A 53,379-nucleotide genomic window follows, 5' to 3' on the forward strand; every position below is an offset into this window, starting at 1 on the left:
CGGCGTTGGCGGTGGGGTTGCTGGCGCCCGCCGCCGCGACGGTCACCGTCGACGTGCGCTGCTCGGTGCGGAAGTCGTGCTCCAGATAGAAGTACTCGCCAAACAGCGACAGCGCGTCGCTGGGTTTGTAGTCCAGGCGGGCCATGGCCGAGACGCGCTGGCTGGCGCTGTAGGTTTCGCCCTTGGTCAGGGCGCCGTTGGGGACCTGGGTCCCGTTGATCACGCTGAAGCTGGCGACCGAGACAGCGTCTTGGCGCGAGCCCAGGCGGTCCAGGCTGGCGCCCATGGCCAAGCCCCACTTGCCGGCCTCGTCCAGGCCGCCCTTCCACGAGGCGGCCAGGCGCACCGGACGGCGCGTGTCCAGGACCCCGTCATTGCGGTTGTTGGCGCCGACATAGGCCCGGAAGTCGGCGACGTGCTGGCCGCCGCTGTCGAGGCCGCTGATCGTGGTCAGCGCCACGTGGGCGGAGTTGGCGTTCTCGTCCAGGTCCGGGGTGACCGTCGAGGTCACGGTGACGTTCTTGATGAAGTTGGCCGACAGCAGTTCGGTCGAGGTGGCGCGCGAGCCGTTGACGTAGTCGGTCAGCAGAACGCCGTCGATCGACTGCGAGGCGGCGGCGTTGTTGAGGCCGCGGATCTGGACGTAGCGGTTTTCGCCGCTCTGGGTCTCGTTGCGGCGCACGCCGGGCAGGCGGGCCAGGACGTCGGAGACGTCGAGGTTTGGCAGGCGCTGGATTTCCAGCTGGGTGATGGTGTTGACCACCGTGTCGCTGTTGCGCTTCAGGTCGCCGGCGCGCGGGCCGCTGGTGACGATGATCTCTTCCAGGGCCGTAGCCGCGTCGCTGGCGAGCCGAGCGTCGTCCCGCGCGGGGCCGGCCTGCAGCATGATCATCTTGCCGTCATCGCCGACGATGCTGAGGCTGGAGCCGGCGATCAGCTGGGTCAGCGCCGCGCGTGGCTCCATCGTGCCCCGGACGGCGGGCGACCGACGGCCGGCGGCTGCTTCGCCGGGGAAAAAGATCTGCACGCCGGCCTGGCGGGCGAACTGGTTCAGCGCCTCGCCCATGGGCTGGGCCTTGATGTCGAAGGCGCGTTCGGCGGCGACGCTGACGGCCGGAGCCATCACGATCGCGGACGTGACAAAGAGCGCCGCGAAAAGCGGCGTGCGTGCGTGAGCACCACGGTTCATGGCTTTGAAATCCTCTGGCCAGGCGCTCTTGGCGCCCCCCTACCTCCAAGGATGATTGGCGACGAGAACGCCTCCAAATCGGCTCAGGAATTTTTTCGCGACAGCAGCATGGCCTGCTGCGAGGGCGTCACGCGGACGTTCATCGTCATCTCCAGCGCCTGCAGGAAGGCGCTGGGATCGTCGGCCATGAACCGCCCGCCGACCCGCAGGCCGCTGAGCTGCGGATCGGCCAGGACGATCTTGCGCGCCAGGTGACGGTTGTACTCTTCGATGGCGCTGGACAGGGGCTCGTCCACGAACAGAATCTCGCCGCTGCGCCAGGCCAGGGTCGCGGCGATGTCCTGTTCGGACAGCGACCGGGGCAGGGGGCGTTCGGCGGTCAAAGCCAGGGCGGCCGGGCCGCGAACCGGCGCGGCGTTCGAGCCCTCCGCGCTGGCCTCGCCCTTCAGCACGACCAGATCCAGGAGGCCATCGCGCAGGCGGGCGTTGTAACGCCCCGGCCCGAGACTCGCGCCGACGGGCCCGCCCTTGAGGTGAACGGGCGGCGCGTTCGCCACGATGTCCAACGCGATCTCGCCGCGTTCGAGCCAGAGACGCAGGCCATCGTGGCCGGACTTCCACGACGCGGCGCTGTCGGTGTTGAGGGTGAGCTCGCCGGTCTTGGCCAAGTCCACGTGGCGCATCCCGCCGACCGGCGTGGAGGCGCGGTCGCGGGCGTTGACCTTGCCGGCGACGAGCGCGCCGCCGCCGAGCGAGAACACAGCCAACCCTGCCGCGATCGCGCCGCGACGGGTCGGGTCCGGCTTGCGGGCGCGCTTGACGGCGGGAGCTTCGGCGCCGTCGGCCGTGACGCGGCGCGCGGCCTCGGAGACGCGGATGAACGCCAGGGCGTGGCGGGGATCTTCGGCGCGCCATTGTTCGAAGGCCGCCTCGTCCAAGGTCCCGAGGTCGGCGCGCGCCAGCCACTGCGCGGCCGCGCGCAGCACCGGATCGTCTCCGGTTTCTTCCGACGCTAGCGGCTTTTCGAACACGCCTGGGGCCACCCTTTCATCCGCCTATCTTAGGAAGATGTTTGGGCGCGCGAACGCCACCACATTTCAGGAGCGCTTGGTCGAATTTTTTCGGCGGGCCTCATCCGCCTTGGCCGGACGATCTTCCAGCGGCAGGGCAGGGGTCGGCGCCAGCGCCTTGGCGACGAGATAGTGCGCGCGCGCCAGGCGCTTTTCCAAGGTGGAGGGGCTGACGCCCAGTTGCTTGGCGATCTCGCGCGGCGAGCGCTCCTCGATGCGCCGCATGACGAAGACGCGGCGGCAACGCTCGGGCAGGTCTTTCAGCGCGGCGTCCAGCCGGGCCAGCTGCTCGCGTCCGGACAGAACCCGAAACGCGTCGGGGCTCTCGTCGACGACGTCGAAGTCGTCGGCCAGCGTCAGTTGCTCGAAGCGGGCGATCTTCGCGCGGCGCAGCTTCTCGAACGCCAGGTTGCGCATCATGCGCAGCAGATAGGGATGCGGGGCCTCGATCTGGGCCCAGCCCTCCACGGTCAGGAGACGAGCGAACGCTTCCTGCACCAGGTCCCGCGCCGCGTCGGGATCGCTCACCAGCTTGCGCGCCGAGGCCAGGAGCATCGGCTCCAGCGGCAGGATCTGGTCCATGAACCATTGATCGATGGGGCGAAGGTGCGACAAGGCTGGGCCGTCCTGCATCGGGTCGGCCGTGGCTAGGCGTGATCGGTGTCAGGCGCGTGACAGTTTCACGATTGTTTCGGCGGGGCCTCGCCAGGCGGACGCCTGTGACTTCACCACGCCTTACAGCGCTTTACTGTCGCCTGTTCGCGGGGCGGGTCATCGTCGCGGAGCCAGATGTGAGGATCCGCGATGCCGAAACCCAGTCAGCCCGAGATCGCCCTGCGGCGCGCCGAAGTCGGCGACGTCTCGATCTTCTATCGCGAGGCGGGAAGCCGGGAACGCCCGACGATCCTGCTGCTGCACGGCTTTCCGACCTCGTCGCACCAGTTCCGCGACCTGATCCCGCGTCTGGCCGATCGCTACCACGTGGTCGCGCCCGACCTGCCTGGCTTTGGCTTCACGACCGCACCAGAGGGGTTCGACTACAGCTTCGCACGCTTGGCCGAGGCGATGGCCGCCTTCACGGACGCCATCGGGCTTGAGCGTTATGCGATCTACATCTTCGACTACGGCGCGCCTGTGGGGCTGAGGTTGGCGCTCGCACGGCCCGGCGCGATTACCGGCATCATCTCGCAGAACGGCAATGCCTACGAGGAGGGCATGAGCGACGGCTGGGCGCCGACCCGCGCCTACTGGGCCGATCCGTCGCCGGCCAATCGCGAGGCGATGCGCAGCATGTTCACCCTGGAAACGACGCGCTGGCAGTACACGCACGGCGCGCCCGACGAGACCCAGGTGGCGCCGGAGGCCTACTGGCTGGACTACGCCCTGATGTCACGGCCGGGCAATGCGGACATCCAGCTGGGCCTGATCGCCGATTACGCCAGCAACGTGGCGCTCTACTCGCGCTTCCACCAGTACTTCCGCGAGCGGCAGCCTCCGCTGCTGGCCATCTGGGGCGCCAACGATCCCTTCTTCCTGCCGACCGGCGCCGAGGCGTTCCGCCGCGATCTGCCCAAGGCCGAGGTGCATTTCCTTGATGCGGGGCACTTCGCCTTGGAGACCCACAGCCGCGAGATCGCCGACCATATTCGCGACTTTCTGGACCGTCACCTGACCTAGGGCTTGGCCTGCCCGAGCCGCTCGCGAAGGGCGCGGTTTTCGGTCTCCAGCGCTTCGAGCTTCTCGTGAAGCGGCTGAACGGCCCGCGAGATCTCGGTTTCGGTGAAGCGCGGGATGATGTGCTGGGGGCAGTTCCAGTCGAACGCCGCCAGCCGCAGTCGGAAGATCCGCTCCGGCTTGGCGCGATAGCCGGGATCGGACACCCGCTCCAGCAAACCCGGCTCGGCGTCCAGCGCCAGGCGTTCGACGTGCGCCAGGATCTTCAAGCGGGCGCGCCGGGGATAGTCGACCAGGATCAGGGCCACGCGGTCGTTGGCGTCCAGGTTACCGACGCTGATGTACTGGCGATTGCCGCGGAAGTCGGCGAAGGCCAGCGTGGTCTCGTCGATGACCTTCAGAAAGCCGGGCGGCCCGCCCCGATACTGGACATAGGGCCAGCCCGTCTCCGACACGCTGGCCATGTAGAAGCTGTCGCGCGCGGCGATGAAGGCCTCTTCGTTCTCCGTGAACGTCTCGAACTGCCGATCGACCTGACCGGGCGTCCACAGATGGTCGACACCCATCTCGGCCTGGGCGGATCTCACGCTCGCCGAGCTGGCGAGGTCCAGGAAGCTGTATCGGCTCACCAAGAGTCCCTCATCGCGCTTAAACCTATTCGACCAGCGCCGCGTCCAGGGTGATCTCCGCGTTCAAGAGCTTGGAGACCGGGCAGTTGGCCTTGGCCCCGGCCGCCAGCTTCTCGAAGGTCGCCTGGTCGGCGCCGGGGATCCTGGCCTTCAGGGTCAGGTGCGAAGCGGTGATGGCGTAGCCGCCATCGACCTGCTCGAGCGTGATCTTGGCCGAGGTGTCCATCTGGTCGGCCCGCAGCCCGGCTTCGCCCAGCACCAGCGACAGGGCCATGGTGAAACAGGCCGCGTGGGCCGCGCCGATCAGCTCTTCGGGGTTGGAGCCCGGCTGGCCCTCGAACCGGCTGGCAAAGCCGTAGGGATAGGCCTGCAGGGCGCCGCTCTCGGTCGAGATCGACCCCTTGCCGTCCTTGATGCCGCCGCTCCAGGCGGCCGCTCCGGTTCTGACGATCTTCATCACGTTCTCCTTGAGGCTGGATGTCGAGGCGACGGAGCCACGATGAGCGTCCGCTGGCTTGAACGAAAGCGTTGTTCTGCGCCGCTATCGCTTTGACTTGCCACGCGCCGCGATCTCGATCCGGCCATCCGCCAATGGAACCAGGCGAACGGGATAGAGCGTGGTGAGCGTCGTCGCGAACCGCATCGGATCGTCGGTGCGGAACGCGCCGCTGACCCGCAAGGCGCCCACTTTCGGATCGTTCACGACCAGCTTCTGGTCGGTGTAGCGGTTGATCTGCGCCACCGCTTCGGTGAGCGAGATGTTGTCGAACTGGATCACCTGGCGCTCTCCATCGGACGCCACCTTCGGCTCGACCTGCGTAATCGCGTCGGATTGGCCGCGACGCGCCACCAGCTCCTGGCCCGGGACCAGGATCCTGGCCTCGCCCGTCGCGACGTGGGGATCGCTTCCGACCGTGACGCCCAGCGAGCCTTCGTCCAGGCGCACCCGGGTTTCGTCGGCCTGCACCCGGATGTTGAACCTTGTGCCCAGGTCCGAGATCACGCGCTCACCGGCCGCGACCCGGAAGGGGTGGGCCGCGTCATGCGTGACGTCGAACAGCGCCTCGCCACGTGTCAGGCGAACCAGGCGCTGCCCGTCGACATAGGCGATGTCCACGGCTGTGGCGGGCTCCAGCGTCAGTCTGGTTCCATCCTCGAGACGCACGTTCAGTCGTTGACCGGCGGTGGTCTCGTAGTCGGTCCGCCCAAACCCATGGAGGTCGGGTTGGCTGGCGCTGGCGACCTGGGTGGATGCGGGCGCGCGATGCTCGCGACCCAGCCCGGCGAACAGCACGCCGCCGACGACCACGGCCGCGACCGACGCGGCGACCAGATACCAAGCCGTCGGCGCGGGGGCCGGGCGGGCCCGCAGGGAGAGGGCGTCCTTGCGCAGGGTCGCCAGGACGTCGTCGGCCTGGGGATCCTCGAACACGTCCCACAGATCGCGCGCACGCTCCCAGGCCTGGCGATTGGCGTCGCTCTGGGCCAGCCATTGCGCGAAGGCTGCGTCGTCTTCTGGCGAAGGGTCGCGCTGCAGACGTTCCAGCCACAGCGCCGCGGCCGCCTTCGGCCCCAGGTCACGCAGGGTTTGCGGGGAGGGCGGATCAGCGCTCATGCCTTGTCCTCCTCGAGCATCAGATGATCGATGGCGCGGGCCATGTCTTTTTCAACGGTGCTCAGCGAGACCTTGAGGCGCGCGGCGATCTCGCCGTAGCGCAGGCCTTCCAGGCGGCGCAGGACGAACACCGCGCGCGTTCGTTCGGGGAGCGCCATCAGGCTTGCCGACACGGCGCGAAGCCGTTCTCTGGCCAGCAAGGCGCGCAGCGCGTCGGCGTCTTCGGTCCGGTGGACCTCGGGTTCGAGGGCGACATGCGCGTCGGCGCGTCGAACGCTGCGTCGTCTGTACCGGTCGGCCAGGACGCTCTCGGCGGTGCGGTACAGATAGCCTTCGAAGTGGGCGACCCCCTCGGGGGCCTCGCGCTGCGTGACGCGCAGGAAGGTGTCCTGCAGGAGGTCCTCGGCTTCGGTCGGGTCAGGGACGCGTCGCCGGAGCCAGCCCAGCAGCTTGCCCCTGGCGTCGCGGAACTGGCGCGCCACCGAATGGGTCGAATTCGACTGTGGATCCCCGTCCGACATCGACAAGACGTTAGCCCGATCATTTTCAAGAACCAGGGCTCCGTCGGGTGTGGCGAACATGGGTGGCGTCCCTTCATGCCACCCGAGACGCACGCTCGAGGAAAACCCGTAAAGAATAGTGCGGTCTCAGAACCGCGCGGTGGCGCTGAGCTCGAACCGGCGGCCTCGCGGGTCTCCATAGAAGCTGTAGCCGAGCTCTGAATCGACCTCCGCCGGCGGGTCTCGTCCCAGTAGGTTCTGAACCCCGAACCGGATGTCGACGTCGCGAGAGGTCGCCCCGGGTCCCGCGACCTGCAGCCGGTAGGTGACGGTGGCGTCCAGGTAGATTCGCGCGGGGATGCGGCTGGAGGCCAGGTTCGCGGCGGTTTTCGAACTGGCATAGCTGGCGTCGACGGCGTGGTAGTCGCCGTAGTACTGGCCATCCAGCCGCAGTGCGAGATCGCCGCGCTCCCAGGCGGCGCCGGCGACGCCCCGCCAACGTAGAGGGCCTTCCGCCGTGGCGGTGTACTTCACCAAGGGCGTGTCGGCGGAAAAACGCCGCGTCAGGCGCGGGGTCCAGGTCGCGCCGCCAAAGAGCCGCAACCGGCTGTCGGGGCCCAGGCGAAAAGCCTGGTCCACGTGCACGTCGATCGCGTCGACCGTCGTCCTGCCGATGTTCACGTCCGTCGTGTCGACCTGGACGATCACTCCGCCCGTGTAGCCGGCGGCGATGTCGGCGGGCGTCAGCGGGTCTCGCACGATGCGATCCGGATATTGGGCCTCATGGGCGAGCAGGAGCTCCAGGCTGCCGAAATTACCGATCTCGCCGTGCTTCTCGGTGTGGGTGTAGTCCAGCGAGATCCGTGGCCCCCGGCCGCCTTCGGGATTGATGACGAAGCCCAGGGCCACGGTCCGGGCGTGCTCGGGGCGCAGCTTGGGCGAACCGCCCGACAGCATCACGGCGGGCTTTTCAGAGCCGATCAACTGGTCGCCGCGCGCCGGGTCGGCCTCGCTGCTCACGGCGGTGTCGGGCAGTCCGACGGTGTAGCTGTCGAGCTTCATTTGCTGCGGCGTCGGTGGCAGCACTCCTGTGGCGATGCTGGCGCGCAGCAGCAGCGCATCCCAGGGGAAGACCCGCAGGCCGGCCGTATAGACGGTGGCGCCGCGGTCGTAGCCGCTTCGTGGTCCGCCGAGCACGGGGCCGGGTATGTCGGCCTGGATGCTGTCGTGACGTGCGGCCAGTTGCATCTCCAGTCCCCGCAGGGCGGCCAGGGGCGACGTGCGCGAAACCAGCGGCGCGCGCAGCTCGCCGTATACGGAGGAGGTCACGGTCGAGAAGGAATAGTTGGCGAGGGGCGTGATGTCCGGCTGGCCGGCGATATCCCAGGGCGTCATCGTGGCGCTCTCCTCGCGGCGCTCGGCCACGAGCGACAGCACGACGTCTCCGGCCGGGCGGTGCAGGACGGCGCCGCCGAGTCTGAGGCTGGCGTCACGCAGTTGAAGCTTGCGCTCCAACCGCACGGGGTGAGGAACCCTGTAGGCCCGCATCGCGGTGACGAAGTCGTCCCAGGGGCCAAAGGGGTTGGGCGCGGGTTCGCCGCCGGAGCCGGGCTGCATCAAGGCGAGCGCGCGGATGAAGTTCAGGTCGAAGGCCCAGCCGTCCTGCCTGACCCGATTGCGCGTGGCGCCGACGCTGTAAGTGGCTCCGCCGCGCCAGGCTGCGGGCAGCTCGAACAGGACGGTGGCCGAGGTGCGCGTCGTGCGCAGACGGTTGCGTGTTTCGTTTTCCAGGCCGACCATCGGAAAGGTCAACGCCACGGGCTCGCTGAATGGATAGCTGTCGGCGAGCACGCCGTTCCGGCGTTGCGCCACGGCGGCGCTCCCGGTTCGCCATCCCGTGATGTTGAAGTTCGAGGTCGAGCGGCCCTCATTCTCCCAGCCGATGAAATCGAGGGTGGCCTCGATGTGGTCGCCGAACCGATGGCGCAGGTTCACCAGCAGCGACGTCACGGTCGTGGCGCTGGTCAGGCTGCGAAGCTCGCCATTGCCGTCGGGCGACAGGCCGTCGGGGACCTTTCCGGCGTTGGCGAGTAGGACGGCGCCGTCGCCTGCGCCGAGGCTGTCGAGCGGCAGATAGGTGAAGCTCGAGCCCAGGGATGCGCCGCCGAGCGCGGGGCTCAGCGACAGGATGTTTCCCGACAGGCTGCGGACGAAGACGCCGTTGCTGATCGGCGAGTGGGTGTCGGCCGTCCCGCGTGCGATCCGAGAGCGTAGGGCCCGCTGCGCGAACGCGCGGTCGCCGACGCGCAAACCGTCGCCCTGGGCGCGCGAGACGTTGATCATGACGTCGGTGGCGCCGCCGTCGGGCGTGAAGCCGATCCGGCCGTCTATGCGTCGCCGCATCGCGTCGCCCCGGCCCGTGATCCCGTAAGTGGCGCTGACTTCCGAGCCGCGATAGTCGCGCTTGAGGATCACGTTGATCACCCCGCCGGTGGCGCCGGGACCGTAGATGCCGCCGGCCGTTCCGGTCAGGCTTTCGATCCGATCGATGGCCAGCAGGGGCAGGCCGTTCAGGTCGGATTGGAAAAATTCCAGCTGGTAGTCCTGCGAGAGCGTGGCCGGCATCCGCACCCCGTCGACCAGCACCAGGGTCTGGCTCGGTCCCAGGCCATGCAGGTCGACTTCCGATCGGTTGGCGGCGTTGCTGGCCCTGGGGTCGCTGGTCGGGCCGAGACGTTCGGCATTGCTCGACAGTCGGCTTCGCAGGAACTGGTCGAGATTGTCAGCGTGGGAGGCGCGGATATCCTCGGCGGTGGAGACGCGATAGCCCTGGATGTCGTTCTCGGTCCGCTGGATGTCGGCATTCTGCGACTTGCGGCCGACCACCAGCAGTTCCGGCAGCGCCGTGGGCTGTTCCGGTTCCAGCTTGAAGACGATGTAGGTTCCTTCGCCGACCCGGCGGTAGCCAAGGTCAGTGCCTTCGAGCAGGCGCGACAGGATCGGCTCGACCTGGAGGGCGCCGACGACGCGTTTGTTTTTGAGGTTGCCCACAACGTCGGGCGCGAACAGCAGATCCGAGCCGCTTCGCACCGACAGGTCCCGCAAGGCGTCGGCGAGACGGCCTTCCTTGAGGACGATCCTGGCGCCGCCAAGCAGGCCGCGCGCCTCTGCGCTTGGCGCGAAAGCCAGCGTGCCGGCCAGGGCCAGGATCGAAAAAGCGCGTCGTCTCAAATCATCGTCCCCACGGCGCAACCGTACCCGTTCCCGCGCGAGGGCTTCGGTAAAGAGATGTAAAAAACGACGTTCGCTTACGGGTTTTCCAAGGCCCTGCGTCTCGGGGTTTCAGGTCGCCTGCCAACGGGCTGCGGCTCGAACTCGGGACTGGAGGCACTCAGATGACGCCCTTTATCGAACACCCAAGGTCGTTCGCCTTTGGCCCCTTCGTGCTCAATCCCGAGCAGCAGATGCTCGTCGAGGATGAGGCGCCCGTCACGCTTGGCGGGCGGGCCTTCGACATCCTCACGGCCCTGGTCGAGCGCCCCGGCGTCGTCATCTCGAAGACTGAACTGATCGAGCGCGCCTGGCCCAACCTGACCGTTGAGGAGGCCAACCTGAAGGTCAACATCGCCGCCCTGCGGCGCGCGCTGGGCGAAAAGGCCGGCAGCCTGCAGTACATCGCCACTGTGATCGGCCGGGGCTATCGCTTCGTCGCGCCGGTCCGGTCGGGCCAGCCCGTCCGCGCTGTCCGCGAGAGCCGGTCCTGCGGCGGCCAGAGCAACCTGCCGCCCGCCGTCGCCGGCATCATCGGGCGCGCCGAGGACATCGGGCGGATCCGCAAGGACCTGGAGACCGAAAGAGTGCTGTCGATCGTCGGCCCCGGCGGCATGGGCAAGACCACCGTCGCCGTCGCCGTCGCCGAGGGCTTCGCGGCGCGCGTCAGGGATGGCGCCTGGTTCGCCGACCTGGCCAGCCTGGATGATCCGGCCGGCGTGCCCGCGGCCATCGCCAAGGCTCTGGGCCTGGCGCTGCGCCCGTCGACGCTGCTCGCTGAGCTTCTCGACCACCTGCGCGGCCGGGATCTGCTGCTGGTTCTGGACAATTGCGAGCACCTGATCGAGGCGGCGGCGAGCTGTGTCGCGGATATCCTCGCCCAAGCCCCAGGGGTTCGGATCCTGACCACCAGCCGCGAACCGCTGAGAATCCATGAGGAACGCGTCTATCGCCTGGCGCCGCTCGACGCCCCGCCGCTGGAAGAACGGCTTCCGGCCGACGCGCTTCTGTCCTTCCCCGCCACGCAGCTGTTCGTCGAGCGCGCGATGGCCAGAAACCGGATGTTCCACCTGCAGGATGGCGATGCGCTTGTCGTGGCCGAGATCTGTCAGCGCCTGGATGGCGTGGCCTTGGCCATCGAACTGGCCGCCAACCGCGCCAGCGCCTTTGGGGTGCGTGAGCTTCGAAGCCTGCTGGATGGCCGGTTCCGTCTGACCGGAGGACTCCGCTCCTGGCCCGAGCGTCACCAGACCCTGACCGCGACGTTCGACTGGAGCTACAACCTGTTGTCGGCGGATGAACGCGCGGTGCTGCGACGACTGTCGGTCTTCCCGGGCGCCTTCAGCCTGGAGGCGGCCTGCGTGATCGCCCGGGCGGAGTGCGATGTGGCCAAGACGATCGACGATCTGGCCAACCTGGTCGACAAGTCCCTGGTCACGGCCGAGTTGGTCGGCAATGCCGTGTGCTATCGCCTGCTCGACACGACGCGCGCTCATGCCCTGCAGAAGCTCGCCGAGAGCGACGAGGCCGATCAGGTCCGCCAGCGACACGCCCACCACCTCGCCGCGGAAGCGTATTGATCCAGGTTGCCCGGCGCTGATTTCAGCTCAGATAGAGCTGGCGCAGTTTCTGGCGCATCACGTCGGTCAGGCCATAGCGGGCCTTGGCCAGCGCCAGCGGACCACCCCATCGTGCGTCGATCGCGGCCAAGGTTCGGCGCATGACTTCCGGATCGGAGCCCAGGACCACTTCCGACACCGCCCAAGGGGTCTTGGCGAAGGCCGGGAACTGGGACGCGTATCGCGCCGGCGGGACGTAGGTCTGCGATAGGGCATAGTCGGCGATCACGGTCGCGCGCGGGACGCCCAAGGTTGACAGCACCAGGGCCGAGGCCAGGCCCGTGCGATCCTTGCCGGCGCTGCAGTTCATCGCCAGCGGGCCGGCGTCATCCGCGAGACGCGCGAAGAGGTCCGTGAAGTGCGGCGCCAGGCGATCCAGCAGCGCCACATAGGCGTCGGCGAAGCCCTGGATGGCCTGCTCGCGGGTGGTCATGGCCACGAACGGCGCCAGCGAGACCGTCTCGTAGTCGAAGGCCGAGATCTTCGGTCCTGCGGTTTTCAGGAATGGGCTGGGCTCGGTCGCGCGCTCCTGCGGGCTGCGCAGATCGCAGATGACGGTGATGCCCAGGCCTTGGAGATAGGCGATGTCGGCCATCGTCAGGTCGGTCATGATGCCCGAGCGATAGATCCTGCCCCACTTCACCTGCCGGCCGTCGGCGGTGCGCCAGCCGCCCAGGTCGCGGAAATTGCGGCCGCCCGTCAGCGGCAGCAGGCGCTCGGCCACGCGGGTCTGGCGGCCATACGCGGCGCGGACCAGGAAGTAGGGGCGGGGGCTCACCGGGACGGCGACTTCGGTCGCGGCGCCGGCCAGCGTCTTCAGCGGTCGCATCGCCGATCTCGGCGCATCCGGATCGCCGGAGACGAGGATCGAGACGGCTCGCGCGCCGGTCCAGGTCAGGCGAACGGCCTGCGCCGTGATGCGTTCGGCGCGCGCTTCCAGTGGAGCGGTGGCATGGCTGGCGGAGGGCAGCGCCAGGGCGCTGGCGGCCGTCAGGAACTGGCGACGATCCATGGTCGAGGTCTCATACAGTCGTGGAAAAAGATCCCGCCCGAGCTCCATGCCCGGGCGGGACAAGTCGGGCGCGGGCCACGGGGCGCCCGCGCTTCAGGGGACTAGAAGGCGTACTTGGCGAAGACCCCGACCGTGCGGTGCGCCTCGCGCGAGACGCGGTGGGTCAGGCTCATGGTGCTGTACTGCTCGAAGGCGGTGGAGAAGTACTTGTCCAGCAGGTTGCGGCCGTAGAGGCCGACCTCGACGCCGCCGGTCTCCGGCGTGACGCTGATGCGGCCGTTGGCGATGCCGTAGCCGGGGAGCTCGGTATTGGCGGCCTGGCCGACCGCGCTCCAGGTGCGGGTCTTGTAGGCGTAGTCCAGGCTGGCCTTCAGGCGATAGTCGCCGATCTGGCGGTCGTAGTTGGCGCTGAACGAACCCTGCCACTTGGGCGCGTTGGTCAGGCTGGTGCCCTTGTAGTTGGTCGTGGCGTTGTAGCGGAAGTCGGTGAACATCGCGTTGGCATAGGTCACGCCGCCGCTCAGGGTCAGGCCTTCCGTCGCGCGCCAGGCGAAGGTGGTCTCGAAGCCTCGGCTGCGCAGGCCGCCGGCGTTGCCGGTGGCGATCACCGCCACCGGATTGCCCGGCACGAAGGTCAGCAGCGAGGTCTGGAAGTCGGTGAATTCCGAGTTGAACACGCTGGCATTCAGGCGCACCCGGCGGTCGAAGAGCTCGGACTTGACGCCGGCCTCGATGCTTTTGACCGTTTCGTCCTTGTACGGCGAATAGTTGTTGCCGACGAACGCCGTACCGCCGGGCTTGTAGCCGGTGGCGTACGAGACATAGGCCATGACGTCGCTGTTCAGCCGGTACTGGGCGGCCAGGCGATACGAGAAGTTGTCGCCCTTGACCTGCCCGTAGGGCTGGGTGGGCGCCTTGCCGCTGGGCGTGAAGGTCAGGGGCAGGCCCAGCGCCTTCATCGGGTCGATGTAGAAGAAGGTCTCGGTCTGGCTGTTGTCGTTCTTGGTGTAGCGGGCGCCGGCCGACAGGCTGAGCTTGTCCGAGACGTTGAACTTCAGCTGGCCGAAGGCGGCCTCGGTAATGTTGGTGGTGCGGAAGCGCTGGGCGTTGCCCGGATCGCCGGCCACGCCGGTGGTGGTGGTGATGTTGGTCAGGGGCAACGGCGCGCCGAAGGTGGCCCACTGGGCCTGCGTCGCATCTTGGCTGAGGCGGTTGTAGTAGAGGCCGGCCAGATATTCGAAGAACCCGCCGGTGGGCGAGGCCCAGCGCAGTTCCTGGCTGAACTTCCAGGTCTTCACCGTGCCCTGGTTGAACGGCACGAAAGCCCACTTGTCGACCGGGGTGAAGTCGCCGGGGCCCGCGCCGAACGAACGGGTGTCGCGATACGAGCTGACCGAGGTCAGGGTGTCGCGGCCGATCTGGAACTGGCCCTTCAGCGTCTGGCCCCAGCTGGTGTTCTTCAGCTCGCCCATCTTGCTGTCGGCGTTGCTGTCGTTCTTCAGGCTGGGCGTCACGCCGTTGATGATCTGCAGATTCGTGAAGAAGGCCGAGCCGCCGCCGACCGTGGTGCGGTTGTTGTTGTCCCAGTGGCGGGCGTAGTCCGTGGCGTAGATCAGCTCGATCCGGTCGTTGGGCGCGAACAGCAACCGGGCCCGATAGCCATGCTCCTTATAGGCGTTCAGCGACTGGTTCAGCGTGGTGTAGCGGCCATAGCCCTCCTGGCCCTGGGCGAAGCCCGAGACGCGCAGGGCGATCTTGTCGCCGATCGGGATGTTGACCGTCAGGTTCGCGGTCCGGTCGGCGCGATCGCCATAGGCCGCGTCGCCCTTGACCGAGAACTGGCCCAGGACCGGCTTGACGGTGGTGATGGCGATGACGCCCGAAGTGGCGTTCTTGCCGAACAGCGTGCCCTGCGGGCCCATCAGCACATCGACTTGCTGGATGTCGGTCAGGCCGATCAGGCCGTTGTCGCGCTGGGCGTCCATCACGACGTCATCGACCACCAGGCTGACCGACTTCTCATTGGAGAAGTCCCACGAGCTGCTGCCGACGCCGCGGATGTTGAAGGCAGTGCCGTTGGTGGTCTCGAACTGCACGCCCGGGACCAGATAGGGCAGGTCGGTGATCGAGCGGAAGTTGGACTGCTCCAGCTTCTGGGCGCTGACCGAGGTGATCGAGATCGGCACGTCCTGCAGACGCTCGGCGCGGCGCTGAGCGGTGACGACGATCGGCTCCAGCGCGGTGTCGCTGGCGGCGGCTGTGGTGTCGGCTGCGAACGCTTGTACGGCCGAGGCGCCGCTCAGGGCGGCGCTGGCGAGCAGCAGGGCGCGAAGGTGTTTGGGTGCGAGCATTGGAAATATCCCCGAAAATTCGAACTCGAGGGAGGCAATATCAGCGCTCGATGACGGTTGCGTAACGGATGTACGAGAATCTTGGCGCGAATTTCGGTCTATTGATAACGGATGTACGAATTGAGCCCGTTACCGCGACGCCAGGGCCGCCTCACGCATGCGCTCGGCCAGGTCAAAGCCGAAGCCGCCGCCGGCGGTCGGCTCCAGAAGACCGTCCAGCGTGAACCAGCCCATGGCGGTCAGGGACAGCGCCTGGCACGCCACCACGTCGAACACCCGCTCGCCGTACTGTCGCTCGTAGTAGAAGACGGAGCTTTCGCCGCGCTGACGGCGCAGGTCCGCCGCGACCGGCTTGAGGCTGGGCATGCGCCCGGCGGCCAGCGCCAGGGCCAGGGTCGCGCGGCTGCTCTGAACGGCGGTCAGGTTGAAATCCGGCGGCGCGTCGGAGGCCGTGGCGCCCGTCGCACGGCGAACCTTGGACACGATGTCGTCCAGGCCGGCCCGCAGCAGGTCCTCCTGCCGGGGGAAGTGATAGGCCAGGGTCGAGTTGGCCAGGCCGGCGCGGGCGGCAATGGCCCGGTGCGTCACCGCATCAGCGCCCTCGGCGATGATCAGCGCCGAGATGTGCCCTGCGGCCTTGACCTGCCAGTCGGACATCGGCGGCGTGGCGGGCTCGTCGCCATGAAGATCGTCCAGCGCGGCGCGGAAGGTCGCGTAGGCCCGCAGGTCCTGACGCCCGTCGACAGGGATCAGGCCGCGGCACAGTCGGCGCAGGTTCAGGCGGCGCAGCCAGCGATAGGCGGTCACGTCCTCCAGCACCAGGCTGTAGGCGGCGTCGCCGATGCTGAAGCCGTGCAGGATCTCGGCAAGCTCCGGCGTAGGCAGGTATTCGGTGGCCGCGCGCCAGAAGGCCAGGCGCCGCGCCGACCAGGCGGCGACCGTCTCGACGATCTCGGGACGCGAGGCGGCTGCCTGCAGCAGTTCGCAATAGAAGCGTGTGCGTCCGGCCTCGGGCCCGGCCAGGTCGGACAGTACCGCCTCGACGACCTCGGCCATCAGCGCGCCGTCGCGCACCTCCAGCGCCCGGATTCGCGCCAGCCAGCCGTCGAGGAAAGCGCCGTCCTCGGCGATGGCGACCTCGACCAGGGCGGCGACCATTTCGTCCTTGCTGCCGAAGCGGCGGATCAGGGCTGGCGCGGTCGTGCCCAGCTGCTCGGCCAGTGGCCGCAGGCTGAGGCCCTTCAAGCCGTCGGCGGCGACCAGCGGCAGGGCGGCTCGGAGATAGGGCTGCAGGTCGGTGATCTTCGTGTTCATTCTGGCGCTCGGTCGTCGTCGGCGTATCGCACATTAGTTTCTGTGTGGATAATTTCCACCGAAGATGCGGGGGATAATTCCCGTACATCTGTATTGAGATTGTCACGTGTCGTCGCTAGAGGTCGCGCCGACTCAACTGGACGACCCATCATGCTGAAAGCGTCTCTCGCCGCCACCGTCGCCGTCTTCGCTCTGCTGGCAGGCCAGCCCGGCGTCGCCCAGACCGCTCCGGAGCGGACCTGGACGCGCGCCAACGACACGCGCCGCATCGATTTCCCGGTCACGGCCAAGGGCGAGGCGGTGCTGGCGGTCGACACCCACACCCACACCCTGTTCAGCGACGGCGTCGTCTGGCCGACCTTCCGCCTGTGGGAGGCCGAGCAGGATCATCTGGCCGCCTACGCCGTCACCGACCACCTCGAGGCGCACCCCTACGCGCCGGACATCGTCACCGACGACCACAACCGGCCCTATGCGATCGCCGTCAAGGAAGCGGCCCGCATCAGCTCCAAGGTCCTGCCGATCCCCGGTGTCGAGATCACGCGCGGCGTGCCATGGGGGCACTTCAACGCCTTGTTCATGAAGGACGTCAACGCTCTGACTGTTGACGCAACCATGTCCAAGGATCCGACCGAGATCCTGAAGGTCGCGCGCGGCCAGGGCGCGGTGATCATCTGGAACCATCCGTGGGTCCTGCCCGGCCTGGACCCCGCGGTGGCCGAACCGATGCCGGCCGAGCAGCGCGGCCTGCTGAAGGCGGGTCTGTTCGACGCCGTCGAGATCGCCAACAGCTCGCAGTATTCGGCGGCCGCTTTCGACATGGCGCTGAAGCACGGTCTGGCCGTGGTCGGCGCATCCGACGTCCACGGCGCGATCGACGCCGACATGCAGATCCCCGAGGGCCAACACCGCACCACGACCCTGGTGCTCGCCAAGGATGGCTCAGCCGAGGCCATCCGCGCGGCGATGCTGCAGAAGCGCACCGCGGCCCTCTACCGCCAGACGCTTTATGGGCGCGAACAGGAGCTGGCCGAGATCGTCGGCGCGGCGCTGCGGATGACGGGCAAGGCGCGGGCTCAGAGCTTCCTGACCAAGGACATGGTCCAGGTCGAGCTCCACAACGACGCCTTCATGCCGCTCCAGCTGCGTCTGACCTCCGCCAGTCCGCTGACCGGCGCGCGCGTGCTGACCGTGCCGGCCCATAGCAAGGTCGTGATCCAGTTCGCCAATGTCCCCGACATCACCGCGTTCACCCTGGAGGCCGAGGTGCTGAACGCCTTCGTCGATCCGCAACGGAACCTCAGGGTGGTGCTGAGATAGCTAACGCGCGGCGAAGCTCTGCATCGCGACCTGCGCCACGGCTTCCAGTTCGGCCCGCGTCGCTCCATCCCGCGCCAGGATCGACATCCCGCTCTGGACCGTCTGAACGAAGCGGGCGAGAGCGTGGACGTCGGTTCCGGCCGGAAGCTCGCCTTCCTCCACACCTTGCTCCAGTCGCGCCTTCAGCCGCTCCAAACTGCCGAGGCGCGCCGCGCGGACCACTTCGCCCAGGTCGGCGTGGCCTTCGTCGCCGACCATGGACAAGGTCACCATGCAGCCCCGGGGCATGTCGCACAGCGAACCGGTCAATGAGGCGGCAGAGTCCAGCAGCCACGCCGCCACCGCCTCGCGCGCCGTTGCGCCGGCCCTAAACCCACCCCAGCCCATCTCGTCATAGGTCTGGCGATAATGGTCCAGGGCTGCGCCATACAGCGCTTCCTTCGAGCCGAAAGCCGCATAGAGGCTAGGCGCGCCGATCCCCATCGCCGCGGTCAGGTCGGAGATGGACGTGGCTTCGTAACCCCTCTCCCAGAACAGCCGCATCGCCTGAGCCAGCGCTGCGTCGCGGTCGAAGGCGCGCGGGCGACCGCGTCCGCGCCCTGGGGAGCTGGGGCCGTTTTCCGGACGTTGTCCTGAATTTTGCATCGATCGTTAGATAAGTCCCTTGAACCGACCCGGCAACCTCCCCAGTTATTTCTGTATCGACCACTCTAGAAATGGACTTCGAACCGACATGACGAATCTGGCTGGCAAGCGCGCTCTGGTGACAGGCGCTTCCCGCGGCATCGGGGCCGCAATCGCCCTGGAACTGGCCGAACAGGGCGCGGACGTCGCCATCACCTACGAGCGCGCCGCGGACAAGGCCGCGGAGGTCGTGGGGGCCATCGAGGCCAAGGGCCGCAAAGCCGTCGCCATCCAGGCCGACAGCGCCGACGTGGCGGCGGTGAAACGGTCGGTGGAAGAGGCGGCCGCTGCGCTCGGCGGCCTCGACATCCTGGTCAACAACGCCGCCATCGCCCGCTATGCTCCGTTCGCCGAGATCAGCCAGGAGGACGTCGACGCCCTGCTGGCAGTGAACGTACGCTCGCCGATCTTCGCGGCCCAGGCGGCTATTCCACACCTGAAAGCCGGTGGCCGCGTCATCACCATCGGCTCGGCGGGCGCCGACCGCATCGTGGGCGACCCCGGCGCGGCCTACTACATGACCAAGTCGGCGCTGCAGTCGTTCAACCGGGGCCTTGCCCGTGAACTTGGTCCGCGCGACATCACCGTCAACCTGGTGCAGCCGGGCTCGACCGACACCGACATGAACCCGTCCGATGGCGAGTCCTCTGACTTTCAGCGTTCGCTGATCCCGCTTGGCCGCTATGGCAAACCTGAGGATGTGGCCGCCGCGGTGGCGTTCCTGGCGTCACCTGCCGCCCGTCAGATCACCGGGACGATCCTGAACGTCGACGGCGGCGCGCTGACCTAAACTCAGGTCGCAGGGGGTGTTTTCGCGCCCCCTGCGAACCTTAGCCAGCCACCGCCTGACTTGGCCAAGGTCAACGCCTTGATCGCGCTTGTGCGCTAAAAGCAAACTCGTGACACAGAACCGGTGATGGCGCGTTGAGTGGTGAAAGCAGGAGGTTCGTCATGCCCGCCAAGTCCGCCGCCCAGCAAAAAGCCGCCGGCGCCGCGCTTTCCGCCAAGCGCGGGGAAACGCCCAAGAGCAAACTCAAGGGCGCGTCCAGGTCGATGTTGTCGATGAGCGAAAAGCAGCTCGAGGACTTCGCTCACACCCAGCGCAAGGGCAAGCCCGAGCATGCCCGCGACCGTTGAGGTCGGGGCGTCTCCTTGCGATGCTGCTTGGCTACAAGCGCGGCTGATTGAGGCGTGGTCCATCGATCAACCGCCGCGGACGTTCCCGCGCCGTCGAGCGCGGGTTGTTCAGGCGTGAAGCCCGACGATGGGCGGGGCTGTGACTTGCGCGTGAAACCTATTGCGCGCCCAGGGATTGCTCAGCTAGCGCCACAGGCGGCGCGCGTGCGGAGTCTTCCATGCCTACGTCCAGAGGGATCGGCGCCACACCTCTCCATCCGCTACACGCCATCCTGTTGGCGTTTCCGCTGGCGCTGTTTTCGTCGGGATTGGCGTCCGACATCGCCTATCTGAAGAGCGCCCTTGTCCAGTGGTCGAACTTCTCGGCCTGGCTGATCGCCGGCGGCTGCTTCTTCGGCGGGTTGGTGCTGGCCTGGGCGATCGTAGTCGCCGTGTTCCCCGGCCGCACCACGCGGGCTCGGGCCCTGGCCTATCTGGTCGCCGTGGCCGTGATGTTCATCGCCGGCCTGATCAACGCCTTCCAGCACAGCCATGACGGCTGGAGCGCGGTCGGTTCGATCGGCCTGACGCTATCGATCGTCTCGACCCTGGCGGCCTTGGTGGCCGCCGTCATCGGCTATTCCAGCCAACGCATCGAGGGGATCGTCCGATGAGCGCTCGCTGGTTCCTGCTCGCCACGGCGGCGATTACCCTGACGGCCTGCGGTCGCAGCGATCCGGGCCTCGACCAGACCGGCGCTGGCAAGCCGCCGCTGCCCGACCAGCAGCAGACCCTGCTGCCGCCGATGAAGATCGCCAAGCCGGCCGGCTGGGACAATGCGACCCCGACCGCGCCCAAGGGCTTTGTGGTCACGGCCCTGGCCACCGACCTGAAGATCCCGCGTCAGATGCTGGTGCTGCCTAATGGCGACATCCTGGTGGCCGAGGGCTCGGGCGGCGCGCAGGCGCCTAAGGTCCGCCCCAAGGACATCATCGCCGGCTATATCAAGGCCCAGGGCAAGACCAAGGTGAAGGGCGGCAACCGCGTCACCCTGCTGCGCGACGCCGACGGCGACGGCCGGGCCGAGGTCAAGGAGACGCTGATCGAGGGTCTGAACGCGCCGTACGGCCTGGCCTTCGTCGACGGCCAGCTCTACGTCGCCAACCAGGACGCCCTGCTGCGTTTCCCGTTCCAGCCGGGCCAGACCAAGATCACCGAGAAGGGCGTCGAGGTCACCAAGCTGCCCTCGCGGATCAACCACCACTGGACCAAGTCGCTGGTCGCCAGCGCCGACGGGAGCAAGCTCTATGTCGGCATCGGCTCCAACAGCAATGTCGGCGAGCGCGGCCTGGACGTTGAGGAAGAGCGGGCCGTGGTCTGGGAGATCGACCGCCTGACCGGCGCGCGCCGCACCATCGCCCATGGCATCCGCAACCCTACCGCCCTGGCCATCGAGCCGACCAACAACGCCCTTTGGGCGGTGGTCAACGAGCGTGACGAGCTGGGTCCGCAACTGGTGCCCGACTATCTGACCGCCGTGCGTGACGGGGCCTTCTACGGTTGGCCCTACAGCTATTGGGGCCAGAACGTCGATCCGCGCGTCCATCCGCAAAAGCCGGACATGGTCGCCAAGGCGATCGTGCCCGACTACGCCCTGGGCTCGCACGTGGCGGCGCTGGGCGTCAGCTTCGCGCGCGACGGGGGCTTTGGCGGCGACTTCCGCGAAGGGGTGTTCGTTGGCGAGCACGGCAGTTGGAACCGCCAGGACCTGTCCGGCTACAAGGTCGTCTGGATCCCGTTCGCGGGCGGGCGTCCCAACGGCAAGCCCGTCGATTTCGTCACCGGATTCCTGGACGGGCAGAAAGCGCGTGGGCGTCCCGTCGGTGTGGCCTTCGATCCGGCCAAGCGCATCTTGCTGATCGCCGATGACCTCTCCAACACCGTCTGGCGCGTCGCGCCGGCGAAGTAAGCTAGCTCAGCCAGGCCGGCGCCGATTGCCAGACGATCGCGACGCCGGCCATAGCCGCGCCCAGGGCGGCGATGTGGTGGCGGAAGGCGCTGCCGGCCTCCGCCACACGCGACTTCCGGAATGCCGCGAGCCCTAGGAAACCCACTGCCATGAGGCAGACCAGGGTCGCCAGGCCATGGACGACCATCAGGCTCGTTGGCGAGGCCGCGCCGATCGCCTCCAGGCTGGGCAAGGCGTAGACGATCGCGAAGTGGGTCAACCATACCACGAGACCCGCCAGCAGGGTGCGCCAGGCGCTCATGCCGCCGCCGCCAACAGCCGCGGCACGCCCAGGGTGACCAGGCCCTGAGCCGCCACATAGGCGTGGAACAGGCCGACCAGCTGTACGGTCGCTGGTCGATCGGGACCGACATAGCCGAATAGCCAGCGCAGCACGACATAGACGGCCATGATCGCGCCGACGGCGATAAAGAAGCCCTGCCAGGCCTGCATGGCGTGGACGATCGCGCCTTGGGCGCTGAGATCAGGCGACAGGCCCGTGCCTTGCCAGGCCTTCAAATCCAGGGCCCAGGCCGCGGCGGCCAACACGCCGGCGGCGACGGTGAAGAGGACGGTGAGGCGAGGGCGTCTTGGTAAGACGCGGCTGGCCAGCCAGGCGCACAGGACGGCCGCCAAGTTCATCCCCGCGACGGTCAGGGTCTCGACCCCGATCGGCGCGTTCCACGGCGCCTGCGCGCGGCTCCACAGGAAGACGTACGAAAAGACGCTCATCGCCAGCACCATGCCAGCCACCACCAGGGTGATGACCATGGCCCACCAGCCGGTGCTGGAGGGGCCGCTGGCGTAGGTCTTCAGCATCAGGCCCGCGCCGACATCGACCTCCTTCTGGGGGAGGGGATGGTCGAGGAACCAGCACCAGCGGATCACGCAATAGGTGGCCAGCACGCCGCTGACGACGCTGGCGGCATAGGCTTGCACGGTCAGCAGCAGGAAGAAGCCCGCCGTGAACACGGCCGCCCAGACGTGCCAGCCCGACGGTTTGGGCATCGGCAGCAGATGCTGGGGCTCGGCCTCGACGGGGCTGGTCACCAAGGTCTCGCGCCCGCCGGTCGGGGCGCCGGGCAGGAAGTAGCGGCCGGCCTCGACGTCTCGGGCGAGGTTTTTCTGGTCCCATAGCGGATAGAGCGAGCTGACCACCGGGATGCTGCGGACTGAATAGAGCTCGGCCGGCAACCACTCCAGGCCGGGACCGTCATAGACGTTGCCGGCGTCGCTTCCGAACGGCCGGAAGTTGCGGACCATGTCGATGATCCAGATCAGCACTCCGACCGCGAACATGAAGGCGCCGACCGTGGAGATCATGTTCGGCAGCTCCAGGTCGCGGCCGGGGGCGTAGGTCCACACGCGCCGCGGCATGCCCATCAGGCCCGACAGGTGCATGGGCAGGAAGGCCAGGTGCATGCCGGCGAACATCAGGCCGAAGGTCCAGCGACCTAGGCGTTCGCTGAGCGGCCGGCTGGAGACCATCGGCGTCCAGTAGTAGATTGCCGCGAATAGCGGAAAGACCATGCCGCCGATCAGCACGTAGTGCAGGTGGGCGACGATGAAATAGGTGTCGTGGGCCTGCCAGTCGAACGGCACCATGGCCGCCATCACCCCGGTCAGCCCGCCCATCACGAAGATCAGCAGCGAGCCCAGCACGAACAGGCCTGGGGTGTTGAACCGCATCTTGCCGCTGGCCACGGTGGCGATCCAGGCGAAGACCTGCACGCCGGCCGGCAAGCTTACGGCCATGGACGCGGCCGAGAACACGCCGACCGAGGTCCCCGGCAGGCCGGTGGTGAACATGTGGTGGGCCCAGACGCCAAAGCTGATGAAGCCCGTGGCCAGGAAGGCCAAAACGACCATCCAGTGTCCGACCAGCGGCGTGCGCGCCACCGCCGGGATCATGGTCGACATCGCGCCCGCCGCCGGCAAGAAGATGATGTAGACTTCCGGGTGGCCGAAGAACCAGAAGAGGTGTTGCCACAGCATCGGGTCCCCGCCGCGCGTGGCGTCGAAGAACGGCCAGTTCAGCGCTCGTTCCAGCTCCAGCAGCGTTGTCGCCAGGATCACCGACGGGAAGGCGATGATGATCATGCCGGCGAAGACCAACATGGCCCAGGCGAAGATCGGCAGCTTGTCCAAGCTCATGCCCGGCGCGCGGGTCTTTAAGACCCCGACGATGATCTCGATGGCGCCGGCGATGGCCGAGATCTCGATGAAGCCGATACCCAGCAGCCAGAAGTCGGCGTTGATCCCCGGCGAATAGGTCGTCGAGGTCAGCGGCGGGTACATGAACCAGCCGCCGTTCGGGGCTAGCCCGAAGAACAGCGAGCAGAAGAACGCCAGCCCGCCGATCAGATAGGCCCAGAAAGCGTAGGCCGACAGGCGCGGGAAGGGCAGGTCGCGCGCGCCCAGCATCTGGGGAAGCAGCAGGACGCCCAGCGCCTCAACCGCCGGCACGGCGAACAGGAACATCATCACCGTGCCGTGCATAGTGAAGATCTGGTTGTAGGTTTCCTGCGCCAGCACGCCCTGCAGCGGCAGGGCCAGCTGAGTGCGCATCAACAGCGCCAAGACCCCCGCCAGCACGAAGAACAGCATGGCCGCGCCGACATAGTAGACGCCGATGAAGTTGTTGTTGATCGCGGTGATCCACTGCCAGCCCTTGGGGGCGCACCAGATCTCCTTGAGCTGCTCGACCTCGCCCTTGGGCCGACGGCCCTTGGTGGGGAAACGGTCGTAGATCGATCGGTCGAAGCCGGTCTCCGAGCCCTCGGTCACTTCAGGCTCTCCAGATAGGCCGAGACGGCTCGCAGGTCCTGGCCGCTCAATACCGGATAGGCCGGCATGCGGTTGCCGGGCTTGATGGCCTGGCTGTCGGCGATCCAACCGCCCATGGTCCCGGCGTTGTTGGGCAGGATGCCTGCGCCCAGGGTGCGGCGCGAGCCGACATGGGTCAGGTCCGGTCCGGCGACGCCGTTGGCGCTGGTCCCCCGGATCGTATGGCAGGCGCCGCAGCCGCTCTTGTCGAACACCGCCGCGCCGGCCGCTTGTTGCGGCAGGGCGGGCTGCTCGGCGCGGGCGCGCCAGCGGGCGTAGTCCTCGGGGGCATGGGCCACGACGACGAAGGCCATCAGGGCGTGGGCCCCGCCGCAGTACTCAGCGCACTGGCCGCTGTAGGTTCCCGGGCTATCGGCCTGGATCCGCAGGACATTCCGGCGGCCGGGGATCATGTCCAGCTTGCCGGCCAGGCGCGGCACCCAGAAGCTGTGGATCACGTCGGTCGACTCCAGCTCCAAGGCGATGGTCCGGCCGACGGGGACGTGGATCTCGTTGGCGTCCTGGAAGACCTCGCGGCCGGCGGCGTCGAGATAGGCCACCCGCCACCACCACATCTCGCCGGTTACCCGCACGCGCAGGTCGCCCGGCTGCGGGCGTTCTGAAAGCTTGTTGGTCAGCGACAGGCCCCAGACCAGCAGCACGCTCAGCACGACGACCGGAAAGCCCAGGCCCGCGATCCAGATCAGCTTCTCACCGCCCAGGCGCTGGCGCCAAGGACGCGGGGCGAACAGGGCGATAGCCAGGGCGACCAGCACCACGATCATGACCAGGGCGGCCATGGCCAGGAGGCCCCAGGTCAGGGTGTTCAGCGGTGCGGCGAACGGCCCGGCCGGGTCCAGCACCGGCGGCGGCCAGCCCTTGAAGCTCTCGTCGGCCAGCGGCTTATTCGTCATGGAGCGCATAGAGATAGGCCGCGACATCGCGGGCTTGGGCCTCGGCCAGGCCCGAGGCGGGCATGGCGGTGTCGGGCGACAGGGACGGCGGATCACGCAGCCAGCGCACCAGGACGTCCGGCTGATTGGGATGACGGCCGGCGATCAAGGCGCGGTCGGCGAAACCCGCGAGAGAACCTCCGACCCGACCACGCGGCCAGGCCACGCCGGGGACCTGGTGACAGGCGCCGCAGCCGTGGCTTTCGATCAAGGCGCGGCCACGGTCCGGATCGGCGCCGGCGATGGCGCGACCGGCCGGCTTCTCGGCGCAGGCCGCCAGGCTCGCCAAGCCGATCATCGCCCCGATCACATTTGGACTGGCCGTTCTCGATCCGCTGGTCACGCCATCCCCACGGTTACTTCGCAGGCTGAACCCGCCGGTGCGGCCAAGGTTCCGACGGAACCGGGCCAAGCGCCGCTGGTTAAGCCGCTGTGCGCCGCCTCCTGATCCTCCTCGCCCTGACCGCCTGTGACCGGACCGAGAGCCGCACCGACGCGGCGCTCAGCGCCACCGGCCGTACGATCGCCATGAGCGGTGGGGCTGGCGGGGCCGAGAAGGCCTGCTTCAGCTGCCATGGCCTGGAGGGCGCCGGCGATGGGGTCTCCACACCCCGGCTGGCGGGCCTGGAGGCGGGATACCTGCAGAAGCAGATGGAGGACTACGCCTCGGGCTTGCGTGCTGATCCCGTGATGACGCCGGTCGCCAAGGCTCTGGATGACGACGCGCGCCGGGCGGTGGTCGCCTACTACGCCGCGTTGCCGACGCGATCGGGCGGGGAGGGCGGGCCGCCGCCCGTGCTCTGGAGCCAAGGCGATCCATCGCGCGGCCTCCAGCCCTGCGCGGCCTGTCACGGCGACCAGGCGCAGGGCGTCGGGTTCGGCGGCCCCGCTTTGGCCGGTCAGCCTGAGGCCTATACCCGCGAGCAGCTGGAGCGCTGGCGTCTGGCCAAGCGGCGCAACGACCCGCGCGGGGCGATGGGCGACATCGCCCGCAAGCTCACGTCCGCCGAGGTCGACGCCCTAGCGGCCTGGTCGCGGCGGCAACCCGCTTCTCCAAGGCCAGCCAGCGACGCCGCCACCGCGTCCGACGCTGCGGAAGCTGCGGCACGATCGGCAGCATCCCATGCAGGACGTCGTCTCGATCGATGAGGTGGCGCTTGAGCGCCGCCCCGGCGTGGATCGGGATCAGCGCGACCAGACTGACCACGAAGCCCCAGTGCAGCCACTCGGCGGCCGCCTCGATCGCCCAGAGGGTCGGATTTGTGAGCTCGCCCAGCGGCATCAGTGGCCAGGGAATGAACCCCAGCAGGGTAAGCTCCGTCTCGCGCGCCGTGGCCGAGACCATCGCCCAGCCGCTCAGTGGCAGGCCCAGCAGGCAGGTGTAGAAGACGTAGTGGGTGACGTGGGCCGCCGTGCTCTCCCAGCCCGGCTTGTCGGCGTCGTTGATCGTGTCCGGCGCGAACAATCGCCAGCCCAGCCGGCCCAGGGCCAGGACCAGCATCAGGATCCCGACCGCGTAGTGGACCTCGTATGCGGACGCCATCGTCGCCCCGGCGGGCGCGCGGCCCATCCAGAAACCCCAGCCCAGTTGAAAGAAGGCCAGGCCCGCCATGGTCCAGTGGAAGACGATGGCCACCGGCGAATAGCGGCCTTCGTCGGCATGGCCGGCAGCCCATTCGAAGATGTTCTCGATCAGCCGGTCGATCATGCGGCCGCCAGACGGGGGCGCAGCACCCCAGCCAGGATCGACAGGGCAGACGCGAGGTAGACCCCCGCCGCTGGGATCCACATGATCAGACCCGCGATCTGCTGGTCCTCCAGCGGCGTGAGGCCCCAGGCGGCGGTGGTGAGGGCGTGCGGCGCATAGAGGGCGCGCGGGGCGAAGGTCAGGATCGCGCCCAGCAGGCCCATCAGCACCGTGGTCGCCAGCAGGGCCGCCACGGCGCCGGCCGGCCGGACCGCGCGGACGGCGCGCCAGGCGCTCGCGGCGGTGGCCAGCAGACTGGCCTGCATCAGGGCGTAGGCCAGGTCGCTCGACATCGCCCGGCCATAGGCGGCCGGCGCATGCCAGGCCCAGAACGCCACGACGAAGGCGGTGGTCCAGGCCACCAGGTGCGGTGGTCGCGCAGGGCGGGGCAGCGCCCAGGCGATCAACGGCGCGGCGACCGTGACCAGCAGGACGTGATGGACGGTGCGCGCGGCAAAGAGCGCCGAGCTCAGCGCGCACAGCGGCGAGACGAAGGCGACGACCAGCACCAGCACGGCTGCGATGGCCAGCTTGCGGTTCTCCGACATCGCCAGCAGCAGCCCGCCCAACGCCGTCAGGAGCACCAGCGCCACGGGATCAAGGTTCCAGCGCGACCACAGCTCGGCCGGTACGGGACCTGCACCGCAATAGGGCGACCAGAGGCGATCGGCGATGGACATGCGGCGGCGGCTCCCCGGTAGCGCTCTGTCTGCAAATCCTCGGGCGGCGGCGACGTTCCCGGAACCGGTGGTCAAGCCTGACCGTTGGCAGGGCGAACGGCAGGGAGCCAGACGCCTTTGGACGCCAACGCTGCGTACGGCCGCGCCTTAAGCCGCGCCTTCGGCGGCGCGTTGCTGTTTTCGTTCCCGCTGCTGATGACCATGGAGATGTGGTCGCTGGGCATGGCGGTCGAACGTTGGCGACTGCTCGTGTTTCTGGTGCTGGCCGTACCGATGCTGATCGGCCTGTCCTACTACGCCGGCTTTGAGCCGACCTTCCGCCTGAAGGACGAGGTGCTCGACGCCTTGGCGGCCTTTGGTGTCGGCTTTGTGCTGTCGGCGGCGCTGCTGGCCCTGTTTGGCGTGCTGAGCGTGGAGGAAAGCCGCGTTCAGAGCGCCTTGGGCAAGGTCTCGCTGTGCGCCGTGCCGGCGGCGGTCGGCGCTCTGCTGGCCGGCAAGCAACTGGGCGAACGCGGCCCCGGCGCGCGTGAGAAGGCCGACGCCGGACCCTTGGGTGAGCTGTTCCTGATGGCGGTCGGCGCAGCCTTCCTGGCCTTCAATGTCGCCCCCACCGAGGAGATGATCGTGATCGCCTATCAGATGGGACCCTGGGCGACCCTCGTCCTGATGGCGATCTCCGTCGGGCTGCTGCACCTCTTCGTCTATCAATTGGGCTTTCCTGGAGAGAGCAGGCGGCGCGAGGTTGGTGGCTTTGCGCGAACCTTTGTGGCCTTCACCGCGCCCGGCTATGGCGTGGCGTTGCTGATGAGCCTCTATCTGCTCTGGACATTCGGGCGCACCGATGGCGTGGCCCTTCACGAGATCGCCACCATGACCATCGTCCTGGGCTTTCCCGCCGCGATCGGCGCGGCCACCGCGCGGCTGGTGGTCTGATGGCCAGGACCCGCGCCGCGCGCCGCGACACCCCGCCAACGCCCCGCAAGACGCCGTCCAAGCGCGCGCCGGCCAATGATATCCCTCCACTGGAATGGGTCGCCGCCGGGATCGGCCTCGTGCTGGCCGGGACGGCGATGGGCTTGACCGCCTGGGATGCGATGTTCGGGGTCAAGGGACCGCCGGCGATTGAAGTGCGCCTCACGCAGGTCACCCAAACCGCCCATGGCTACGTCGCCGAGATCGAGGCCTTCAATCACGGCGGAACGCCCGCGGCGCAGGTCGAGATCGAGGGAATGAGCGTCTCAGGCGAGCCGGCCGGCGTGACGATCGACTACATTCCCGAACGCTCGCGCGCCAAGGGTGGGTTGATCTTCGAACAGGATCCGCGCGGCGGAGCGCTCAAGCTGCGCGCCAAGGGGTTCGCGGACGCCTCCTGACGCACGCCATTGCGACGTTGAGCGGTGCGACATATCCATGCTTGTATGGCCGTTCTTCAGCGCTGATCGCGACGGGCGTTCGAGCGGGCTGAAGAGCGTTCCAGGATTTACCAGATGGCGCTTGTGAAGACGACGAGGCTGACTGGTCGCGGGAAGACGCGCGAAACCCTGGCCGGGGCGGATGAGCAGCCCGCCGTCGTCAAACGTACGCCCTCGCGACGGGCCCGGCTCCATAGGGGCGGCGCGGAGGGCCGCATCGGCGTGGCGGTGCTGGAACTTAGCAGCGGTCTGGCCGAGGCGGCCAGCGCCGTCGAGGAATTGCGACGGGCCTTGGTCCAGATCTCCAGCGGCGCGGAGGAGGCGGCCGGCGCGGCGCATGAATCGCTCGCCGCCACCCAGGCGATGGCCGAGCAGTTCCGGCACGGCCGCGAGCGCGCCAAAGCGGCCCGACAAAGAGCCGAGGCCCTGCAGGGCGTCCTGACCGAGTTCGGGGCCGCCGTCGCCGCGTCAATCAAGGCCGTCGCGGCCAATGCCCGCCGCCAGATGACGACCGTCGATGCGGTCAACCTGCTCGATCAGTACGCCGCGCGGATCAACGAAATCACGCTGGCCGTTTCCGACATCGCCGACCAGACCAACCTCCTGGCGCTGAACGCGGCCATCGAGGCTGCGCGGGCGGGGGATGAGGGGCGCGGCTTCGCTGTGGTGGCCAACGAGGTCCGGGCCCTGGCCGAGGCGGCCGAGACGCGATCGGGGCATATCCAGGGCTCGGCCGATCGCATGACCGTCATGGTGCGTGATGTCGGCGAGCGGTTGCGCAACGCCGCGACGACGGCCGAGGCCGAGGCGGCCTCGGCGGCCAAGATCCTGTCCACGCTGGAAACGATCCGCGCCGAGATGGCGCGATTGAGCGAGGACAGCCAGATGATCCTGATCGCGGCCGTCGAGGCCGCGTCGGCGACGACCGAGATTCGGCGCGGGTCCGAGAGCATCTCCAGCGCGGCCGAGGAACAGGCCGCCGCCGCGACCGAGGCCCAACGCTCGATCCAGCAACAAGGCCAGTCCCTCGATCAGAGTCAGGCCGCGGCCGAATCCTTGAGCGAATTGATCGAGGTCGGAACCGGCGGCGATGGCGCAGCAGCGGCGGCAGCCGAGACCGCGGCGGCGGCCGAGGAGCTGTCGGCCGCGATCCAGGAACTTTCAGGGTCGGCCGACGAGATCCTGGTCGCTATCGACCAGATCAGCCGGGGCGCGCAAATCCAGGCGGCGGCGACGCAGCAAGCCAGCGCGGCGACGACGCAAATCGAACGCGCCGCGCGGCTGTCCAGCGCCAACGGCGCCCAGAGCGCCACCCGGGCCCAGGCGATGGGCGCCCTGTTGGAGGACAGTCGCAAGACGATCCTGTCGCTGGTCGAGAACGTCGAGGCCGCGGCGGCCGAAAACCGCTCGGTGCTGGAAGCGGTCGAGGCCTTGGAGCTGGAAAGCGGCGTGACGGCCAAACTGGTCGACGGGCTGGCGCTGATCGCCGTGCAGACCACCATGCTGGCCACCAGCGGCGCGGTCGAGGCGGCCAGGGCGGGGGAGGCCGGCCGAGGCTTCGCCGTCGTGTCCGGCGACATCCGCACCCTGGCGCGGGACGCCTCGGGCAATGCCGAGTCCGTCAAGGACCTGATCGCGGCGATCGCCGTCCAGATCGGCAAGGTCCGTCGTGAGGTCGACCAGACCCTGGCCGTCGCGGATGTGGAAGTCGACCGCAACCGCGCCATTGAGGAACGGCTGAGCGTCGTCGTGCAGGAAACCGAGGCGCTGGGCGTGGGCGCCAATGAGATCGCTCAGGGCGGCGAGGCCATCCTCGCGGCCTGCGCCCAGGTCGCGTCCGGCGTCAGCCAGATCGCCGTCGCCGCCGAGGAAGCCAGCGCCGCCGCCAGCCAGGCCGCCGTGGCGGCCCGCCAGCAGTCGCAAACCGCCGAAGAGCTGGCCGCCGCCATCGAGGAGGTGGCCCTGCTGGCCGGCGAGCTCCAGCGCGCGGCCCAGGCATGAACGCCGACCACGGCGCTCGCCGACGGTTGACCGTTCGAGCCGCCGGCGCCCGGATGTCGTTGCCCGTCCAGGCCGTGGCCGAGGTGATCAAGCGTCCTCGGCTGACCCGCGTGCCGAACGCGCCGCCTGGCCTGTTGGGCGTGGCGCACCTGCGCGGGGCCGTCCTGCCGGTCGTGTCGCTCGGGCAGATGCTGGGGCTCGACGGCGAGGACGGCGATCGCATCGTCGTGCTTCGGCGCGATCCGCCGGTCGGCTTGGTCGTCGACGGCGTCGAGGCCCTGGGTTTGGCCGACGGCGCGGAGATCGACGAAACCCGCCTGCGTCTCTTGCGCGCCGACGGAACGTCCTGGCTGGATCTGGACGAGGCGTTGGACGCCAAGTTCGCTTTAGATCGAGGGCGACGCCGGACCGCCGCCGCCAGCGTCGAGGCGGCGCGTCCGGCCATCGAACGCGTCGACGAGCGCGAGCTGGCCTTTCTCGGTTTCACCCTCTCGGGTCAGAGCTACGGTCTCCCGTTGGACGCCGTCGTCGAGGTGGCGGCCGTCCCGAAGGCCATCGCCGAACTGCCACGGACCGAGGCGGTGCTGCTGGGCGTCTGCGACTATCGCGGCCAGGTCCTGCCCGTGCTGTCGGCGAGAGGCCTGTTAGGCCTGGCCGGCGACACCGTGAACGGACGTCTCGTCGTCTTGCGTCTCGGCGTCGAACGGATCGGCCTGGTCGTCGACGAGGTCAGTGCGATCGTGCGCGCCTCGGCCGAGCGCCTTGGCAAGGCGCCAAGCCTGTTCAATCGGGGGGGCGGCGAGGCGCGTATCGATACGGTGCTGAGGCTGGCCGATGGTCGGGGCGTCCTGGCGATCCTGACTCCGGATCGGCTGTTGGCCGACGAGCGCGTGAGCCAGTGGCTGGTGCTCGCAAGTGGTTCCAAGGAGGTCGAGATGGCCGACACTCGACAGACAGTGATCCGCGAGCGCTTCGTCATTCTGCGTCTGGGCCAAGAGCGTTATGGCCTGCCGATCGCGGCGGTCGACGAAGTCGTGCGCGCGCCCGACCAGCTCACCCGGCTGCCCAAGGCACCGGCCTATGTGCGAGGGGTCATGAACCTGCGGGGCAAGACCCTGCCGGTGATCGACCAGCGGATGCGCTTCTCCGCGCCAGGCGAGCCGGCGGCCAACGGCCGCGTCGTCGTGGTCACGGTCGATGGCCTTCAGGCCGGCTTTGCGGTGGACGGCGCCAGCGAGATCATGGAGATCGGCGCCGAGGAGCTGCTGACCGCGCCGGAACTGTCGGGAGATCAAGCCCGTTTGTTTGATCGCGCCGTGGAGCGCGGGGGCGAAGTCATCTTGCTGGTCGATCCGAAAACATTGCTCGCGCGGGCCGAGGCCGACCTGCTGCGTGATTTGACCCGGACGTCATCCACTTCGTGACCAAGGTCCTGATCGTCGACGACTCGGCCCTGATCCGGCGCGTCCTGAGCGAGATTCTTTCCGAAGCCGGCTTTGAGATCGCCGTCGCCCGCGACGGTGTCGAAGCTCTGGCCAAGCTGGATACGTTCCGGCCCGACGTCGTCACCCTGGATGTCCAGATGCCCAATATGAGCGGCCTGGACTGCCTGGACCAGATCATGGTGCAGCGACCCTGCCCGGTGGTGATGGTCTCTGCACGCACCGCCGCCGGGGCCGAGGAGACTCTCACCGCCCTGGAGTTGGGCGCGGTCGATTTCGTGCCCAAGCCGGACGGCGTGGTGTCCCTGGCCGTCGAGGCGCTGGCGCCGATCTTGGTGGAGAAGGTCCAGGCGGCCGCGACGGCCCGGGTCGGTCGGGCCCATCGCCTGGTCGAGCGTCTGCGCGCGCGGCGCGGCGAGGCCAAAGGCCCCGTCAGGCCCGCTCGCCCGGTTCGCGCCGTCAAGCCGGCCAGCACGCTGGATGGCGTGGAGCCGCCAGGCGTGGTCGTGGTCGGCGCCTCGACGGGCGGGCCAGCGGCGCTCGAAGCCCTGCTCAGTGACATACCCGGCGATTTTCCATGGCCGATCCTCGTGGCCCAGCACATGCCGGCGACCTTTACCGGCTCCTTGGCCTCGCGCCTGAACGGGCTGTGCGCCTTGACGGTTAGCGAGGTGGTGGGACCCACGCGCCTGGAGGCTGGCGTTGTCTATGTCGCACGCGGCGGCGCAGACATGGTGGTCAGCCGGCGCGTCGCGGGCCTGGTGGTCCTGCCGGCGCCCGCGGATGACGCGTATCGCTGGCATCCCAGCGTCGATCGTCTGGTGGCCAGCGCCATGGCCCAGATCGCGCCCGAGCGGTTGATCGGCGTGCTGATGACCGGCATGGGCGACGACGGCGCCAAGGTCATGACAGCGCTCCATCAGGCCGGCGGCCTGGCGATCGCGGAGTCCGAGGAGACGGCCGTGGTCTGGGGCATGCCGGGGGCGCTGGTCCGAGCCGGCGGCGCCGATGCGGTCGAGCCGCTGGAGGCCATCGCCAGCCGGCTGATCGCCATGGTCCCGCGATGAGCGCCACCTTCACCGACGAAGAGCTGGAGCGGCTGCGCGACTATCTCTACCGCCAGACCGGCATGTGGTTTGGCGAGACCAAGCGCTACTATATCGAGCGCCGTCTGAACGACCGTCTCGAGCACGCTGGCGTGGATTTCGCCAGTTACATGGCGCTGCTGCGGATCGACAGCGACGAACGCCAGGCCCTGGTCAACGCCTTTACCGTCAACGAGACCTATTTCTATCGTGAGGAGCACCAGCTGGCCTGCCTGGGCCGGGACCTGCTGCCCGACATCGTCTCGCGTCGCAGGCCCGGCGACAAGGTGCGGATCTGGTCGCTGCCGTGCTCGACCGGCGAGGAGACCTATTCCATCGCCCTGTGGCTGCTGGAAAACTGGCGCATGGTCGACGCCTACAACATCGAGATCGTCGGATCGGACATCGACACCCAGGCCTTGGAGGCGGCGCGCGCGGGCCTCTATGGCGAGCGCGCCCTGGCGCGGCTGCCGGCGTCGGTGCGGGAGGACTATTTCGAGCCCGCCAAGCGCCATCGCCGCAAGATCATCGACGACCTGCGCGAGTCCGTGACCTTTACCCACGCCAATCTGATCGACGGCATGCGCCTGCGTGAGCAGGGTGCATTCGACGTGATCTTCTGCCGCAACGTCCTGATCTATTTCGACGAGGCCTCGCGCCTGACGGCCGCCCAAAACCTCTATGATCGATTGGCCCCGGGCGGTTATCTGTGTCTGGGCCACACCGAGTCCATGAGCAGGATCGACGAGCGTTTCCGCGTCCGCCGATTTGAGGACGCGGTGGTGTTCCAGCGCCCGGAGGACGCGACGTGATCGACGAACTCCTGGGCCAGTTCTTGATCGAGGGCCGTGAGCAGGCGCTGGAGGCCAGCGCCGACCTGGCGGCCCTGCAACGCGCGCCCCAGGACGCCGCGCGGCTCGACAGCTGCTTTCGCGCCATCCACACCCTGAAGGGGTCCGCCGACCTGCTGGGGCTGAAGGCGCTGGGGCGCGTGCTGCACGTGGCCGAGGACAGGCTAGGCGCCTTGCGTGGCGGCGCGCAAGCCGCGCCCGATTTCACCAGCCTCGTCGCGGTCGTAGATCAGGTCGAGCGCTGGTTGGACACGCTGGAGGCGGCAGGCGCGCTGCCGGCCGACGCGGACGCCGTCGCCGATCGCTTGCTGGCCTTGCTAGGATTAACCAAGGACAGCGCGCTCAGGCCCGTCGTCGCCGGTCAAGCGTCCTTCGCGGGCAAGGCGGGGATTGCCATCCGCTATACGCCACGCGCCGATTGCTATTTCGCGGGCGACGACCCGATCGCCATCATCTCGAGCGTGCCGGGCTTGGCGGACCTGCGCGTGGGTCTGCGCGAGCCGGTCGACGATCGGGCGCTCTATGATCCGTTCGCCTGCAACCTGATCATTGAGGCCCTGTCCACGGCGGACTTGAGCCTGGTCGAGGCGTCTCTGCGGCTGGTGCGCGATCAGGTCGACCTGACCCAGCTGACGCCGACGCCCATCGAACCGGCGGCGCCGATCGAGGCCGACACGGGGCGGCGCACGCTGCGCATCGACGCCGCCCGGATCGATCAACTGGCCGATATCACCGACCAACTGGTGGTCGCCAAGAGCGGCTTTGGCGACCTGGCTGCCCAGGCCGACCGACTGCAAGGCGGGCAGGGTTTGGGTTCGGCGTTGCGAGCGCGTCAAGCCGAGCTGGACAGACTGATCTCGACCCTGCACGCCACGGTCGGTCGCACGCGCCTGACGCCGCTGACGCCGCTGTTTGGCCGTTTCCCGCGGCTCGTGCGCGAGATCGCCGCCGAGTTGGGCAAGACGGTGTCGCTGGAGGTCGAGGGCGGCGAGATCGAGGTCGACAAGGCCATCGTCGATGGCCTGTTCGAGCCGTTGCTGCATGTGGTGCGCAACGCGGTCGACCATGGCGTCGAGACCGCGGCCATTCGCCAGCAGAGCGGCAAGCCCGTCCAGGCCGTCCTGCGATTGTCCGCCCGCGCGGTCGGTGACCAGGTCGTCGTCGCGGTCGCCGACGACGGCGGCGGCGTCGATCCAGCGCGTATTCGCGCCCGAGCCCTGGCGCGCGGCCTGATCGACGAGACGGCGGCGCGCGAGCTTGGTGAGGCCGATCTCGTGGATCTGATCTTCCAGCCCGGCTTCTCGACCGCCGACACCGTCAGCAGCGTCTCCGGGCGCGGGGTGGGCATGGACGCCGTGCGGTCGGCGACCGCGAAGTTGGGCGGTCGCGTCGAGGTCGCTAGCCAACTGGGGCGCGGCTCGACGATCCGTCTTGTCTTGCCGATCCGCATGGTGCTGGCGCGTTTGCTTGTGGTGGCGGGCGGCCAGGAACAGTTCGGCCTGCTGCTGGAAGACATTGTCGAAGTCACGCGTGTGGCCCCTGACCAGATCGTGCCGGTCCGGGCTGGCCATGCGTTCGTCCTGCGTGACCAGGTCGTGCCGCTGGTCTGGCTGGAACAGGCGGTCGGTGGAGCCGACCGCTCCGTCGGCGCCGTCGATCGCGTCGTGGTGGCCAGGGTCGATGGCGAGCTCGTCGGCTTGGCCGTGGACGCGGTCGTGGATCGGATCGACGCGGTCGTCAGGCCGATGAGCGGCCTGTTGTCGGGCGCGGCCGGCGTGGTCGGATCGACCCTGACGTCCGGCGGCGATGTGCTGTTGGTCCTGAACCTGACGGAGCTTTTGGCATGAAGGCCTCGCGGGATGGCGACGTCGTCTATTTGAGCGGCCATTGTCGGGTGGAAGACGCAGAGACCCTCGCAGCTCTGCTACAGGCGTCGCAAGGCGTCATTGTCGACATATCGGGGTGTGACAGCCTCCATGCCGCTGTCGTACAGGTATTGCTGGCATTCGATGCGCCCGTCGTCGGCGAGCCTGCCGAGTCGTTTTTGCGCGACCTTGTTCTTCCGGCGCTGATCCGGAAGGCCGACTAGGTCGAGACTATTGTGTTCGTCGCCGGTGAAGGCGGCAAGGTTGGAGGGTTTCATGGGGACGACGGTCCTAATCGTCGACGATAGCAAGCTGGCCCGCATCGTGGTCGGCAAGGCGATCGCGGCCCTGCAGCCCGAGTGGCGCCGGCTTGAGGCCGGCAATGCCGATGAAGCGCTGTCGCTGTTCGACAACGAGAAAATCGATCTGGTGGTCCTGGACTTCAACATGCCCGGCCGCGACGGTCTGGAGCTGGCCGAGGAACTGCGTGGCCGGTTCGCCGACATGCCGATCGCCGTGGCCACGGCCAACGTTCAGGACGAAATCATCGCGCGGGCCCGCGAGGCCAACGCCACCTTCATCGCCAAGCCCGTCACCGAGGACGGCATGCGCGGTTTCATCTCCGGCGCGGCTCTGAGGCTGCGGTCGAACGGCCAATGACGGTTCAATCCATCTTCCTGGAAGAGTTGGAGCGCGACGCGCTCACCGAGCTGGTCAATATCGGCGTCAGCCGCGCCGCCAGCAGCCTGCGCAAGATGGTCGGCCAGCAGGTGCTGCTGTCGGTGCCTTCGGTCGAAGTCATGACGCGCGAAAGCGCCGCCACCCTGATCCGTGAGCGCGAGGCGGGCGAACTGGTCGCCGTGCGCCAGGACTTCGAAGGCGTGTTCTCGGGGCGCGCCCTGCTGATCTTCCCTCAGACCAACAGCCTGGCCCTCGTCCACGCGGTCACCGGCGGCGCGCTCTCCCAGGGCGAAGCCTTGGAGATGGAAGACGAGGCGCTGGCCGAGACCGGCAACGTGGTGCTCAACAGTTGTCTGGCGACCATGGCCAACATGCTGCAGCGGCCGTTGCAGATGTCGCTGCCGGAGGTCCTGCGGGGCGACGGCGCGGCGCTGTTCAGCCTCTCGGCCAAACACGCCGATGGCGGCGTGGTGCTGTTCCTCTACATCAACTTCGCGATCAACGACCGCGACATCCGCGGCTATATCGCCATGCTGATGGACCTGCCGTCGCTGCAGGCCCTGCGATCCTTGATCCATGATTTCATCGAGCGCGTTGCGGGCGATGTCGCTTGATTGGCATCGCTGAACCTATTGCCCAGCTTGGCGTTCTAGCAGCGTCATGAACGACATCGTCGATCCAGCGATCCGCCGAGGACACCGGGGGGCGGCCGCGGACCTGGACGCCCTGCGCGCCCTGGCCGGCCCGCTGTTCGACGCGCTGGTCGGCTCGGGCATGGCGGTCGCCGTCAGCGACCCCCGCCGCAAGGACGACCCGATCGTCTTCGTCAACGCCGCCTTCGAGGCCCTGACCGGCTACGACGCCGCCGAGGTCGTCGGCCGCAACTGCCGCTTCCTGCAGACCGCCGAGACCGACGCCGACACGGTGGCGCGGATCGCCGCCACCCTGGCCCAGTCCGGCGTCGCCAACGCCGACCTGCTGAACGCCCGCCGCGACGGCTCCAAGTTCTGGAACCGCCTGAACATCACCACCGTCTCCGACGCCGAGGGACGTGCGGCCTTCCGCATCGCCACTCAGGCCGACGTCAGCGGTGAGTACAGCAACGAAGACCTTGGCCGCGAACTCAACCTGACGCGCCAGCGCCTGATCGAAGCCAAGGAGCGGTTGCGGGTGGCCCAGGCCGTGGCCGGCGCGGCCGGCGCCTGGGAGTGGGACATCGCCAGCGGCCGGTTGGTCGCCGACGCCCGTTTCGCCAGTCTCTATGGCCTGGACCCCGTCGCGGCCTCGCAAGGCCTGCCCACCTCGGTGTTCTTCGCCACCGTCTTCGCGCCCGACCGCATGCGCCTGAAGATCGCCGTGGCAGGCGCGCTCAACGGCGCGGAGGTCTTCGCGCGCGACTACCGCGTCGTGATCGACGGTGAAGTACGTTGGGTTTCAGCGCGTGGGCGAACCTTCCTGGACGAGCAGGAGAACCCGGTGCGGTTCTCGGGTGTCCTGGCCGACATCACCGACCAGAAGCGCGTCGAAGAACGGCTGCGGATCGCCCAGACCGCCGGCGGCGTCGGCAGTTTCGAATATCTGAGCGGCTTCGGCACGGCCGAGGTCTCCGACGAGTTTTGCCGGCTGCTGGGTCTGCAGCCCGCGCACAGCCTGCCGATCCGCACGATCAACTCGGTCATGCATCCCGACGATCCGCCGCTGATCAGCGGGCGCGAGCGCGACATCGATATCGGCGCGGCCTTCCACGAGTTCCGCATCCGCCGCGCGGACAACGGCGAAGAGCGCTGGCTGGTCTGCCGGGGTGAGTACCAGCAGGCCCCGACCGGCGGCGTCAGCTTTATCGGGGTGCTCTACGACATCACCGCCACAAAACGCTCCGAGGCGCGCCTGCGGACCTTGGCGGCGGCGCTTGAGGAGCGGGTCGAGGTCAGCCAGCAGGAGCGCGACCGGATCTGGAACCTGTCGCGTGACCTGCTCAGCATCGGTGATCGCGCGGGCGTCTATCGCGCGGTCAATCCGGCCTGGAAGGACCTGCTCGGTTATGACGTGTCCGATCTCGTCGGCGTCCCGATGGGCGGGCTGGTGCATCCCGACGACAAGGCCCATGCGCGTGAACGCGCGGCTGGACTGCTCGCTGGCGACGCCGTCGCCGACTTCGACTGCCGGGTGCTCGCCAAAGACGGCGCCTATCGTTGGATCAACTGGACCGCCGTGCCCGAAGGCGACGTCGTCTATGCCGTCGGCCGCGACATCACCCAACGCAAGCTGCTGGAAGACCAACTGCGCCAGAGCCAGAAAATGGAAGCCGTCGGCCAACTGACCGGCGGCTTGGCGCACGACTTCAACAACATGTTGACCGGCATCCTTGGCGGTATCGACATGGTCCGCCGCCGCATCGGCGAAGGCCGTGTCGCCGACGCCGACCGTTTCCTGGAAGCGGCCATGCAGTCGGGTCAACGCGCCGCGGCGCTGACCCACCGTCTGTTGGCCTTCTCGCGCCGCCAGTCCCTCGACAGCCGTCCTCTCGACGTCGGGACGCTGGTCGGGTCCATGGAGGACTTGCTGCGGCGCACGCTGGGCGAGCAGGTCCGCCTCGAGACGGCCGTCGCCCAGGATGTCTGGACCGCCGTCGCCGACGACAACCAGCTGGAAAGCGCCATCCTCAACCTGGCGATCAACGCGCGCGACGCCATGCCTCGTGGCGGACGCCTGACGATCGCGGCCCGCAACGTCGTGTTGTCGGCCGAGCGCTTGGCCAAGAGCGATCGCGCCGAGCCCGGCGACTATGTCGAGCTCGGTGTTTCAGACACGGGCCTGGGCATGTCGCCCGACGTCCTGGGCAAGGTGTTCGATCCGTTTTTCACGACCAAACCGCTGGGGCAGGGCACCGGCCTTGGCCTGTCGATGATCTACGGCTTCGTCCAACAATCGCGAGGCCATATCGAGATCGAAAGTCGGGAAGGCGCTGGCACGACGATCCGCCTCTATCTGCCTCGCCACCACGGCGACGTCGCCGAGGCGACAGCCGATCACGACGAAACCACGCATGTCGGCGCGGGCGAGACGGTGCTGGTTGTCGAGGACGATCCTTCGGTTCGCATGCTGGTCATCCAGGTGCTGGAAGAGCTCGGCTATCGGGCGATCGAGACCGAGGGCGGGCGCGACGCCACGCCGATCCTGCAATCTCGGCGTCCGATCGACCTGATGATCAGCGACGTGGGTCTGCCGGGTCTGAACGGCCGTCAATTGGCCGAAATCGCTCGGGAAAGCCGGCCAAACCTGCCGATCCTGTTCATGACCGGCTATGCCGAACAGGCCGCCGACCAGGCCGAGTTCCTGGCGCAGGGCATGGAGATCATCACCAAGCCCTTCGCCATCGATAACCTCGCCCGCAGGATCGGCGCAATCCTGGAGCGGGCGGACGGTCCCGCCGCCTAACCGCCGCGAGCCGCGCGTTGGCAAGCAGGGTGCTGCGGGACCCAGCAGATTCCGAATATGCGTGGCCCCGTCGATGCCAGGCGGCATGCAGCGCCCTCGCGCTGGCGGAAATAGCCAGCCTCGTCGACAGACTGCACACACCCGTCGTTCGTGTGCAGCCACGGCCAAAAATTCGGCATGTAATTGCACACGAAAGTCCTCTAAGTGATTGAAATCACACGTCAGTCGGTCCAGTCCGCCATGGGCGCGATTCTCAAGAAATTTATCTAATAAAATCAAAGACTTATGACGAAATTTTCTGTTGCGCCCATGATGGATTGGACCGACCGGCACTGCCGGTCGCTGCATCGGGTGCTGTCCAGCCAGGCGCTGCTCTATACCGAGATGGTGACCAGCGGCGCGGTGGTGCACGGGGATCGTGAGAAGCTGCTGGGTTATGATCCCGGCCAGCATCCCGTGGCGTTGCAGCTGGGCGGATCGGATCCCGCCGAGCTGGCGCAGGCTGCGCGGATCGCCGAGGACTACGGCTATGACGAGGTGAACCTCAATGTCGGCTGTCCTTCGGATCGGGTGCAGAGCGGCCGCTTCGGCGCCTGCCTGATGCGCGAGCCCGACCTGGTGGCCGAGTGCATGGCCGCCATCAAGGACGCGGTGAAGATCCCGGCGACGGTGAAGTGCCGGATCGGCGTCGATGACCAAGATCCGGAGGAGGCGCTGTTCGCCCTGGTCGACGCCAGCGCGGCGGCGGGGATCACGGGCTTCGTGGTCCATGCCCGCAAGGCCTGGCTGCAGGGGCTGTCGCCGAAGGAGAACCGGGACATCCCGCCGCTGGACTACGCGCTGGTCTATCGGCTCAAGCGCGAGCGGCCGCACCTGTTCATCGGCATCAATGGCGGCGTGCCCAGTATCGACGCGACGCTGGAGCACCTGGCCAACGGCGTCGACAGCGTGATGCTGGGCCGCGCGGCCTATCACGAGGCAGGGCTGCTGGGAGAGGTCGACCGGCGGGTGTTCGGGATGGATGTCGCCGATGTCGACAGCTTCGAGGCCGTCGAGCGTTACAAGCCCTATCTGGCGCGCGAGCTGGCGGCGGGCGTGCATCTGGCGGCTATGAGCCGGCACATGCTGGGCCTGTTCCATGGCCTGCCGGGCGCGCGGGCGTGGCGGCGCATCCTGACGGTCGAGGGCGTCAAGGCGGGCTCGGGATTGGAAGTCGTGGATCGGGCGCTGGACGCCGTGCGCGCGGCCTTGGCGGCGCGCGAAGAGCGGGCGGAAGTTCCGGCCGCCTAGTCTTTAAGTCTACGGGTGCAGGATCAGCGAGTTCGGGGTGGCCTCGAACCGCGACAGGCGGCCCAGATAGCTCATGCCCAGCAGCGAGTTCTCGAGGCCCTTCTCGATGACCAGGGCGTCGACGTCGCGGACCTTGGCGCCGGCGATCGCCACGCTGGCCAGGTGCACCGAGGCGGCGCGGGTGCGGCCGTCGGCGGTGATGACGTTGTAGTCGTAGGTCAGCTTGCTGGTGTCGATGCCCAGGCGCTGGGCGTCGGCCATGCTGAGCGAGACGGCGGTGGCGCCGGTGTCGACCAGGAAGCGCACAGCCTTGCCGTCGACGGCGCCCTGGGCCCAGAAGTGGCCGTCACGATCCTTGGTGATCTGGGCCGCGCCGCCTTCGGCGCCGCCCAGGGTGGCCGAGGCCGCGGTCGGGGCGCGCAGCTCCGGGTGACGCAGGTCGTCGAGCGAGACGACGGCCTTGGCCGCGCCTACCGCCGACAAGGCGCCCACGAAAGCGATCGCCGCGAACCTCAACATAAAAGACACCCTCGCCATACCGGCTTTGAGACCGCTTCTGCGGCCGTTACCTAAATCATTAGCAGGGAGGCGTTTTCAAGGCGTGAATCGGCAAGGCGATTTTCACACCATGGTTACCAATATCATAACAAGTATAGATGTGTACTGAGCGGTGTTCATATTACATCGATTTAATATTAAACATTACGTGGTCGTAATGCTTTTCATGTCCTCGAATTAACTTCGGAAAGCTTTGGCCCGGCGTTATCTCTCCCTCAGACAATAGAGTGGCTTATCGAGGGAAAACGCCATGAAATCGCTGATCATTGCGACTGCCGCCATCGCATCGTTCGCCAGCGTCGCGCACGCCGGCCCGGTCACGAACCTGCAGTTCCTGGAAGCTGCGCGCTGCCGTGGCCTGGCGGCTTCCGAAAACCTGGGCAAGCTGGACACCGCCGCCCTGGACACCTTCCTGCGCACCGAAGGCGGTTCGCGCGAACTGGCGATCCGGGTCTCGGCGCAAAAGAAGATCCAGGCCGCCGCCAAGGAAGCCGACGGCGCCGACGGCGAAAAGAAGACCAAGCTCCTGGCCGAACGTGACGGCGCCTGCGCGGCCTATATGGGCGGCGCGAAGTAAGCGGGCTTAGCCCCTGGTGGCCGCCATCAACGCGGCCATCGGATCAGGGCGGTCGGGGAGGGCGGCCATGATCGCCGCGCGCTCCTCGTCGGTCAGTCTGGCCCAGCCGGCGATCTCCGGCAGGGTCCGGCGACAGCCCAGGCAATAGCCCGTCGTTCCATCGACCGCGCAGACCTTCACGCAGGGCGTGACGATCGGGCGGGGCGGAGCGGCGGGGGCAGTCATCAAAAGAGTTTTGAGCGTCCAAACGCCCGAGCGCAAGCGTCGGCGGCGAAAGCCTCCTCGCGCCCGGATCACACCAAGAGAGGGATATCCACCATGCGCAAGCTCATCGCCATCGTCCTGACCGGCGCCGCCCTGTCGGCCGCCGCTGCTCCGGCCTTCGCTTCCGATCGCTGGAGCGACGCCGAATATCTGAAGGCCAATCGCTGCCTGGGCCTGGCCCTGTCGGCCGAGCTGGGTGCGACGGATCCCGCCGCCCTGACCGCCCAGATCAAGGACCAGGGCCGCGGCCGCGACATCTCGATGCGCGATCGCGGCGACAGCACGCGTGACGACGCCCGCCGCGCCGGCAAGACCCGCAACGAAGCGGTGAAGGCCAAGCTGACGGCCGAGTTGGGCGGCTCCTGCCAGGCCTATCTGGGCACGTCGGTCGCGACGTCGGGCGCTTCGTCCTAAGCCTTTCTCGTCCTGCGGGGTTGCTTTGGGCGCGGACGGGTTTAAGTCCGCGCTCATGACCGCTTCCCCGTTCGCCGACATCCGCCAGCTCGCCGTCTCGCCGCCCGCGCCGGGCCCATCTCCGGTGCTGGAGCAGGGCGGCCGTCTGGCCGAGATCTCGGCGTGGCTGACCGCCTGGAGCGGCAAGAGTCCGCCGGCCGTCAATCGCCCGGTGGTGGCGCTTTACGCTGGGGCGCGTCAGGGCGTGGGTCCGCGCGGCTATGCCCGTGACCGCCTGGAGGCCATCGCCTCGGGTGGCGCGACCGTCTCGCGCATCGCCGGCGTGCAGGGCGCGGGCCTGGAGGCCTTCGACCTGGCCATCGACCGCCCGTCGCCGGACTTCATCGGCCAGGCCTCGATGAGCGAGAAGGAAGCTGCCGCCACCATGGCCTTCGGCATGGAGGCCCTGGCCAAGCAGCCCGACCTGCTGATCCCCGGCGTCATCGTCGCTGAGGCCGCCCGCACGGCCGCCGCCGTGTGCCTGGCGCTGTTCGGTGGCGAGGCTGCGGACTGGTCCGACGACCCCGAGCCTGTGGCCGCCGCCGTGGCTCGCGCCCAGGGTGAAGGCATGGGTGACGACCCGCTCGAAATCCTGCGTCAGCTGGGCGGCCGCGAGACCGCCGCCGTCGTCGGCGCCATCCTGGCGGCCCGCACCCAGAAGATCCCGGTGCTGCTGGACGGCTACGCCGCCTGCGCCGCCGCCGCCATCGTTCGCGCCGTCGAGCCCGCCGCCATCGACCACTGCGTGGCCGCCCATGTCAGCCCCGCCAAGGGCCATGCCCGCCTGCTCGAAATCCTCGACAAGCGGCCGCTTCTGGCACTCGATACCCTGGACGAGGAAGGGGTTGGCGGCGCCTCGGCCCTGGCCCTCGTCAAGCTGGCCTGCGAGGTCCGCTGAAGCCTTCTGGGATGTCGTTAAGTGAACGCGGATAACATTCACTTCCGTTGACGCTAACGTCATCTTTCCAAACGTTCGTTCGACATCTATCGTGGCGCCCGAAACGCAATAACGGCCTCCCGCAGAGGGGCCGATTGAACGGGAGCCCGCCATGAATCTGGACTTCTCGCCCGAGGACCTCGCCTTCCGCGACGAGGTTCGCGCCTTCATCGCCGAGAACTATCCGGCGGGCCTGCGGGAGAAGCAGGAAGAGGGCGAGGAGATGGCCAAGGAGGACTTCCTCTCCTGGCACCGCACCCTCGCCAAGAAAGGCTGGGTCGCCCCGGCCTGGCCCGAGAAGTTCGGCGGTCCGGGCTGGACCTCGGTGCAGCGTTACATCTGGTCGGAAGAGACCGCCCGCGCCGACTGCGTGCCGATCCTGCCGTTCGGCATCAACATGGTGGGCCCGGTGATCTACACCTTCGGCACGCCTGAGCAGAAAGAGCGGTTCCTGCCGCCGACCCTGTCGGGCGACATCTGGTGGTCGCAGGGCTACAGCGAGCCGGGCGCGGGTTCGGACCTGGCCAGCCTGAAGACCAAGGCCGAGCGCTTTACCGGTGACGACGGCAAGGAATACTACCTGGTTAACGGCCAGAAGACCTGGACCACCCTGGCCCAGCACGGCGACTGGATCTTCTGCCTGGTCCGCACCGACCCGGCCGCCAAGATCCAGGAAGGCATTTCGTTCCTGCTGATCGACATGAAGTCGCCGGGCGTGACCGTGCGTCCGATCATCACCCTGGGCGGCGAGCACGAGGTCAACGAGGTCTGGCTCGAGAACGTCAAGGTGCCGGTCGAGAACCGCATCTTCGACGAGAACAAGGGCTGGACCTGCGCCAAGTTCCTGCTGGCCCACGAGCGTAGCGGCATCGCTGGCGTGGCCCGTTCCAAGCGCGGCATCGAGCGCATCCGCCAGATCGCCTCGGTCGAGCTGTCGGACGACGGCGACGCGCTGATCAAGGATCCGATGTTCAAGCGCAAGGTCGCCGAGCTGGAGATCGATCTGACGGCCCTGGAATATACCGAACTGCGCACCCTGGCCGGTGAAGCGGCCGGCCGTGGCCCTGGTCCGGAATCCAGCGTCCTGAAGATCAAGGGCACCGAGATCCAGCAGCGGATCACCGAGCTGGTGCTGGAAGCGGCCGGCCACTATGGCGCGCCGTACTTCCGCGGCTTCCCGAAGGATGGCGACAACGCCCATCCGATCGGTCCCGACTTCGCCCACCGCGCCGCGCCGACCTATTTCAACGTCCGCAAGACGTCGATCTACGGCGGCTCCAACGAGATCCAGCGCAACATCATCGCCAAGATGGTGTTGGGGCTCTAGCGCGCCTGGTCTGTCATCCCGGACGCGCCGGAGGCGCGATCCGGGACCGCCCAATTCAGTGACTTTGACGATCCCGGCTCTCCGCTAGCGCTGCGGCCGGGATGACAATCAAAAAGAACGGAAACCCAGGGATGGATTTCAACTTCACCGAAGAGCAGTCGATGGTCCGCGACACGGTCGCGAGCTTCCTGCAGGACAAGTACGACTTCGAGACCCGCCGCAAGATCGTCAGCTCGGACACCGGCTGGCGCGCCGACTACTGGAAGGCCTTCGCCGAGGAGCTGGGCATCCTGGGCGCGTCGTTCAGCGAAGAGCTGGGCGGCCTGGGCGGCGGTCCGATCGACAACATGATCATCATGGAGGAGTTCGGTAAGGCGCTGGTCATCGAGCCTTATCTGGGCACCGTCGTCATCGGCGGCGGCTTCATGAAGCACTCGGGTTATGCCGGCGCGGCCTCGGTCATCGAGGGCATTGTCGGTGGCACGACCACGGTGGCCTTCGCCTATGCCGAGCCGCAGGCCCGCTACACCTGGCAGGACCTGAAGACGACGGCCAAGAAGGACGGTTCGGGCTGGGTCCTGAACGGCCACAAGGCTGTCGTGGTCGGCGCGCCGTTCGCCAGCCACCTGATCGTCACGGCCCGCACCGGCGGCGACCAACGCGACGCCGGCGGCGTCGGCGTGTTCCTGATCGACAAGACCCTGCCGGGTGTCGTCACCCGCGACTACCCGACCGTCGACGGCGGCCGCGCCTCGGAAGTCTATTTCGAGAACGTCTCGGTCCCGGCCGACGCCCTGATCTCGGAAGACGGCCTGGCCCTGGTCAACCACGTCATCGACGAGGCCACCGCCGCCGTCGGCGCCGAGGCCGTGGGCGTGTTGCGCAAGCTGCACGAGGGCACGCTGGACTACGCCAAGCAGCGCAAGCAGTTCGGTACGGCTATCGCGAACTTCCAGGTGCTGCAGCACCGGATGGTCGACATGTTCATCGAGGTCGAGCAGTCGGTGTCGATGACCTACATGGCCACCATCAAGGTCGAGGAAGGCGCCGCCGAGCGCGCCAAGGCCGTCTCGGCCATGAAGGTCCGCATCGGCCGCGCCTGCAAGTTCGTGGGCCAGAACGCCATCCAGATCCACGGCGGCATGGGCATGACCGACGAGCTGTCGATCGGCCACTATTTCAAGCGCGCCAGCCTGATCGAGGGCCTCTTCGGCTCGGTCGATCATCACCTGAAGCGCTACGAATCGCTGTCTTTCGACGCTGCGGCCTAAACAGCCTACGGACCAACGGGTCCAAACCAGTCGAGCCGCCTGCGTCACGCCGACGCGGGCGGTTTTTTCTTGCGCGGTCGGCGGGAGCGGTAACGTGGACGGTGCCCGGCGGTTGCAATAGCCGGGCCAAGCTCCGCAAAGCCTTGCTGCGCTGCGGGTAGCGAAAAAATATGCCGTACACAGAGTAAAAAATTGAGCCAAATCAGTAGGCTGCGACCGGATCGTCCGCAGGCTGATATGCTCCTTATACGGATTATTTTTGCTTGCGGAGCGCGGCAATGGGCGCATCCTAGGCTCTGACGCGCTGACGACTAGGAGGGTGAGAGCCCCTGTAAGCCGCGCGCGTCTCCTGGTCCTAACGGCTATGTCTGGGAGACGCCGCCATGAATGTATCGAAGATGAACCACGCCATGTTCTCGTTCGCCCTGATGGGCGGCATGCTGGTCGGAGGTCGGCCGAGTTCGAAGCCGCCGAAGTCGCCGTCCACGAAGTCTGGACGGAAGTAGTCGCGTAAAGGGTCCCACGCCCTCAAAAAAGAGGCCTCCGCCGGTTTCGTCGGCGGAGGCCTTTTGCTTTCACCCCTGAAGGCTTCAGCTCTTCGGCTTGGCGGCCGTGTTGCACTCGGCCACCGCCGCGTCGTCCAGCGGCTCGCCGCGGTAGTTGAACGCGGCCAGTTCGCCGAGCTGGCCAGCCAGCTTGCGGCAGGCGCGGGCCACGGGCAGGGCCCGGACCTTGGTCGCGGTGCACATGTCGGCCTTGCAGCGCCAGACCGAACCGTCCTGGATGAAGTGATCCGTCGAGATCGGGGTCTTCAGCTTCAGCCAGGCGCCTTCGCTGTCGGCGGCGAGGGCGGGGCTGGCCAACGAGCCAGCCATCAGGGCGCAGGCCATCAGGCCCGCGTAAGCGATGTTACGCATTTTCCTTAGTCTCCTATCCCCGCGCCGGATGGGAGATCCGGCGCATGAGTCCGCAGCCTTGCATGCTGTGGAGCTCACTCGGATAGTGCGTCTCTTTTGAAAACTAAGTCAATCGCCGAAGCGTGGCCGGAGCGCCTGATTGGTAGATTTCTTCGTCCCAGGCCAGCAGCGCGGGGGTGACGTCTTCCGCCTTTTCGACCGCGCGCCAGGCGTCGGCCAGGGTGGGCGGGGTCAGGCCTTGCGCGATCGTGTGATGAATCAGCGCGAAGAAGGGCTCCCAGAAGCCGCCGGGGTTATGGAACACAATCGGCTTCTGGTGAAGATCTAAACGGCGCCAAGATAGCAATTCGACGATTTCTTCCAGGGTGCCGATCCCGCCGGGCAACACGACGAAGGCGTCCGAGCGCTCAAACATCATCATCTTCCGCTCGTGCATGTTGTCGACGATGACGGTCTCGACGTCGTCGAACGGCTGCTCGCGCCCGCGCAGGAAGGTCGGGATGATGCCCTGCACCTTGCCGCCGGCCTCGTGCGCACCGCGCGCCGTGGCCCCCATCAGGCCCACGCCGCCGCCGCCATAGATCAGCTTCAGGCCCGCCTGGGCGAAGCTCTGGCCGATCGCGAAAGCGTCGCTGATGTAGCTGGGATTGGCGTCATTGGACGAGCCGCAATAGACGCAGACCGATCCCAGGCGGCTAGACTCGTCGGGCATCGTCGTCCACTCCACAAAAAAGGCGCGCGGTTTCGCGCGCCTGTTCCTATCTGAGGCCACATGATCAGGATTCGCTCTCAGGCTTTCAAGCCGCAGATCCTCGCCGTGGGCTTCGTCGCCAGCCTGCTGGCCGCCTGCGGACCCGGCGCGCCGATCGCGCCGGCCAAGGCCGACAAGCCCGACAGCGCCGAGGCCGGCTATGTGGCCCCGCCTACGGTGGACGCAGTGCGCAAGGCCGCCAACGGGATCTCGCTCTCGGGCAGGGGCGCGCCGGACTCGGATCTGCGCCTGGGCTCGCCGACCGGCGAGGTGGTGATGGGCCGGGTCGACGCCGTCGGCCAATGGACCGCCACGGTGCCCAACGCGCCCGGCGTGCGCCTGTTTGGCCTGTCGACCACCCACGAGGGCCGTACGGTGCAGGCCGAGGGTTATGTGATGGTCGCCGACGGCGGCGAGGTCGCTCTGCTGCGGGCCGGGACGGGCGCGATCCGCCTGGCCGCCGCTTCGGCGTCACCGCGCATCCTGACCGTGGATGTCGACCGAGGCGGCGGCGCGGTCGTCTCCGGCGTGGCCACGCCGGGGGCGGGCCTCAATGTCCGTGTCGACCGCATCACCCAGGGCGGCGCCCAGGCGGACGACAACGGGCGGTTCTTCATCTCGCTGCGGGGGCTGCTGTCTCCGGGCGTTCACGACATCCAGGTGGCGGGCGAGGGCGGCGAGACCGCCGCCTCGATCGCCACCTCGCCGGCCGCGCCGCTGACCTACGGTCCCGTCCGCGCTGACCGCGCCGCCAACGGCTGGCGGGTCGACTGGATGACGCCCGGCGGCGGGGTCCAGTCCACCTACCTGATCGGCGAGTCCCGATGAGGGGCATGGGCGGTCCGCAGGCCCGCGGGGCCACGCCAGGCGCGATCGCCAGTACCGACCAGCCGGTCCGCTTCTGGCGGGCGATGGGCGATCTCTTCCAACTCGTTTTGCGCTCCAAGGCCCCGGGCCTGCGCTGGCGGGTGACCGTGGCCCTCGTTCTTACCCTTCTAGGCAAGGTCCTGGGCGTCGTGGCGCCGCTGATGCTGGGCAAGGCGGTCAACCAGCTCTCGGCGGGGCAGAGCACGGCTGTCGCCGTCACCTGGGCCTTTGCGGGCTTGGCGATCGGCTGGGCGCTGATCCGCTTCGTCTCGGCCGCCGCGCCCCAGGCGCGCGACACCATCTTCACCCCGGTGGCTCAGGCGGCCCAGAACCGGGCAGCGGTCGAGACTTTCTCGCACGCGCTGTCGCTGTCGATCGACTTCCACCAATCCAAGCGCACCGGGACCCTGTCGCGGACGATCGATCGCGGCGCGCGGTCGATGGACTTCCTGCTGCGCAGCCTCGTTTTCAACCTGGCCCCCACCGGGGTCGAGCTGGTCCTGGCCGCCATCGTGCTGGCCAAGGCCTATGACTGGCGGTTCGCGGCCGTGGCCCTGGCGACGGTGGGCGTCTACGGCTACCTGACCTTCGCGATCTCCGACTGGCGGATCGGCCACCGCCGGGCGCTGAACGAGGCCGACGCGGAAGCCGCGGGCAGGGCGGTTGACGCCCTCCTGAACTACGAGACCGTCAAGTCGTTCGGCGGCGAGGGCCGGGCGGTCGGCGGCTATGAGCGCGCGCTGGACGCCTATGGCGAGGCCCAGATCAAGGCCACCAACTCGCTGAACATGCTGAACCTGATCCAGTCGGCGGTGATGAGCCTGGGGCTCGGGGCTATGGCCGTGCTGGCCGGAGCGGAAGCCGCCGCCGGCAAGATCGGGCCGGGCGACGTCACCGCCGCCGTGCTGATCCTGATCAACCTGTACGCCCCGCTGAACATCCTGGGCTTTGCCTATCGCGAGATCCGCCAGTCGCTGATCGACATGGAGTCGATGCTGGAGCTGCGCCGTCAGACCGCCGACGTCGCCGACGCCCCGGACGCCCGCGACCTGCCGCCCTGCGCCGACCAGCGCGGCGGCGCGGTGGCGTTCGAACAGGTCTCGTTCCGCCACGGCGCGCGATCGGAGGGCTTGTCTGACGTCACGCTGAACATCGCGCCCGGAACCACCGTGGCGATCGTCGGCCCCTCTGGCGCGGGCAAGACCACCCTGGTGCGCCTGGCCCTGCGGATGATCGATCCCCAGGCCGGCCGCGTGACCCTGGACGGCCACGACCTGCGCGACCTGAAGCAGGCCTCGCTGCGTCGGGCCGTGGCCCTGGTCCCGCAGGATGTGGCCCTGTTCAACGACACCCTGGCCGCCAACATCGCCTTCGCCCGTCCAGAGGCCTCCGAGACCGAGGTCTGGGCGGCGGCCGAGGCGGCGGAGCTGGGCGAGTTCATCCGCAACCTGCCCGAAGGCATGGCGACCAAGGTCGGCGAGCGGGGCCTGAAGCTCTCCGGCGGCGAGCGCCAGCGGGTCGGTATCGCCCGCGCCCTGCTGGCCGAGCCCCGCGTGCTGATCCTGGACGAGGCCACCAGCGCCCTGGACAGCCGCACCGAGGCGGCGATCCAGGCGACCCTGCGCAAGGCCAGGGCGGGGCGTACGACCCTGGTCGTGGCCCACCGCCTGTCGACCATCGCCGACGCCGACGAGATCGTGGTCCTGCGCCGGGGCAAGGTGGTCGAGCGCGGCCGCCACGAGGCCCTGCTGGACGCCGGCGGCGAGTACGCGGCCCTGTGGCGTCGCCAGACCCGCGAGCGCGAACCGGCCGTTTAGTGGATTTCGCGCCCTCGGGCCGGGGTCTATATCCGGCTCGACGTTTCTAGAGGGAGTTTCGTCTTGCGCTATCAGCACAGCATGGTCCGCGTCCGCGATCTGGACGCCTCGCTGCGGTTCTTCTGCGAGGGCCTGGGCCTTCGCGAAATGCGCCGCAAGGAAAGCGAGAAGGGGCGTTTCACCCTGGTCTTCCTGGCCGCCCCCGGCGACGTCGAACTGGCCGAGGACCGTGACGGCCCGATGGTCGAGCTGACCTACAACTGGGATGACGAGGACTACGGCGGCGCGCGCAATTTCGGCCACCTGGCCTATCGCGTCGACGACATCTACGCCGCCTGCCAGCGCCTGATGGACATGGGCGTGACGATCAACCGCCCGCCGCGCGACGGCCACATGGCCTTTGTCCGCTCGCCGGACGGCATCTCGATCGAACTGCTGCAGGAAGGCCATCTGCCGCCGGCCGAGCCGTGGGTTTCGATGCCCAACATCGGCGCCTGGTAGTTTTCTACGAGCGCGGGCGGGCCAGCTCTTCCAGTCGCCGGCGCGGGGCGTCGGCGATGCCGGCCCACAGGATGCGGGCCAGCTCCAGCCGGTAGGCCGCGGCATAACCCGTGACGAACATGGCGCTGACGCCGTCGGCGATGGAGCGGACGAGATCCTTGCGGGCCAGGACGGCCTTGCGGTCGACGGGCGCTTCGGTGTCGGCGGCCGCCACACGTTTATCCAGCTGGACCGCGGCCTGAGCGGCCAGGCCCACCAGAGCCGGCAGGTGGCTGATGTCGCCGCGGATCTTGGCTCTGACCTCTGATTTTCCGGCGGCGACAGGCGTCGCCTCGAAGTCCAGCACGCCGGTCACCCGTTCCAGCGTCGCGGGCCAATGGTCGTCGGCGGTTGTCATGATGAAGCCTGGCCCCCCCGAGCCTTATGTCAGGCTCTCGGGATAGCGATGTTCGCGGACGGATCAAATGCCGCGAATTGTCCCGTCCTCGTTTTGGGTCGGCTCTGGAAAAACGGAGTTCGGCTCTCCAAATGCAACCGGCGCCGTTGCGAGCGTCAAAAGAGGTTCTCCCGCATGTCGGATCTGTCCGCCTTCCCGATCACCCAGCGCTGGCCGGCCCAGCATCCAGATCAGATCCAGCTCTATTCGCTGCCGACGCCCAACGGGGTGAAGGTCTCGATCATGCTGGAAGAGACCGGCCTGGCCTACGAGCCGCACACCATCAACATCGGCGCCAACGAGACCTGGGGGCCGGAGTTCCTGTCGCTGAACCCGAACGGCAAGATCCCGGCGATCATCGATCCCGACGGCCCGGGCGGCAAGCCGCTGGGCCTGTTCGAGAGCGGCGCGATCCTGGTCTACCTCGCCGAGAAGACCGGCAAGTTCCTGCCCGCCGATCCGGCCGCCCGCTACGAGACCCTGCAGTGGGTGTTCTTCCAGATGGCCGCCATTGGCCCGATGTTCGGCCAGGTCGGCTTCTTCCATAAGTTCGCGGGCAAGGACTACGAGGACAAGCGTCCGCGTGACCGCTACGTCGCCGAGTCCAAGCGCCTGCTGGGCGTGCTGGAGGATCGCCTGGCGACCCGCCAATGGATCATGGGCGACGACTACACCATCGCCGACATCGCCACCCTGGGCTGGGTCCGCAACATCAACGGCTTCTACGAGGCCGGCGAGCTGGTCGACTGGGCGTCGCTGAAGCACGTGCCGCGCTGGCTGGAGCAGGGCCTGGCGCGTCCGGCCGTGCAGCGCGGTCTCGAGATCCCCAAGCGTCCGTAAGGCGAGGGCGCGTCCCCTGCGACCAAATGGCCATGGCGTTAAGAATTAAGGTCTCGTTAACCATAAATCGCCGACTTTCGGCGTGTCTTCTTTGAAGGCACCCACCATCACTGACTTCCACAGCCCGGCCGCAATGCCGGGCTGTTTTTTTGAATTCGGCGCTTGCATCGGCCGACCCAGGCGGCTATCACGCGGCCTCTTCAGAGAGCGACCTGTTCCGC

The 53,379-nt window shown here is 68.0% G+C and carries 52 protein-coding genes and 1 pseudogene (1 of these 53 running past the window's edge); 29 read left to right on the forward strand and 24 right to left on the reverse strand.

What is annotated here, in order from left to right:
* From AC07NF_RS04980 to AC07NF_RS04990, 3 genes are all read right to left on the reverse strand, one after another.
* Positions 1 to 1,189 carry the beginning of a TonB-dependent receptor gene (locus tag AC07NF_RS04980; RefSeq protein ID WP_494628483.1) on the reverse strand. The gene continues 1,667 nt to the left of window position 1, outside the view, so 1,189 of the gene's 2,856 nt are visible here — the first part of the coding sequence; it begins with the start codon at positions 1,187 to 1,189; the stop codon falls past the left edge of the window.
* Positions 1,190 to 1,272: 83 nt separating this feature from the next.
* Positions 1,273 to 2,175, reverse strand: coding sequence for a DUF4880 domain-containing protein (locus tag AC07NF_RS04985; protein WP_494628481.1), 903 nt, complete (start codon positions 2,173 to 2,175; stop codon positions 1,273 to 1,275).
* A 111-nt stretch (positions 2,176 to 2,286) separates the two neighbouring features.
* Positions 2,287 to 2,841: an RNA polymerase sigma factor gene (locus tag AC07NF_RS04990; protein ID WP_494628479.1), complete on the reverse strand. Its 555-nt coding sequence runs from the start codon at positions 2,839 to 2,841 to the stop codon at positions 2,287 to 2,289.
* A 222-nt stretch (positions 2,842 to 3,063) separates the two neighbouring features.
* On the opposite strand from AC07NF_RS04990, the gene AC07NF_RS04995 reads away from it, so the two are divergent.
* On the forward strand, positions 3,064 to 3,936 hold the full coding sequence (locus AC07NF_RS04995) for an alpha/beta fold hydrolase (RefSeq protein ID WP_494628477.1): 873 nt from the start codon (positions 3,064 to 3,066) through the stop codon (positions 3,934 to 3,936).
* Here the strand turns inward: AC07NF_RS04995 and AC07NF_RS05000 are convergent.
* From AC07NF_RS05000 to AC07NF_RS05020, 5 genes are all read right to left on the reverse strand, one after another.
* On the reverse strand, positions 3,933 to 4,562 hold the full coding sequence (locus AC07NF_RS05000) for a pyridoxamine 5'-phosphate oxidase family protein (RefSeq protein WP_494628475.1): 630 nt from the start codon (positions 4,560 to 4,562) through the stop codon (positions 3,933 to 3,935). The genes AC07NF_RS04995 and AC07NF_RS05000 overlap by 4 nt on opposite strands.
* Positions 4,563 to 4,587: 25 nt before the next feature.
* Positions 4,588 to 5,019 (reverse strand): OsmC family protein, encoded by a 432-nt coding sequence (locus tag AC07NF_RS05005; RefSeq protein ID WP_494628473.1) that lies wholly within the window; start codon positions 5,017 to 5,019, stop codon positions 4,588 to 4,590.
* An 84-nt stretch (positions 5,020 to 5,103) separates the two neighbouring features.
* Positions 5,104 to 6,177, reverse strand: a complete 1,074-nt coding sequence (locus AC07NF_RS05010) for a FecR family protein (RefSeq protein WP_494628471.1) — start codon at positions 6,175 to 6,177, stop codon at positions 5,104 to 5,106.
* Entirely contained in the window at positions 6,174 to 6,758 is a 585-nt protein-coding gene (locus AC07NF_RS05015; RefSeq protein WP_494628469.1) for an RNA polymerase sigma factor, read from the reverse strand. Before AC07NF_RS05015 ends, AC07NF_RS05010 begins: the two co-directional genes overlap by 4 nt.
* Before the next feature lie 66 nt (positions 6,759 to 6,824).
* On the reverse strand, positions 6,825 to 9,908 hold the full coding sequence (locus AC07NF_RS05020; RefSeq protein ID WP_494628467.1) for a TonB-dependent receptor: 3,084 nt from the start codon (positions 9,906 to 9,908) through the stop codon (positions 6,825 to 6,827).
* Between the two features lie 164 nt (positions 9,909 to 10,072).
* Here AC07NF_RS05020 and AC07NF_RS05025 point away from each other — a divergent pair, with 164 nt between their 5' ends.
* Entirely contained in the window at positions 10,073 to 11,527 is a 1,455-nt protein-coding gene (locus AC07NF_RS05025) for an ATP-binding protein (protein WP_494628465.1), read from the forward strand.
* Between the two features lie 22 nt (positions 11,528 to 11,549).
* On the opposite strand, the gene AC07NF_RS05030 is transcribed toward AC07NF_RS05025, so the two are convergent.
* From AC07NF_RS05030 to AC07NF_RS05040, 3 genes are all read right to left on the reverse strand, one after another.
* The gene (locus AC07NF_RS05030) at positions 11,550 to 12,578 is read right to left on the reverse strand and encodes a tyrosine-protein phosphatase (RefSeq protein WP_494628463.1); all 1,029 of its coding nucleotides are present in this window, start codon (positions 12,576 to 12,578) and stop codon (positions 11,550 to 11,552) included.
* Positions 12,579 to 12,679: 101 nt separating this feature from the next.
* Complete coding sequence (locus AC07NF_RS05035; protein WP_494628461.1) at positions 12,680 to 14,929, reverse strand: TonB-dependent receptor; 2,250 nt, start codon at positions 14,927 to 14,929, stop codon at positions 12,680 to 12,682.
* Positions 14,930 to 15,058: 129 nt separating this feature from the next.
* The gene (locus AC07NF_RS05040) at positions 15,059 to 16,243 is read right to left on the reverse strand and encodes a TetR/AcrR family transcriptional regulator (protein ID WP_494628459.1); all 1,185 of its coding nucleotides are present in this window, start codon (positions 16,241 to 16,243) and stop codon (positions 15,059 to 15,061) included.
* Positions 16,244 to 16,393: 150 nt separating this feature from the next.
* Here AC07NF_RS05040 and AC07NF_RS05045 point away from each other — a divergent pair, with 150 nt between their 5' ends.
* Positions 16,394 to 17,563 (forward strand): Sb-PDE family phosphodiesterase, encoded by a 1,170-nt coding sequence (locus tag AC07NF_RS05045; RefSeq protein ID WP_494628457.1) that lies wholly within the window; start codon positions 16,394 to 16,396, stop codon positions 17,561 to 17,563.
* Here the strand turns inward: AC07NF_RS05045 and AC07NF_RS05050 are convergent, their stop codons facing one another.
* A complete protein-coding gene (locus AC07NF_RS05050; RefSeq protein WP_494628455.1) occupies positions 17,564 to 18,106 on the reverse strand; it encodes a TetR/AcrR family transcriptional regulator in 543 nt (180 codons plus the stop codon).
* A 190-nt stretch (positions 18,107 to 18,296) separates the two neighbouring features.
* On the opposite strand from AC07NF_RS05050, the gene AC07NF_RS05055 reads away from it, so the two are divergent.
* The 4 genes from AC07NF_RS05055 to AC07NF_RS05070 all read left to right on the forward strand — a co-directional run bounded on the left by AC07NF_RS05055 (position 18,297) and on the right by AC07NF_RS05070 (position 21,332).
* Positions 18,297 to 19,037, forward strand: coding sequence for an SDR family NAD(P)-dependent oxidoreductase (locus tag AC07NF_RS05055; RefSeq protein WP_494628453.1), 741 nt, complete (start codon positions 18,297 to 18,299; stop codon positions 19,035 to 19,037).
* Positions 19,038 to 19,198: 161 nt separating this feature from the next.
* Positions 19,199 to 19,384, forward strand: a complete 186-nt coding sequence (locus AC07NF_RS05060) for a DUF3008 family protein (protein WP_492809847.1) — start codon at positions 19,199 to 19,201, stop codon at positions 19,382 to 19,384.
* 218 nt (positions 19,385 to 19,602) lie between these two features.
* Entirely contained in the window at positions 19,603 to 20,037 is a 435-nt protein-coding gene (locus AC07NF_RS05065; protein ID WP_494628450.1) for a DUF2231 domain-containing protein, read from the forward strand.
* Positions 20,034 to 21,332, forward strand: coding sequence for a PQQ-dependent sugar dehydrogenase (locus AC07NF_RS05070; RefSeq protein WP_494628448.1), 1,299 nt, complete (start codon positions 20,034 to 20,036; stop codon positions 21,330 to 21,332). Before AC07NF_RS05065 ends, AC07NF_RS05070 begins: the two co-directional genes overlap by 4 nt.
* Before the next feature lies 1 nt (position 21,333).
* Here the strand turns inward: AC07NF_RS05070 and AC07NF_RS05075 are convergent, their stop codons facing one another.
* From AC07NF_RS05075 to AC07NF_RS05090, 4 genes are read right to left on the reverse strand one after another with little or no spacing between them, the layout of a single operon-like run.
* Positions 21,334 to 21,633 (reverse strand): hypothetical protein, encoded by a 300-nt coding sequence (locus AC07NF_RS05075; RefSeq protein ID WP_494628445.1) that lies wholly within the window; start codon positions 21,631 to 21,633, stop codon positions 21,334 to 21,336.
* On the reverse strand, positions 21,630 to 24,158 hold the full coding sequence (locus AC07NF_RS05080) for a cbb3-type cytochrome c oxidase subunit I (RefSeq protein ID WP_494628443.1): 2,529 nt from the start codon (positions 24,156 to 24,158) through the stop codon (positions 21,630 to 21,632). Before AC07NF_RS05080 ends, AC07NF_RS05075 begins: the two co-directional genes overlap by 4 nt.
* Positions 24,155 to 25,111, reverse strand: a complete 957-nt coding sequence (gene coxB / locus AC07NF_RS05085) for a cytochrome c oxidase subunit II (protein WP_494628442.1) — start codon at positions 25,109 to 25,111, stop codon at positions 24,155 to 24,157. Before coxB ends, AC07NF_RS05080 begins: the two co-directional genes overlap by 4 nt.
* Positions 25,101 to 25,448, reverse strand: a complete 348-nt coding sequence (locus tag AC07NF_RS05090; RefSeq protein ID WP_494628440.1) for a c-type cytochrome — start codon at positions 25,446 to 25,448, stop codon at positions 25,101 to 25,103. The genes coxB and AC07NF_RS05090 overlap by 11 nt, the downstream gene beginning before the upstream one ends.
* 230 nt (positions 25,449 to 25,678) lie before the next feature.
* Between AC07NF_RS05090 and AC07NF_RS05095 the strand changes: the two are divergent.
* A pseudogene (locus AC07NF_RS05095) lies at positions 25,679 to 26,122 on the forward strand (c-type cytochrome); the annotation flags it as partial.
* Between the two features lie 25 nt (positions 26,123 to 26,147).
* On the opposite strand, the gene AC07NF_RS05100 reads toward AC07NF_RS05095, so the two are convergent.
* The gene (locus AC07NF_RS05100; RefSeq protein ID WP_492809861.1) at positions 26,148 to 26,858 is read right to left on the reverse strand and encodes a cytochrome b; all 711 of its coding nucleotides are present in this window, start codon (positions 26,856 to 26,858) and stop codon (positions 26,148 to 26,150) included.
* Positions 26,855 to 27,577, reverse strand: coding sequence for a cytochrome c oxidase assembly protein (locus AC07NF_RS05105; RefSeq protein ID WP_494628438.1), 723 nt, complete (start codon positions 27,575 to 27,577; stop codon positions 26,855 to 26,857). The genes AC07NF_RS05100 and AC07NF_RS05105 overlap by 4 nt, the downstream gene beginning before the upstream one ends.
* Positions 27,578 to 27,694: 117 nt before the next feature.
* Here AC07NF_RS05105 and AC07NF_RS05110 point away from each other — a divergent pair, with 117 nt between their 5' ends.
* The 7 genes from AC07NF_RS05110 (at position 27,695) to AC07NF_RS05140 (ending at position 36,215) form a co-directional block, all read left to right on the forward strand.
* Positions 27,695 to 28,510 carry a TIGR02587 family membrane protein gene (locus tag AC07NF_RS05110; RefSeq protein ID WP_492809864.1) on the forward strand — a complete coding sequence of 272 codons (816 nt, stop codon included), beginning with the start codon at positions 27,695 to 27,697 and terminating at the stop codon, positions 28,508 to 28,510.
* Positions 28,510 to 28,950: a hypothetical protein gene (locus tag AC07NF_RS05115; protein WP_494628437.1), complete on the forward strand. Its 441-nt coding sequence runs from the start codon at positions 28,510 to 28,512 to the stop codon at positions 28,948 to 28,950. The genes AC07NF_RS05110 and AC07NF_RS05115 overlap by 1 nt, the downstream gene beginning before the upstream one ends.
* A gap of 114 nt (positions 28,951 to 29,064) precedes the next feature.
* The gene (locus tag AC07NF_RS05120; protein ID WP_494628436.1) at positions 29,065 to 30,990 is read left to right on the forward strand and encodes a methyl-accepting chemotaxis protein; all 1,926 of its coding nucleotides are present in this window, start codon (positions 29,065 to 29,067) and stop codon (positions 30,988 to 30,990) included.
* Positions 30,987 to 32,414, forward strand: coding sequence for a chemotaxis protein CheW (locus tag AC07NF_RS05125; RefSeq protein WP_494628435.1), 1,428 nt, complete (start codon positions 30,987 to 30,989; stop codon positions 32,412 to 32,414). Before AC07NF_RS05120 ends, AC07NF_RS05125 begins: the two co-directional genes overlap by 4 nt.
* On the forward strand, positions 32,411 to 33,499 hold the full coding sequence (gene cheB / locus AC07NF_RS05130) for a chemotaxis-specific protein-glutamate methyltransferase CheB (protein ID WP_494628433.1): 1,089 nt from the start codon (positions 32,411 to 32,413) through the stop codon (positions 33,497 to 33,499). Before AC07NF_RS05125 ends, cheB begins: the two co-directional genes overlap by 4 nt.
* The gene (locus tag AC07NF_RS05135) at positions 33,496 to 34,329 is read left to right on the forward strand and encodes a CheR family methyltransferase (RefSeq protein WP_494628432.1); all 834 of its coding nucleotides are present in this window, start codon (positions 33,496 to 33,498) and stop codon (positions 34,327 to 34,329) included. Before cheB ends, AC07NF_RS05135 begins: the two co-directional genes overlap by 4 nt.
* A complete protein-coding gene (locus tag AC07NF_RS05140; RefSeq protein WP_494628431.1) occupies positions 34,326 to 36,215 on the forward strand; it encodes a chemotaxis protein CheA in 1,890 nt (629 codons plus the stop codon). The genes AC07NF_RS05135 and AC07NF_RS05140 overlap by 4 nt, the downstream gene beginning before the upstream one ends.
* 77 nt (positions 36,216 to 36,292) lie before the next feature.
* On the opposite strand, the gene AC07NF_RS05145 is transcribed toward AC07NF_RS05140, so the two are convergent.
* The gene (locus tag AC07NF_RS05145) at positions 36,293 to 36,511 is read right to left on the reverse strand and encodes a hypothetical protein (protein WP_492809876.1); all 219 of its coding nucleotides are present in this window, start codon (positions 36,509 to 36,511) and stop codon (positions 36,293 to 36,295) included.
* Here AC07NF_RS05145 and AC07NF_RS05150 point away from each other — a divergent pair.
* From AC07NF_RS05150 to dusA, 4 genes are all read left to right on the forward strand, one after another.
* On the forward strand, positions 36,510 to 36,893 hold the full coding sequence (locus AC07NF_RS05150) for a response regulator transcription factor (RefSeq protein WP_492809877.1): 384 nt from the start codon (positions 36,510 to 36,512) through the stop codon (positions 36,891 to 36,893). The genes AC07NF_RS05145 and AC07NF_RS05150 overlap by 2 nt on opposite strands.
* On the forward strand, positions 36,890 to 37,528 hold the full coding sequence (locus tag AC07NF_RS05155) for a chemotaxis protein CheC (protein ID WP_492809879.1): 639 nt from the start codon (positions 36,890 to 36,892) through the stop codon (positions 37,526 to 37,528). Before AC07NF_RS05150 ends, AC07NF_RS05155 begins: the two co-directional genes overlap by 4 nt.
* Positions 37,529 to 37,574: 46 nt before the next feature.
* Positions 37,575 to 40,352 (forward strand): hybrid sensor histidine kinase/response regulator, encoded by a 2,778-nt coding sequence (locus AC07NF_RS05160; protein ID WP_494628429.1) that lies wholly within the window; start codon positions 37,575 to 37,577, stop codon positions 40,350 to 40,352.
* Positions 40,353 to 40,637: 285 nt separating this feature from the next.
* Positions 40,638 to 41,642 (forward strand): tRNA dihydrouridine(20/20a) synthase DusA, encoded by a 1,005-nt coding sequence (gene dusA / locus AC07NF_RS05165; RefSeq protein WP_494628427.1) that lies wholly within the window; start codon positions 40,638 to 40,640, stop codon positions 41,640 to 41,642.
* A 9-nt stretch (positions 41,643 to 41,651) separates the two neighbouring features.
* Here the strand turns inward: dusA and AC07NF_RS05170 are convergent, their stop codons facing one another.
* A complete protein-coding gene (locus AC07NF_RS05170; protein ID WP_454715666.1) occupies positions 41,652 to 42,170 on the reverse strand; it encodes a TIGR02281 family clan AA aspartic protease in 519 nt (172 codons plus the stop codon).
* A gap of 280 nt (positions 42,171 to 42,450) precedes the next feature.
* Between AC07NF_RS05170 and AC07NF_RS05175 the strand changes: the two genes are divergently transcribed.
* A complete protein-coding gene (locus AC07NF_RS05175) occupies positions 42,451 to 42,777 on the forward strand; it encodes a hypothetical protein (RefSeq protein ID WP_494628425.1) in 327 nt (108 codons plus the stop codon).
* 6 nt (positions 42,778 to 42,783) lie between these two features.
* On the opposite strand, the gene AC07NF_RS05180 is transcribed toward AC07NF_RS05175, so the two are convergent.
* Positions 42,784 to 43,002, reverse strand: a complete 219-nt coding sequence (locus AC07NF_RS05180) for a DUF1289 domain-containing protein (RefSeq protein ID WP_494628423.1) — start codon at positions 43,000 to 43,002, stop codon at positions 42,784 to 42,786.
* A 93-nt stretch (positions 43,003 to 43,095) separates the two neighbouring features.
* Between AC07NF_RS05180 and AC07NF_RS05185 the strand changes: the two genes are divergently transcribed.
* The 5 genes from AC07NF_RS05185 to AC07NF_RS05205 all read left to right on the forward strand — a co-directional run bounded on the left by AC07NF_RS05185 (position 43,096) and on the right by AC07NF_RS05205 (position 47,535).
* Positions 43,096 to 43,455, forward strand: a complete 360-nt coding sequence (locus AC07NF_RS05185) for a hypothetical protein (protein ID WP_494628421.1) — start codon at positions 43,096 to 43,098, stop codon at positions 43,453 to 43,455.
* Between the two features lie 55 nt (positions 43,456 to 43,510).
* Entirely contained in the window at positions 43,511 to 44,392 is an 882-nt protein-coding gene (locus tag AC07NF_RS05190) for a nicotinate-nucleotide--dimethylbenzimidazole phosphoribosyltransferase (protein ID WP_494628420.1), read from the forward strand.
* A gap of 151 nt (positions 44,393 to 44,543) precedes the next feature.
* A complete protein-coding gene (locus tag AC07NF_RS05195) occupies positions 44,544 to 45,758 on the forward strand; it encodes an acyl-CoA dehydrogenase family protein (protein WP_492810000.1) in 1,215 nt (404 codons plus the stop codon).
* Positions 45,759 to 45,889: 131 nt separating this feature from the next.
* The gene (locus AC07NF_RS05200; RefSeq protein ID WP_494628417.1) at positions 45,890 to 47,029 is read left to right on the forward strand and encodes an acyl-CoA dehydrogenase family protein; all 1,140 of its coding nucleotides are present in this window, start codon (positions 45,890 to 45,892) and stop codon (positions 47,027 to 47,029) included.
* A gap of 368 nt (positions 47,030 to 47,397) precedes the next feature.
* Entirely contained in the window at positions 47,398 to 47,535 is a 138-nt protein-coding gene (locus AC07NF_RS05205) for a hypothetical protein (protein ID WP_143324462.1), read from the forward strand.
* A gap of 84 nt (positions 47,536 to 47,619) precedes the next feature.
* On the opposite strand, the gene AC07NF_RS05210 is transcribed toward AC07NF_RS05205, so the two are convergent.
* Together AC07NF_RS05210 and AC07NF_RS05215 are read right to left on the reverse strand one after the other, a co-directional pair.
* Complete coding sequence (locus AC07NF_RS05210) at positions 47,620 to 47,946, reverse strand: DUF8200 family protein (RefSeq protein ID WP_492810002.1); 327 nt, start codon at positions 47,944 to 47,946, stop codon at positions 47,620 to 47,622.
* A 103-nt stretch (positions 47,947 to 48,049) separates the two neighbouring features.
* Entirely contained in the window at positions 48,050 to 48,658 is a 609-nt protein-coding gene (locus tag AC07NF_RS05215) for an LOG family protein (protein WP_494628415.1), read from the reverse strand.
* Between the two features lie 60 nt (positions 48,659 to 48,718).
* Here AC07NF_RS05215 and AC07NF_RS05220 point away from each other — a divergent pair, with 60 nt between their 5' ends.
* The 3 genes from AC07NF_RS05220 to AC07NF_RS05230 all read left to right on the forward strand — a co-directional run bounded on the left by AC07NF_RS05220 (position 48,719) and on the right by AC07NF_RS05230 (position 51,882).
* Positions 48,719 to 49,525 (forward strand): hypothetical protein, encoded by an 807-nt coding sequence (locus AC07NF_RS05220; RefSeq protein WP_494628413.1) that lies wholly within the window; start codon positions 48,719 to 48,721, stop codon positions 49,523 to 49,525.
* A complete protein-coding gene (locus tag AC07NF_RS05225; RefSeq protein ID WP_494628684.1) occupies positions 49,456 to 51,381 on the forward strand; it encodes an ABCB family ABC transporter ATP-binding protein/permease in 1,926 nt (641 codons plus the stop codon). The genes AC07NF_RS05220 and AC07NF_RS05225 overlap by 70 nt, the downstream gene beginning before the upstream one ends.
* 63 nt (positions 51,382 to 51,444) lie before the next feature.
* Positions 51,445 to 51,882 (forward strand): VOC family protein, encoded by a 438-nt coding sequence (locus AC07NF_RS05230; RefSeq protein WP_494617745.1) that lies wholly within the window; start codon positions 51,445 to 51,447, stop codon positions 51,880 to 51,882.
* A 4-nt stretch (positions 51,883 to 51,886) separates the two neighbouring features.
* On the opposite strand, the gene AC07NF_RS05235 is transcribed toward AC07NF_RS05230, so the two are convergent.
* Complete coding sequence (locus tag AC07NF_RS05235) at positions 51,887 to 52,279, reverse strand: hypothetical protein (protein WP_494628411.1); 393 nt, start codon at positions 52,277 to 52,279, stop codon at positions 51,887 to 51,889.
* Positions 52,280 to 52,453: 174 nt separating this feature from the next.
* On the opposite strand from AC07NF_RS05235, the gene AC07NF_RS05240 reads away from it, so the two are divergent.
* Positions 52,454 to 53,158 carry a glutathione S-transferase N-terminal domain-containing protein gene (locus AC07NF_RS05240; protein ID WP_494628409.1) on the forward strand — a complete coding sequence of 235 codons (705 nt, stop codon included), beginning with the start codon at positions 52,454 to 52,456 and terminating at the stop codon, positions 53,156 to 53,158.
* The last annotated feature ends 221 nt before the right edge of the window (positions 53,159 to 53,379 follow it).

It is taken from the genome of Caulobacter sp. GW821-FHT10A06 (genome assembly GCF_059415805.1).

Excerpts from the sequence above, each read along its gene's own strand:
- AC07NF_RS04990 (WP_494628479.1), bottom strand. The coding sequence starts at position 2,841 with ATGGACCAGATCCTGCCGCTGGAGCCGATGCTCCTGGCCTCGGCGCGC.
- AC07NF_RS04995 (WP_494628477.1), top strand. The coding sequence starts at position 3,064 with ATGCCGAAACCCAGTCAGCCCGAGATCGCCCTGCGGCGCGCCGAAGTC.
- AC07NF_RS05005 (WP_494628473.1), bottom strand. The coding sequence starts at position 5,019 with ATGAAGATCGTCAGAACCGGAGCGGCCGCCTGGAGCGGCGGCATCAAG.
- AC07NF_RS05010 (WP_494628471.1), bottom strand. The coding sequence starts at position 6,177 with ATGAGCGCTGATCCGCCCTCCCCGCAAACCCTGCGTGACCTGGGGCCG.
- AC07NF_RS05015 (WP_494628469.1), bottom strand. The coding sequence starts at position 6,758 with ATGTTCGCCACACCCGACGGAGCCCTGGTTCTTGAAAATGATCGGGCT.
- AC07NF_RS05025 (WP_494628465.1), top strand. The coding sequence starts at position 10,073 with ATGACGCCCTTTATCGAACACCCAAGGTCGTTCGCCTTTGGCCCCTTC.
- AC07NF_RS05030 (WP_494628463.1), bottom strand. The coding sequence starts at position 12,578 with ATGGATCGTCGCCAGTTCCTGACGGCCGCCAGCGCCCTGGCGCTGCCC.
- AC07NF_RS05035 (WP_494628461.1), bottom strand. The coding sequence starts at position 14,929 with ATGCTCGCACCCAAACACCTTCGCGCCCTGCTGCTCGCCAGCGCCGCC.
- AC07NF_RS05040 (WP_494628459.1), bottom strand. The coding sequence starts at position 16,243 with ATGAACACGAAGATCACCGACCTGCAGCCCTATCTCCGAGCCGCCCTG.
- AC07NF_RS05045 (WP_494628457.1), top strand. The coding sequence starts at position 16,394 with ATGCTGAAAGCGTCTCTCGCCGCCACCGTCGCCGTCTTCGCTCTGCTG.
- AC07NF_RS05050 (WP_494628455.1), bottom strand. The coding sequence starts at position 18,106 with ATGCGGCTGTTCTGGGAGAGGGGTTACGAAGCCACGTCCATCTCCGAC.
- AC07NF_RS05055 (WP_494628453.1), top strand. The coding sequence starts at position 18,297 with ATGACGAATCTGGCTGGCAAGCGCGCTCTGGTGACAGGCGCTTCCCGC.
- AC07NF_RS05060 (WP_492809847.1), top strand. The coding sequence starts at position 19,199 with ATGCCCGCCAAGTCCGCCGCCCAGCAAAAAGCCGCCGGCGCCGCGCTT.
- AC07NF_RS05065 (WP_494628450.1), top strand. The coding sequence starts at position 19,603 with ATGCCTACGTCCAGAGGGATCGGCGCCACACCTCTCCATCCGCTACAC.
- AC07NF_RS05070 (WP_494628448.1), top strand. The coding sequence starts at position 20,034 with ATGAGCGCTCGCTGGTTCCTGCTCGCCACGGCGGCGATTACCCTGACG.
- AC07NF_RS05075 (WP_494628445.1), bottom strand. The coding sequence starts at position 21,633 with ATGAGCGCCTGGCGCACCCTGCTGGCGGGTCTCGTGGTATGGTTGACC.
- coxB (WP_494628442.1), bottom strand. The coding sequence starts at position 25,111 with ATGACGAATAAGCCGCTGGCCGACGAGAGCTTCAAGGGCTGGCCGCCG.
- AC07NF_RS05090 (WP_494628440.1), bottom strand. The coding sequence starts at position 25,448 with ATGATCGGCTTGGCGAGCCTGGCGGCCTGCGCCGAGAAGCCGGCCGGT.
- AC07NF_RS05100 (WP_492809861.1), bottom strand. The coding sequence starts at position 26,858 with ATGATCGACCGGCTGATCGAGAACATCTTCGAATGGGCTGCCGGCCAT.
- AC07NF_RS05105 (WP_494628438.1), bottom strand. The coding sequence starts at position 27,577 with ATGTCCATCGCCGATCGCCTCTGGTCGCCCTATTGCGGTGCAGGTCCC.
- AC07NF_RS05115 (WP_494628437.1), top strand. The coding sequence starts at position 28,510 with ATGGCCAGGACCCGCGCCGCGCGCCGCGACACCCCGCCAACGCCCCGC.
- AC07NF_RS05120 (WP_494628436.1), top strand. The coding sequence starts at position 29,065 with ATGGCGCTTGTGAAGACGACGAGGCTGACTGGTCGCGGGAAGACGCGC.
- AC07NF_RS05125 (WP_494628435.1), top strand. The coding sequence starts at position 30,987 with ATGAACGCCGACCACGGCGCTCGCCGACGGTTGACCGTTCGAGCCGCC.
- AC07NF_RS05135 (WP_494628432.1), top strand. The coding sequence starts at position 33,496 with ATGAGCGCCACCTTCACCGACGAAGAGCTGGAGCGGCTGCGCGACTAT.
- AC07NF_RS05150 (WP_492809877.1), top strand. The coding sequence starts at position 36,510 with ATGGGGACGACGGTCCTAATCGTCGACGATAGCAAGCTGGCCCGCATC.
- AC07NF_RS05145 (WP_492809876.1), bottom strand. The coding sequence starts at position 36,511 with ATGAAACCCTCCAACCTTGCCGCCTTCACCGGCGACGAACACAATAGT.
- AC07NF_RS05155 (WP_492809879.1), top strand. The coding sequence starts at position 36,890 with ATGACGGTTCAATCCATCTTCCTGGAAGAGTTGGAGCGCGACGCGCTC.
- AC07NF_RS05160 (WP_494628429.1), top strand. The coding sequence starts at position 37,575 with ATGAACGACATCGTCGATCCAGCGATCCGCCGAGGACACCGGGGGGCG.
- dusA (WP_494628427.1), top strand. The coding sequence starts at position 40,638 with ATGACGAAATTTTCTGTTGCGCCCATGATGGATTGGACCGACCGGCAC.
- AC07NF_RS05175 (WP_494628425.1), top strand. The coding sequence starts at position 42,451 with ATGAAATCGCTGATCATTGCGACTGCCGCCATCGCATCGTTCGCCAGC.
- AC07NF_RS05180 (WP_494628423.1), bottom strand. The coding sequence starts at position 43,002 with ATGACTGCCCCCGCCGCTCCGCCCCGCCCGATCGTCACGCCCTGCGTG.
- AC07NF_RS05185 (WP_494628421.1), top strand. The coding sequence starts at position 43,096 with ATGCGCAAGCTCATCGCCATCGTCCTGACCGGCGCCGCCCTGTCGGCC.
- AC07NF_RS05190 (WP_494628420.1), top strand. The coding sequence starts at position 43,511 with ATGACCGCTTCCCCGTTCGCCGACATCCGCCAGCTCGCCGTCTCGCCG.
- AC07NF_RS05195 (WP_492810000.1), top strand. The coding sequence starts at position 44,544 with ATGAATCTGGACTTCTCGCCCGAGGACCTCGCCTTCCGCGACGAGGTT.
- AC07NF_RS05200 (WP_494628417.1), top strand. The coding sequence starts at position 45,890 with ATGGATTTCAACTTCACCGAAGAGCAGTCGATGGTCCGCGACACGGTC.
- AC07NF_RS05210 (WP_492810002.1), bottom strand. The coding sequence starts at position 47,946 with ATGCGTAACATCGCTTACGCGGGCCTGATGGCCTGCGCCCTGATGGCT.
- AC07NF_RS05215 (WP_494628415.1), bottom strand. The coding sequence starts at position 48,658 with ATGCCCGACGAGTCTAGCCGCCTGGGATCGGTCTGCGTCTATTGCGGC.
- AC07NF_RS05220 (WP_494628413.1), top strand. The coding sequence starts at position 48,719 with ATGATCAGGATTCGCTCTCAGGCTTTCAAGCCGCAGATCCTCGCCGTG.
- AC07NF_RS05235 (WP_494628411.1), bottom strand. The coding sequence starts at position 52,279 with ATGACAACCGCCGACGACCATTGGCCCGCGACGCTGGAACGGGTGACC.
- AC07NF_RS05240 (WP_494628409.1), top strand. The coding sequence starts at position 52,454 with ATGTCGGATCTGTCCGCCTTCCCGATCACCCAGCGCTGGCCGGCCCAG.